This is a genomic window from Allobosea sp., assembly GCF_036675845.1.
Taxonomy (GTDB): domain Bacteria; phylum Pseudomonadota; class Alphaproteobacteria; order Rhizobiales; family Beijerinckiaceae; genus Allobosea.
The window spans coordinates 1-41,099 of sequence record NZ_JAKFED010000150.1; the positions used below are offsets into that span (position 1 = coordinate 1).

General features: G+C 67.7%; 43 protein-coding genes. 20 read left to right on the top strand and 23 right to left on the bottom strand.

What is annotated here, in order from left to right; genetic code table 11:
- Positions 1-74: 74 nt before the first annotated feature.
- The 6 genes from V6M56_RS16695 to V6M56_RS16720 form a co-directional block, all read right to left on the bottom strand.
- Positions 75-1,070, bottom strand: a complete 996-nt coding sequence (locus V6M56_RS16695) for a TRAP transporter substrate-binding protein (RefSeq protein WP_332685281.1) — start codon at positions 1,068-1,070, stop codon at positions 75-77.
- A gap of 52 nt (positions 1,071-1,122) precedes the next feature.
- A complete protein-coding gene (locus V6M56_RS16700; RefSeq protein ID WP_332685282.1) occupies positions 1,123-2,406 on the bottom strand; it encodes a TRAP transporter large permease subunit in 1,284 nt (427 codons plus the stop codon).
- Complete coding sequence (locus V6M56_RS16705) at positions 2,403-2,948, bottom strand: TRAP transporter small permease (protein ID WP_332685283.1); 546 nt, start codon at positions 2,946-2,948, stop codon at positions 2,403-2,405. Before V6M56_RS16705 ends, V6M56_RS16700 begins: the two co-directional genes overlap by 4 nt.
- Positions 2,945-3,925: an amidohydrolase family protein gene (locus tag V6M56_RS16710; protein ID WP_332685284.1), complete on the bottom strand. Its 981-nt coding sequence runs from the start codon at positions 3,923-3,925 to the stop codon at positions 2,945-2,947. The genes V6M56_RS16705 and V6M56_RS16710 overlap by 4 nt, the downstream gene beginning before the upstream one ends.
- Positions 3,926-4,102: 177 nt before the next feature.
- Positions 4,103-5,500, bottom strand: a complete 1,398-nt coding sequence (locus V6M56_RS16715; protein WP_332685285.1) for a flagellar biosynthesis protein FlgA — start codon at positions 5,498-5,500, stop codon at positions 4,103-4,105.
- A 59-nt stretch (positions 5,501-5,559) separates the two neighbouring features.
- The gene (locus V6M56_RS16720; protein ID WP_332685286.1) at positions 5,560-6,231 is read right to left on the bottom strand and encodes a cyclase family protein; all 672 of its coding nucleotides are present in this window, start codon (positions 6,229-6,231) and stop codon (positions 5,560-5,562) included.
- A 124-nt stretch (positions 6,232-6,355) separates the two neighbouring features.
- Here V6M56_RS16720 and V6M56_RS16725 point away from each other — a divergent pair, with 124 nt between their 5' ends.
- The 5 genes from V6M56_RS16725 to V6M56_RS16745 all read left to right on the top strand — a co-directional run bounded on the left by V6M56_RS16725 (position 6,356) and on the right by V6M56_RS16745 (position 10,894).
- Complete coding sequence (locus V6M56_RS16725) at positions 6,356-7,126, top strand: GntR family transcriptional regulator (RefSeq protein WP_332685287.1); 771 nt, start codon at positions 6,356-6,358, stop codon at positions 7,124-7,126.
- Between the two features lie 114 nt (positions 7,127-7,240).
- Entirely contained in the window at positions 7,241-8,257 is a 1,017-nt protein-coding gene (locus V6M56_RS16730) for a TRAP transporter substrate-binding protein (protein WP_332685288.1), read from the top strand.
- A 21-nt stretch (positions 8,258-8,278) separates the two neighbouring features.
- On the top strand, positions 8,279-9,577 hold the full coding sequence (locus V6M56_RS16735) for a TRAP transporter large permease (protein WP_332685289.1): 1,299 nt from the start codon (positions 8,279-8,281) through the stop codon (positions 9,575-9,577).
- Positions 9,574-10,080, top strand: coding sequence for a TRAP transporter small permease (locus V6M56_RS16740; protein WP_332685290.1), 507 nt, complete (start codon positions 9,574-9,576; stop codon positions 10,078-10,080). The genes V6M56_RS16735 and V6M56_RS16740 overlap by 4 nt, the downstream gene beginning before the upstream one ends.
- A 28-nt stretch (positions 10,081-10,108) precedes the next feature.
- Entirely contained in the window at positions 10,109-10,894 is a 786-nt protein-coding gene (locus V6M56_RS16745) for an SDR family NAD(P)-dependent oxidoreductase (RefSeq protein WP_332685291.1), read from the top strand.
- Between the two features lie 24 nt (positions 10,895-10,918).
- Here the strand turns inward: V6M56_RS16745 and V6M56_RS16750 are convergent, their stop codons facing one another.
- Both V6M56_RS16750 and V6M56_RS16755 read right to left on the bottom strand, forming a co-directional pair.
- Positions 10,919-11,701, bottom strand: coding sequence for an enoyl-CoA hydratase/isomerase family protein (locus V6M56_RS16750; RefSeq protein WP_332685292.1), 783 nt, complete (start codon positions 11,699-11,701; stop codon positions 10,919-10,921).
- A gap of 12 nt (positions 11,702-11,713) precedes the next feature.
- Complete coding sequence (locus V6M56_RS16755) at positions 11,714-12,907, bottom strand: CaiB/BaiF CoA transferase family protein (RefSeq protein ID WP_332685293.1); 1,194 nt, start codon at positions 12,905-12,907, stop codon at positions 11,714-11,716.
- A gap of 254 nt (positions 12,908-13,161) precedes the next feature.
- On the opposite strand from V6M56_RS16755, the gene V6M56_RS16760 reads away from it, so the two are divergent.
- A complete protein-coding gene (locus V6M56_RS16760; protein ID WP_332685294.1) occupies positions 13,162-13,794 on the top strand; it encodes a pyridoxamine 5'-phosphate oxidase family protein in 633 nt (210 codons plus the stop codon).
- 108 nt (positions 13,795-13,902) lie between these two features.
- On the opposite strand, the gene modC is transcribed toward V6M56_RS16760, so the two are convergent.
- From modC to modA, 3 genes are read right to left on the bottom strand one after another with little or no spacing between them, the layout of a single operon-like run.
- Positions 13,903-14,991 carry a molybdenum ABC transporter ATP-binding protein gene (gene modC, locus V6M56_RS16765; protein ID WP_332685295.1) on the bottom strand — a complete coding sequence of 363 codons (1,089 nt, stop codon included), beginning with the start codon at positions 14,989-14,991 and terminating at the stop codon, positions 13,903-13,905.
- Entirely contained in the window at positions 14,988-15,686 is a 699-nt protein-coding gene (gene modB / locus V6M56_RS16770) for a molybdate ABC transporter permease subunit (protein WP_332685296.1), read from the bottom strand. Before modB ends, modC begins: the two co-directional genes overlap by 4 nt.
- Positions 15,683-16,489 carry a molybdate ABC transporter substrate-binding protein gene (gene modA / locus V6M56_RS16775; RefSeq protein ID WP_332685297.1) on the bottom strand — a complete coding sequence of 269 codons (807 nt, stop codon included), beginning with the start codon at positions 16,487-16,489 and terminating at the stop codon, positions 15,683-15,685. The genes modB and modA overlap by 4 nt, the downstream gene beginning before the upstream one ends.
- 109 nt (positions 16,490-16,598) lie before the next feature.
- On the opposite strand from modA, the gene V6M56_RS16780 reads away from it, so the two are divergent.
- Positions 16,599-16,805, top strand: coding sequence for a TOBE domain-containing protein (locus V6M56_RS16780; protein WP_332685298.1), 207 nt, complete (start codon positions 16,599-16,601; stop codon positions 16,803-16,805).
- Positions 16,806-17,084: 279 nt separating this feature from the next.
- Positions 17,085-17,759, top strand: coding sequence for an ankyrin repeat domain-containing protein (locus V6M56_RS16785; RefSeq protein ID WP_332685299.1), 675 nt, complete (start codon positions 17,085-17,087; stop codon positions 17,757-17,759).
- Here the strand turns inward: V6M56_RS16785 and V6M56_RS16790 are convergent.
- Together V6M56_RS16790 and V6M56_RS16795 are read right to left on the bottom strand one after the other, a co-directional pair.
- Entirely contained in the window at positions 17,756-18,322 is a 567-nt protein-coding gene (locus V6M56_RS16790) for a peptidase (RefSeq protein ID WP_332685300.1), read from the bottom strand. The two genes, V6M56_RS16785 and V6M56_RS16790, sit on opposite strands and share 4 nt — an antisense overlap.
- Before the next feature lie 2 nt (positions 18,323-18,324).
- Positions 18,325-18,504, bottom strand: a complete 180-nt coding sequence (locus V6M56_RS16795; RefSeq protein WP_332685301.1) for a hypothetical protein — start codon at positions 18,502-18,504, stop codon at positions 18,325-18,327.
- A 161-nt stretch (positions 18,505-18,665) separates the two neighbouring features.
- Here V6M56_RS16795 and V6M56_RS16800 point away from each other — a divergent pair, with 161 nt between their 5' ends.
- A complete protein-coding gene (locus V6M56_RS16800; RefSeq protein ID WP_332685302.1) occupies positions 18,666-19,589 on the top strand; it encodes a glutaminase in 924 nt (307 codons plus the stop codon).
- A gap of 125 nt (positions 19,590-19,714) precedes the next feature.
- On the opposite strand, the gene sseA is transcribed toward V6M56_RS16800, so the two are convergent.
- A complete protein-coding gene (sseA, locus tag V6M56_RS16805) occupies positions 19,715-20,569 on the bottom strand; it encodes a 3-mercaptopyruvate sulfurtransferase (RefSeq protein ID WP_332685303.1) in 855 nt (284 codons plus the stop codon).
- Between the two features lie 50 nt (positions 20,570-20,619).
- Entirely contained in the window at positions 20,620-21,336 is a 717-nt protein-coding gene (locus V6M56_RS16810; protein WP_332685304.1) for an alanyl-tRNA editing protein, read from the bottom strand.
- Positions 21,337-21,496: 160 nt separating this feature from the next.
- Between V6M56_RS16810 and V6M56_RS16815 the strand changes: the two genes are divergently transcribed.
- Complete coding sequence (locus tag V6M56_RS16815) at positions 21,497-22,291, top strand: SDR family NAD(P)-dependent oxidoreductase (protein ID WP_332685305.1); 795 nt, start codon at positions 21,497-21,499, stop codon at positions 22,289-22,291.
- Positions 22,292-22,445: 154 nt separating this feature from the next.
- Here V6M56_RS16815 and V6M56_RS16820 read toward each other — a convergent pair whose 3' ends face one another.
- The 3 genes from V6M56_RS16820 to V6M56_RS16830 all read right to left on the bottom strand — a co-directional run bounded on the left by V6M56_RS16820 (position 22,446) and on the right by V6M56_RS16830 (position 25,190).
- The gene (locus V6M56_RS16820) at positions 22,446-22,802 is read right to left on the bottom strand and encodes a DUF1428 domain-containing protein (protein WP_332685306.1); all 357 of its coding nucleotides are present in this window, start codon (positions 22,800-22,802) and stop codon (positions 22,446-22,448) included.
- Positions 22,803-22,882: 80 nt separating this feature from the next.
- Complete coding sequence (gene aac(3), locus V6M56_RS16825) at positions 22,883-23,722, bottom strand: aminoglycoside 3-N-acetyltransferase (RefSeq protein WP_332685307.1); 840 nt, start codon at positions 23,720-23,722, stop codon at positions 22,883-22,885.
- Positions 23,715-25,190: a cryptochrome/photolyase family protein gene (locus V6M56_RS16830; protein ID WP_332685308.1), complete on the bottom strand. Its 1,476-nt coding sequence runs from the start codon at positions 25,188-25,190 to the stop codon at positions 23,715-23,717. Before V6M56_RS16830 ends, aac(3) begins: the two co-directional genes overlap by 8 nt.
- Positions 25,191-25,455: 265 nt before the next feature.
- On the opposite strand from V6M56_RS16830, the gene V6M56_RS16835 reads away from it, so the two are divergent.
- A complete protein-coding gene (locus V6M56_RS16835) occupies positions 25,456-26,046 on the top strand; it encodes a hypothetical protein (protein ID WP_332685309.1) in 591 nt (196 codons plus the stop codon).
- Between the two features lie 111 nt (positions 26,047-26,157).
- On the opposite strand, the gene V6M56_RS16840 is transcribed toward V6M56_RS16835, so the two are convergent.
- Both V6M56_RS16840 and V6M56_RS16845 read right to left on the bottom strand, forming a co-directional pair.
- Entirely contained in the window at positions 26,158-29,349 is a 3,192-nt protein-coding gene (locus V6M56_RS16840; protein WP_332685310.1) for an efflux RND transporter permease subunit, read from the bottom strand.
- A 70-nt stretch (positions 29,350-29,419) separates the two neighbouring features.
- Positions 29,420-30,556 carry an efflux RND transporter periplasmic adaptor subunit gene (locus V6M56_RS16845; RefSeq protein ID WP_332685311.1) on the bottom strand — a complete coding sequence of 379 codons (1,137 nt, stop codon included), beginning with the start codon at positions 30,554-30,556 and terminating at the stop codon, positions 29,420-29,422.
- 255 nt (positions 30,557-30,811) lie between these two features.
- Here V6M56_RS16845 and gatB point away from each other — a divergent pair, with 255 nt between their 5' ends.
- From gatB to V6M56_RS16865, 4 genes are all read left to right on the top strand, one after another.
- Positions 30,812-32,302 carry an Asp-tRNA(Asn)/Glu-tRNA(Gln) amidotransferase subunit GatB gene (gene gatB, locus V6M56_RS16850; RefSeq protein ID WP_332685312.1) on the top strand — a complete coding sequence of 497 codons (1,491 nt, stop codon included), beginning with the start codon at positions 30,812-30,814 and terminating at the stop codon, positions 32,300-32,302.
- A 161-nt stretch (positions 32,303-32,463) separates the two neighbouring features.
- Positions 32,464-32,970 (top strand): GNAT family N-acetyltransferase, encoded by a 507-nt coding sequence (locus tag V6M56_RS16855; RefSeq protein ID WP_332685313.1) that lies wholly within the window; start codon positions 32,464-32,466, stop codon positions 32,968-32,970.
- Between the two features lie 35 nt (positions 32,971-33,005).
- Positions 33,006-33,488, top strand: coding sequence for a GNAT family N-acetyltransferase (locus V6M56_RS16860; RefSeq protein WP_332685314.1), 483 nt, complete (start codon positions 33,006-33,008; stop codon positions 33,486-33,488).
- Between the two features lie 135 nt (positions 33,489-33,623).
- Positions 33,624-34,325 carry a glutathione S-transferase N-terminal domain-containing protein gene (locus V6M56_RS16865; protein WP_332685315.1) on the top strand — a complete coding sequence of 234 codons (702 nt, stop codon included), beginning with the start codon at positions 33,624-33,626 and terminating at the stop codon, positions 34,323-34,325.
- A 110-nt stretch (positions 34,326-34,435) separates the two neighbouring features.
- Here V6M56_RS16865 and V6M56_RS16870 read toward each other — a convergent pair whose 3' ends face one another.
- A complete protein-coding gene (locus tag V6M56_RS16870; protein WP_332685323.1) occupies positions 34,436-34,837 on the bottom strand; it encodes a DUF2147 domain-containing protein in 402 nt (133 codons plus the stop codon).
- 485 nt (positions 34,838-35,322) lie between these two features.
- Between V6M56_RS16870 and V6M56_RS16875 the strand changes: the two genes are divergently transcribed.
- Positions 35,323-35,592, top strand: coding sequence for a sel1 repeat family protein (locus tag V6M56_RS16875; protein ID WP_332685316.1), 270 nt, complete (start codon positions 35,323-35,325; stop codon positions 35,590-35,592).
- An 88-nt stretch (positions 35,593-35,680) separates the two neighbouring features.
- Positions 35,681-36,103 carry a nucleoside-diphosphate kinase gene (gene ndk, locus V6M56_RS16880; RefSeq protein ID WP_332685317.1) on the top strand — a complete coding sequence of 141 codons (423 nt, stop codon included), beginning with the start codon at positions 35,681-35,683 and terminating at the stop codon, positions 36,101-36,103.
- Positions 36,104-36,216: 113 nt separating this feature from the next.
- Here ndk and V6M56_RS16885 read toward each other — a convergent pair whose 3' ends face one another.
- Positions 36,217-37,041 carry a MipA/OmpV family protein gene (locus V6M56_RS16885; protein ID WP_332685318.1) on the bottom strand — a complete coding sequence of 275 codons (825 nt, stop codon included), beginning with the start codon at positions 37,039-37,041 and terminating at the stop codon, positions 36,217-36,219.
- 216 nt (positions 37,042-37,257) lie between these two features.
- Between V6M56_RS16885 and V6M56_RS16890 the strand changes: the two genes are divergently transcribed.
- Together V6M56_RS16890 and V6M56_RS16895 are read left to right on the top strand one after the other, a co-directional pair.
- A complete protein-coding gene (locus tag V6M56_RS16890) occupies positions 37,258-39,345 on the top strand; it encodes a molybdopterin-containing oxidoreductase family protein (RefSeq protein WP_332685319.1) in 2,088 nt (695 codons plus the stop codon).
- Positions 39,346-39,467: 122 nt separating this feature from the next.
- Positions 39,468-39,830, top strand: a complete 363-nt coding sequence (locus V6M56_RS16895) for a hypothetical protein (protein ID WP_332685320.1) — start codon at positions 39,468-39,470, stop codon at positions 39,828-39,830.
- Between the two features lie 4 nt (positions 39,831-39,834).
- On the opposite strand, the gene V6M56_RS16900 is transcribed toward V6M56_RS16895, so the two are convergent.
- Complete coding sequence (locus V6M56_RS16900; RefSeq protein ID WP_332685321.1) at positions 39,835-40,554, bottom strand: glutathione S-transferase family protein; 720 nt, start codon at positions 40,552-40,554, stop codon at positions 39,835-39,837.
- Between the two features lie 135 nt (positions 40,555-40,689).
- Here V6M56_RS16900 and V6M56_RS16905 point away from each other — a divergent pair.
- On the top strand, positions 40,690-41,099 hold a 410-nt coding region (locus tag V6M56_RS16905; protein ID WP_332685322.1), incomplete at its 3' end, for a helix-turn-helix transcriptional regulator.

The following is a 41,099-nucleotide window of genomic DNA, read 5'->3' on the forward strand; positions in this document are numbered from 1 at the left end:
GCGTTCTCTATCAGCGGCTTCCCCGATCAGGTCGGTTCAACCTGATCGGATCCGGCTCTATCGTTCCGCCTGGCTCAGACGGCCGCCTTCTTGATCGCGTCCAGCGTCTCGCTGCCGTATTTGGCGACGAATTCCTTCTCGACCTCGGCGGTGACGATCTTGGCGAAGGAGTCGCGGTCCGGCGTCTCGACCGCCTGCATGCCGGCCTTCTTGAGGGCGGCGAGGCTCGAGCCCTCGGTGTCCTCGTTCATCTGGCGCTGTATCCCGGCGATCTCGACCGCGATCGCCGGGAGCATCTGCTGGATATCGGCCGGCATCTCGCCGAACTTCGCCTTGTTCATCACCAGCGGCCCGGTGGTGAAGGCGTGGCGGGTCAGCGAAAGGTGCTTCTGCACCTCGTTGAACTTGGCGGTGAGGATCAGCGTCACCGGATTCTCCTGGCCGTCGACCGCGCCGGTCTCGAGTGCCGTGAAGAGCTCGGTGAAGGCCATCGGCGTCGGCACCGCGCCGAGCAGCTGGAATGCCTTGATATGCGCCGGGTTCGGCGTGGTGCGGATCTTCAGGCCCTTGATGTCGTCGGCCGTCGCCACCGGGCGGCGGTTGTTGGTCAGGTTGCGCCAGCCGATCTCCCAGGTGGCGAGGGCCTTCAGGTTCGAACCTTCGAGCTCGCGGCGCAGGCCGTCGCCGATCGGCCCGTCCATCACCACGGCGGCGTGCTTGCGGCTCTGGATCAGGAAGGGCAGGTCGAGCACGTTGAGCTTGGGCGCAAGCCCGGTGAAGAACGGGTTGCCGGTCAGGCAGATGTCGAGCGAGCCGCCGCGCACCGCGCCGATCGTCTGCGCGTCGGAGCCGAGCGCGCCGTTGGGGAACACCTGCACCTCGTAGCGGCCCTGGCTCTTGGCCTTGACCTGCTCGGCGAAGAGCAGGGCGGCCTTGTGCCAGCTATCGGCTTCCGGATGCGGATGGGCGAAGCGCAGCTTCGTCGCCTGCGCCAGCGCCGGCCGGCCGATGGCAAACAGCGCGATGCCGGCGCCGGCCCCGGCGAGGGCTGTCCTGCGAGTGATGGTCATCTTGGCTTCCTCCGTTTTGATCTTATTGTCTGGCAGGCGGTGGCGGGCGCCTTCAGCGCCCGTAGAACCATCGTGCCGGCACGGTGACGATCTCCGGCACGAGGATCAGCAGAACGAGGACGGCGACCTGCGCCAGCAGGAACGGCATTACCCCGCGCACGACCTTGTCCATCGGCACGCGGCCGACGGCGCAGACGACGTTGAGCACGACGCCGACCGGCGGCGTCAGCAGGCCGATGGCGTTGTTGATGATGAACATCACCCCGAAATAGACCGGGTCGATGCCGGCCTGCTTGACGATCGGCATCAGCACCGGCGTCAGGATCAGCACGGTCGGGATGAAGTCGAGCGCCGTGCCGACGATGATGACCAGGAACATCATCGCGAACATCAGCAGCGTCTTCGACTCGATCAGCGGGCCGAGGAACCCGGCGACCTGGGCCGGGATGTCGGCGATGGTGATCAGCCAGGCCGAGACCATCGCCGCCGCGACCAGGAACATCACCGCGGCCGAGGTCTTCAGCGCCGACAGCAGGGCCGGGCGCAGATGCTCGAAGTGCAGCTCGCGATAGATGAAGCCGCCGACGGCGGCCGCATAGACCGCCGCGACCACCGCCGCCTCCGTCGGGGTGAAGGCGCCCATCTTCATGCCGCCGATGATCAGGAAGGGCAGGCCGAGTGCCCACAGGCCGTCGAGCGCGGATTTCGCGATCTCGCGCAGGCCCGCGCGCTGGACCCGCGCCGCCGGCTCGTCGCGGGCGACGATGTACCAGGTGAGCACCAGCGCCAGTCCCATCAGCAGGCCCGGCACGATTCCGGCGAGGAAGAGCCGCGTGATCGAAACGCCGGCGGCGACGCCGAAGACGACGAAGCCGATCGAGGGCGGAATCACCGGAGCGATGATGCCGCCGGCCGAGATCAGCCCGGCGGCACGCGGCAGGTTGTAGCCGGCCTGGCGCATCATCGGCAGCAGGATGGCGGCGAGGGCGGCGGTGTCGGCGACGGCCGAGCCGGAGATGCTCGCCATCACCAGCGCGGCGAGGACGGCGACATAGCCGAGCCCGCCGCGGACATGGCCGACCAGGGTCACGGCGAGCGCGATGATCCGGCGCGAGAGGCCGCCGGCATTCATCAGCTCGCCGGCCAGCATGAAGAACGGCACCGCCATCAGCGGGAAGGAATCGGCGCCGCCGATCAGGTTCTGCGCCAGGATCTGCGCATCGAAGCTGTCGAGCTGCAGCATCAGCGCGACGCCGCAGACGAGCAGCGCCATGGCGATCGGCATGCCGAGCGACATGGCGCCGATCAGCGAGCCGAGGAAGACGAAGACGGTCATCGCCGTTTCTCCTCGGCCTGGCTGGCCTCGAAGGCGCTGAGTTCCTCGGATTCGGCACCGAAGACCAGCTCGGAATCGGGCATCCGGCCGCTCAGCTGGCGCGCCAGCGCGATCAGGTGGAGCGCACCGATGCCGAGGCCGCCGGCGAGTCCGGCGAAATAGGTCACTGCCAGCGGGACGCCGGTGATCGGGGCATGGTTGTCGAGATTGATCGACGCCTGCTGCCAGCAGCCGATGACCAGCAGCGCCATGCAAAACAGCGAGAGCATCTCGACGACGAGCCGGCACCACCAGCGGCCATTGCGGCCGAGCATGCTCACGACCGAGGTCATGCCGAGATGCTGGCCGTCCTTGGCGACCAGGAAGGCGCCGCCGAAGGTCAGCCAGACGAAGATCAGCCGCGACGCTTCCTCGGAGACGATGATTCCGGAATTGAAGCCGTAGCGCAGCACGACATTGCCGAAGACCATCGCGATCATCACCACGAAGCCGGCGATCAGCAGGTCTTCGGTGATCCGGAGCAGGACGGCGCGCAGCTTCATGATCCTGCTCCCGAATGCGCCTCGGGCGAGAGCCCGTACCAGCGTGCGGCATTGTCGTGGAACAGCGCCAGGCGTTCCGCCGGCGGCCGGCTGCGGGTCGCTGCCTTGAAGACGCTGAAGATCGTCTCGAAGGAGGCGCACAGCCCGTCGACCGGGAAGTTGCTGGCGAAGGCGCAGCGTTCGGCGCCGAAGGCGCCGATCACGCCCTCGATCACCGGGGCCTGCAGGGCGAGCGTCCATTCGCGGCCCGGTACGCCGATGCCGGAGATCTTGGCGACGACATTGGGCTGCTTGGCCAGGCGATCGAGCGCGCCGCGCCAGGCAAAGAGCCCTTCCGGGCCGCGATCCGAGGGCAGGCCGGCATGGTTCAGGATGATCATGGTGCCGGGAAAGTCGCGGGCGAGCTCGGCCGCCTCGTCGAGATGCCACCACGGCGTCTGCAGGTCGAAATGCAGGCCTGCCGGAGCGAGCCTGGCATAGCCGTCGCGCCATTTCGGATCGCGCATCGAGCCGGCGGCTGCAAAGCCGCCATGATGCGCCTCGCGGCTCGTCGCCGTCGGCTTGTGGCGGACGCTGCGCACGATCGCCATGTCGCGATAGGCGGCGGCGACCGCGGCGGCGTCGTCCCGATCCAGCCAGATCTGGGCGATGGCGGCGTCGGGCAAGCCGGATTCGCGAGCGACCGCTTCCGTCCAGCGCATCTCGCCGATCGGATCGCGCGGGTCCCACTCGCCCTCCATCAGCACGCTGCCGACGACGAGATGGCCGGCCGCCACGCGCCGATAATCGGCGGGAAGGAAGTCGCGCCGGATCGCCGCGTAGTCGCCATAGCGGAAGCTGGCGACGGGCTGGTCGCTCAGCCAGGGATGGTAGTTCCGGTGCAGGTCGAAGAAGTGGTGGTGCGGATCGATGATCGGCAGCTGCGCGTCGTCGTCGGTCGCGAGGAAACGGGCGCGTTGTTCCGGTGATGCGAGCAAGTGTTCAATCCCCGAGGGCGGGACCGGCACGGCCCCTGGCGGGGCGAGGCCGTTCGGGAGCCGGGACTGGGCACATGATCGCGGTCTCCCCGATGTTTCCCCGATGGGCCGTGTCGCGCAGGCGATCTGTCGGCAGATTGTGCTGTATGCTGCATACAGCACAGCCTGAAAAGCGTGTCAAACCGCTCCGAGCCCGAACAGCGCGTCCTGCTGGCGGCGCAGGCGCACCAGCGTCGTGGTCTCGTCCAGCGCGATGTCAGCACCGGTCAGTACCGCGCCGCGCGCCACCGCGCGGACGACCGGCCGGCCGGCGGTCAGGTAGTAGGGAACCGGTTCGTCGGGCCCGAGCGGCCGTGCCGGCTGCAGCGCCGGGTCGAGGCCTTCGATGACATGGCGATAGCCCATGGTCAGCGTCTCGCCGGGCTTGAGGTCGCGGTTCGCTCGTGCCACCAGGTCGACCCGCGGCAGCACCTCGGCCCCGCCGGTCGACTGGCCGAGCAGGGCGGCCGACAACGCCGACATCGGCGCCTCGGCGCCGAGCAGATGGACCGGGTTGTGCAGCAGCACATAGCGGCCGTCCGGCGAGCAGGGGATGCCCTTGCCGGCAAAGAGCTTGCCGGTCGCCAGATCGGGCGTCTCGGCGATGACGAAGACGCCACCCGCGAAGGAGAGTTCGTCCGGCCGGCGCAGGCAGTTGAACATGTCGACCTTGCCGCGGCCGGAGAGCAGCCCGCCCTCGGCCTTCGGCCTGAACAGGCTCGGCAACTCGGTCGTGCGCGCGATCGGCGCGTGCATCTCGGCGATGTCCGGCATCAGCCCGGTATGGTTGGCGACGATGCCCATCTCGCAGAGATCAGGCACCGTGGCGCGCGGGAAGGGCAGGTTGGCACGCGCCGCCAGCAGCGGCAGCGGGTCGCTGCCCAGGCGGCCAAAGGCGCCGGCGAAGTCCCTGGCCTCGGCCGCGGTCTCCCAGGCGGTGACCGTGCCGGCCTCCGGATCCCAGACGAAATCGGATTCGCTCGACTTTCCAGCCGCGACGATCGGCAGGCCGAGCATGCGGGCCCAGCCGATCAGGCCGATCAGCAGGCTCGGCTGGTCGCCGTCGACCGGGGTGTGGACGACGCCCTTCTCCCTGGCCAGATGCGCCAGGATCGGGCCGATGATGCACTCGGTCTCCTTGGTCACCATCACCAGATGGCGCCCGCTCTCGATCGCGGCCAGCGCGGTTGCCGCCGCGCCCTCGGGATCGCCCGTCGCCTCGATCACGACATCGACGGCCAAGCCGGCGAGATGCTCGGCATTGTCGATCAGCGCCACCAGCCCGCGCTCGAGCGCGGCGCGGGCCTCGGCGGCATTGCGGCAGGCGACGATCTCGCCTTCGCTGAAGCCGCCGGCGAGCGCGGCCTTGCGCGCCCGGCCGATGTCGAGGTCGCAGACCACGCGCGGCTCGATTTGCGGCGTGCGCCGGGCCTGGCCGATGAAGCTCGCCCCGAATTCGCCGGCGCCGACGAGCGCAGCGGAAACGACGCGGCCGGCGGCATTCGGCCGGAGCGCGAACAGGTTCTCGATGTTCAAGATCTCAGACTTTCAGTTCAGGCTGGGAAAAAGCGATTCTGGCTGGGTAAATGTCAGTGTCAGACCGGCAGGCCTTCGATGGCGTAGAAGCGGGCAGGGGCGCCATCGGCATTGGGGATCAGCAGCGGCGCCGCCGAGAACAGGTTGCGCGGCGCACTGAGGCGGCTGGTGTTGAAGACGTATTCGATCAGGGTGACGCCATGCGAAAGCAGGACGTGATGCGTCACATGCTCGGGCTTCGGCACTTCCTTGCCTTCGAGCAGCAGGCGGATCGGGTAGTCCTGCGGGAAGTCGAAGGCGACCGCGCTCGGCTTGCGCGCCGCCAGCCACTGCGCCGATTCGAGCGTCAGCCAGGGGGCCTCGGTCCAGAAGCGCTTGTCGTTATGGTCGCGGCGGTCGCTCCAATGGGCTGCCAGCAGCAGGATCTCGCCATCCTTGCCGCCGGGGTCGGCGGCCGCGAGGTGCTCGGGCTCGATCGGCGCATTGGCTGGCCGCGCGCTGAGGTCGAGCACGCGGCAGGCGCCGACCACCTGCGAAAGCGGCGTCGCCTCGATCGTCGGCGCGCCGGCGACGAAATGGGCGGCGGCGTCGACATGCGAGAAGCCGTGGCAGGGGCCAGCCAGCTTCGAGACGCGGAACTGGTCGCCGGCGGCGATATCGCCCTTGATCGAAAGCTCGACGGGCCAGCGGAAATGCGGCGCGATCGGCATGCTGAGGTCGACGATTTTCATGGCGGCATCCAATGGAGGTCGGCTCGGCTCGCAAGAAGGCCGGGCGGGGCCCTCGGTAGATGACCGGCATCTTGCATGCAAGAAAATTTGACCGTCAAGTGTGGCGGGAGGTGTAGAACCGGTCATGGCCAATTCGGACGACAACACGCCGCTCGCGGCGCTCCTCGCGCAGCTGCCGCTTCCCGAGCCGGGCAAGCGCAAGGGCCATCTGCATGGCAACGCCGTGGCGCGGATTCGCAACCTGATCGTCACGGGCGTGCTGGCGCCCGGCGCGAAGCTGAACGAGCGCGAGCTCTGCGACCAGCTCGCGATCTCGCGCACGCCGGTCCGGGAGGCGATCAAGACCCTGATCCAGGATGGTCTGCTGCGCGCCTTGCCCAATCATTCCGCGGTCGTCTCCGAGCTCGACCTCGACGAGATCGTCGCGCTGATCGAGGTGGTGACCGCGATCGAGGGCCTTGCCGGGGAACTCGCCGCCAGGAACATCACCGATGAGGCGGTGGCCGAGATCGGCATGCTGCATTACCGCATGCTGCTGCACCATGCCCGCGACGAGCTGCCCGGCTATTTCGAGGCCAACAAGGCCTTTCACCGCCGTATCGTCGAGCTCTCGCGCAATTCGATCCTGCTCTGGGTCTGGGAACTGCTCGCGCTCAGGGTCGACCGCGCCCGCTTCTCCTCCAATCTCTGGCCGACGCGTTGGCGCACCGCGATCCATGAGCATCAGCAGATCCTCGAGGCGCTGACCGCGCGCGATGCCGCCCGCGCCGGCCAGGCCCTGCGCGACCATGTCCGCAACGGGCTCGAAGGGCTGGTCGCCTCGCTCACGGCCAAGCGACAGGATCGGCAGGACCGGCCGGACGCCAAGGCAGGCGAGGGCGCCGTTCGCGGTTGACGGCCGGTTTTCTTGCATGCAAGATTTGGCGATGAGGTCGCAAAGACGGCCCTGTCCGGCCGTGGCGTTGCAAGTCGATGCGCCGGGCTGCTTCATCGGGGAAGGAAGAACGCCATGGTCGGGAAGATCACGTGGACGCGCCGTTCGGTGCTGGGCGCCGGCGCGGCGCTTTCGGTCGCGCTGCCTGCGATCAGGCCGGCGCGCGCCGCCGTCGAGTTGCGGCTGACCCACCCGGCCGACACCAGCCATCCGGTGCACATCGAGGCGGAGGCGATGGTCAAGCGCATCGCCGAGCGCACCAACGGCCAGGTCAAGATCGCGATCTTCCCGAACAACGCGCTCGGCTCGCCGGTCGAGGCGGCGCAGCAGACCAGGCTCGGCGCCATCGACATGATGATGCTGAACCCGGCCAACATCGAGGCGCTGTCGAAGACCATCGGCGTCATCAACATCCCCTACCAGTTCGACAGCTACGAGCATGCCCACAAGACGCTCGACGTCACCGGCCGCGACTGGATCGCCGAGCAGCTCAAGGCGGCCGGGTTCACCTGGATCGCCAATCTGGAATGGGGCTTCCGCGCGGTCACCAACAGCCGCCGGCCGATCAACCAGCCGGCCGATGTGCAGGGGCTGAAGATCCGTGTCCCGCCCGAACTGGCGATCAAGGCGGCCTTCGAGGCGCTCGGCGCCAACACCCAGACCATCGCCTTCCAGGAGGTCTATCTGGCGCTCGCCAACAATGTCGTCGACGGCCAGGACAATCCGGTCGGCACCACCTTCGCCGCCAAGTTCTACGAGGCGCAGAAGCACATCGCCCTGACCCGGCACATCTACGCCTCGATCATGTTCTGCGCCAATCCGCGCGTCTGGTCGGGCAAGCTCAACGAGGAGCAGCGCAAGATCGTCAGCGAGGAAGGCACCAAGGCCGGTGCCGCCGCGCGCAAGGGCGTGCGCGACAATGAGGAAAGCAATCTCGCCGCCATGGAGAAGGCCGGCGTCCAGGTCACGCGCCCCGACGTCGCGCCCTTCCGCGACAAGATGGGCCCCGCCTATGAGCAACTGCGCAAGGCGCTCGGCGAGGAGACCTGGAACAGTTGGAGCAAGCTCGTCGCCGCGGCGCGCACCGTCTGACGACGGAACCCGGCGCCGAACATGCTCATCACCGCTGTCCTGCTCGGCGTCTGCTTCGTCATCCTGATCGGCCTGCCCATCGCGGTGGCGCTCGGCCTCGTCGCGATCGTAACCATGGTCGCGACGGCCGGCCCCGACCTCCTCGTCATATTCGTGCAGCGCACCTATGCGGGCACGACCTCGTTTCCCTTGCTGGCGATCCCGTTCTTCGTGCTCGCCGGCAATCTGATGAATGTCGGCGGCACCACCGAGCGCATCTTCCAGGTGGCGCAGCTCTGCGTCGGCCGCATCCGCGGCGGCCTTGCCCATGTCAACGTCGTCGGCAGCGTGATCTTCGCCGGCATGTCGGGCTCGGCGGTGGCGGACGCCGCCGGCATGGGCGTGATCGAGCATCGCGCCATGACCAAGGCCGGCTATACCAGCCGCTTCGCCGCGACGATCACCGCCGTGTCCTCGACCATCGGGCCGATCATCCCGCCGAGCATTCCCTTCGTCATCTACGGCAGCCTCGCCAATGTTTCGGTCGGCGCGCTCTTCCTCGCCGGCATCGTCCCGGGGCTGCTGATGGCCTTGGCACTGATGGGCGTGATCGCCGCCGCAGCCAAGAACATGAACCTGCCGCGCGGCGAGGCGCTGCCGCCGCTGCGCGAGGCGGCGCGGACCGTGGCCAAGGCGGGGCCGGCGCTGCTGCTGCCGCCGACGATCCTGCTCGTCATCTTCACCGGCATCGCGACGCCGACCGAAGCCGCTGTGGTCGCTGCCGCCTATGCCTTCGTGCTCGGCCGCTATGTCTATCGCGAGCTCGGCTGGGCGGCGACGCTGGACGTACTCTGGGACACCGCGCGCCAGACCGCGCAGGTGATGTTCATCATCGCGCTCGCCGCGCCCTTCGGCTGGGTGCTGATCCAGCAGCAGATTCCCAACGCCATCCTCACTGCCTTCCTGAGCATGTCGTCCGAACCCTGGGTGATCCTGCTGATCGTCAATGTGGTGCTGCTGATCCTCGGCATGTTCATCGAGGGCATCGCCATCATGATCATCGCCTATCCGGTGCTGCTGCCGATCATCGTCAAGCTCGGCGTCGATCCGGTGCATTTCGGCGTGATCCTCGTCCTGAACATCATGATCGGCCTGGTCACGCCGCCGGTAGGCCTGTGCCTCTATGTCGTCGCCGGAATCGCCAAGATCTCAATCGCCGAGATCACCCGCGAGATCTGGCCCTATGTGCTGGCGCTGATCGGGGTGCTGATGCTGGTGACCTATGTGCCCGCCTTCTCGCTCTGGCTGCCGCACGCGCTCGGCTATGGGCTCTCGCGATGATGGCCGTTCTGCGCCTCGCCGACCGTATCGTCGCCGCCCTCTGCAAGGGTGGAGCGGTTGCCTGCCTGCTCGGGCTCTTCGTCCTGCTCGGCGGCGCCATCATGCTGCGGCTCGTGCCGCTCTTCACCATCCAGGGCTATGACGAGATCGTCGAACTCCTGTTCATCTGGCTGGTCATGCTGACCTCGTTGGCGCTCTGGCGCGAGGGCTCGCTCTATCGCGTCGTCCTGATCGAGGACCTGTTGCCGGCCGTGGCGCGCCGGGTGCTGGAGGTCGCGATCAACCTGGTGATGTTCGGCTTCGCCGTGACGCTCGCCGTCTACGGCCGCGAATTCATGGCGATGTCGGGCGAGACGACGCCGTTCCTGCGGCTCGACAAGCGCTGGTGGTATGCCGCGATCCCGGTCTGCGGCGCGCTGATGGCGCTCTACAGCCTGGCCTGGCTCTGGCGCGTGATCCGCCGTGGCGAGACCCTCGAAACGACCGCGACGCTGATCGGCTGAAGACGGCGCCCCAGGCAAGGACGACGATATGGCAAGGCTGGACATGGCAAGGCTGCAGGACAAGGTCGCGATCATCACCGGCGGCGCGGGCGGCATCGGCGCGGCGACTGCCGAGCTCTTCGCCCAGGAGGGCGCGAAGGTCGCGCTCGTCGATATCGACGCCGCGGCGCTGGCCGAAGTGGCGGCCGGCATCCGGACCCGCGTGCCGGGCGCCGGCATCGTCGAACTCGCCCGAGATGTCGGCGAGGAGGCTTCGGCGGCGGCGATCGTCGCCGAGACACTGGCTGCCTTCGGCCGCCTCGACGTGCTCGTCAACAATGCCGGCATCCGCTCCTACGAGCCGCTCGACGAGGCCAGGGCCGAGACCTGGCAGCTCCTGCTCGCAGTCAACCTGCTGAGCTATGCCTATCTCGCCCGCGAGGCGCTGCCGGCGCTTAGGCAGGCAGGGAAGGGCGCCATCGTCAACATCTCCTCGACCCATGCCTTCAATCCGCGCGGCGGCATGGGCCAGTACGACGTCGCCAAGGCCGGCATCATCTCGATGACCAAGACGCTGGCCTTCGAGGAGGCGGATCGTGGCGTGCGCGTCAACGCCGTCTGCCCGGGCCTGACGCTGACGCCCTTCCATGTCCGGCGCTTCGCGCCGCAGGGCAAGAGCGAGCAGGATCTGCGGACCGAGAAGGTCGACCACAATATCCAGCGGCGCTGGGCCGATCCGCGCGAGGTCGCCTTCCCGATCCTCTGGCTCGCCTCCGACGAGGCATCCTTCATGACCGCTTCGGTGGTCATGGCCGATGGCGGCACCCGCGTCTGAAGGCGCGGGTGCCGGCGGGCCGGCCTATTTGCCCTGCCAGTTCGGCGTGCGCTTGCCGAGGAAGGCTTCCATGCCCTCGCGGAAATCGGCGCTGGTGTAGCAGAGCGCGACCAGGTCATCGCCATCGACATCGGCGCTCGCCGCCTGGGTGAGCCGCCGCAGCGCCTCCTTGGTGGCACGCATCGTCAGCGGCGCATGTCCGCGGATGGTCTCGGCGAGTTCTTTTGCCCGCGCCATGAGCGCGGCGTGGTCGGCGACGAGTTCGTTGTAGAGGCCGACACGGTGACCTTCCTCGGCCTCGACCAGCCGGGCGGTGAAGATGATGTCCTTGACGCGGGCCGGGCCCAGCAGGCTGGCGAGCCGCGCGTAATTCGCCATCGACAGGCAGTTGCCGAGCGTGCGCGCCACCGGGAAACCGAAACGGGCGGTTGCGGTGGCGATCCTGAGGTCGCAGGCGCAGGCGATCGCCGCGCCGCCTCCGGTGACGGCGCCCGAGATCGCAGCGATAGTCGGCACTGGGCAGCTCTCGATCGCCGTGATTACCTTTTCGATGCGGTTCTCATAGGCGAGCGCATCATCGGCTGTCTTGAATTCGCGAAACTGGGCGATATCGGTTCCGGCGGCGAAGGCCTTCTCGCCGGCGCCGGTCATGACGATGACCTTGGGCGCGCCATGCGCTTCAGGATCGCCGCAGATCTCGGCCAGGCGCTCATACATGGCGAAGGTCAGGGCGTTGCGCGCCTGTGGCCGGTTCAGCGTGATCGTGCCGACGCCATCGCCGACCTCGTAGAGAATCTCGTCGTTCATCGGGAAACCTCTTCAGATGGCGCCTTCCGCGCGCAATTGCGCCACGGCCGCCTCGTCATAGCCGAGTTCGGCCAGGATTTCGGCATTGTGCTCGCCGGCATCCGGCGTCGGCGAAGCAATGCCGGCCGGCGTCCGCGACAGCGCGACCGGCTCGCCGATGACGCGGATGTCGCCGAGCACCGGATGGGTGACCGGCTGCGCGATGCCGAGATGCTGAACCTGCGGATCGTCGAACATGGCGTCGACCGCATAGATCGGCCCGGCCGGCACGGCGGCCGCCTCGAAGGCTACCAGCCAGTGCGCGCTGTCCTGCTTGGTGAGGATGTCCTCGATCAGGATGCGCAGCTCCGGCCGCGCCGCGTAGCGCTTCTCTACGCTGTCATAGCGGGGGTCATGCGCCAGCTCCGGCTGGCCGATCGCGCCGCAGAATGAGCGCCAATGGCCTTCGGCGCCGACGCCGATATTGATGTGGCCGTCGCGCGTGGCATAGACGCCCATCGGCGTCGCATAGGGGTGGTCGTTGCCGGCCTGGGGCGGCACCTTGCCCTCGACCAGGAAGCGTGCCGCCTGGAAATCCATCATCGCGATCTGCGCCTCGAGCAGCGAGGTCTGCACCCACTGGCCCTTGCCGGAGACGGCGCGCTCCTGCAGCGCCACCAGCGCGCCGATCGCTCCATACAAGCCGGCGGCGGAATCGGCGACGGCGATGCCGGCCCTGACCGGCCCCTGGCCCGGCAGGCCGGTGACCGACATCATCCCGCCCATGCCCTGGGCGATCTGGTCGAAGCCGGCCCGCAGGCGATAGGGCCCGCTCTGGCCGAAGCCGGAGACCGAAACCAGGATCAGGCGCGGATTCAGCGCATGCAGGGTCTCGAAATCGAGGCCGAGCCGGTCCTTCACATCGGGCCGGAAATTCTCGATCAGCAGGTCGGCGTCGGCGACCAGGCGCCGCAGCACCGCCTTGCCGGCCTCCTTTTTCAGGTTCAGCGTCAGCGAGCGCTTGTTGCGATGCAGGTTCTGCATGTCGTAGCCATGCCGTGGCCCGCTCATGTTCTCGTTGGGGTCGACCCCCGGCGGGCTTTCGATCTTGAGCACGTCGGCGCCGAAATCGGCGAAGATCCGGGCGCAGGTCGGGCCGGCTCGGACGCGGGAGAGATCGAGCACGCGCAGGCGTTCCAGCGCGGTGGAAGGTATCGGGCGAGGCATGGCGTTCCGCGGTATCGTCAGGGGCGGCGACTATCCCGTCATCGGTCGGGGGCGTCAACGCCAAAGCAATCTTGTATGCAAGAATTGCAGATCGCGTGTTCGCCGGCACTGGCGGGAGCGCGCAGGTTCCGCTTCGGCACGGGCGGGTGGTCATGCTAGATCGGCTTCGGATGGTGCATGCCCGGTGGTCCGCCGCACGGGATGCAGGAGCGGCGATGCATGAGCGACGATGCATGGGCAACCGGAGAGCGGGCATGTCGACGACCGAACAACCGGACACCGGGGTCGAGGACGCGCAGCAATTGCGCGCCTTGGTCGGCGAGGTTCACCCGCTTGCCGAGCGCAAGGTGCTGGATCGGCTCGACCGGTTCTGCCGCGACTTCATTGCGCTCTCGCCGTTCCTGGTGCTGGCGAGCTCGGACAGCGAGGGCCGGGCCGACGCCAGCCCGCGCGGCGACGGCCCGGGCTTCGTGCAGGTGCTCGACGACAGGACGCTGCTGATCCCCGACCGGCGCGGCAACAACCGCGTCGACACCTTCGGCAATCTGCTGAGCTCGCCGGGTATCGGGCTGGTCTTCTTCGTGCCCGGCATCAATGAGACCCTGCGCGTCAACGGCAGGGCGAAGATGACCCGCGACGGCAAGCTGCTCGAACCGATGACCGTGCAGGACAGGACGCCGAAGCTCGGCCTCCTGGTCGAGGTCGACGAGGCCTATTTCCATTGTGGCAAGGCGCTGATCCGCTCGAAGCTCTGGGCGCCGGAATCGCAGGTCGAGCGCAGCAGCTTCCCGACGCTCGGCCGCATCGTCGCCGAGCAGACCAGGGCGGTCGACGCCGCCGAGGCCGACGCCAATCTCGAGGAAGGCTATCGTTCTCGGCTCTACTGAGCCGGCTAGGTAGCGCGTTCGGCCAAGCCCGAGCGGTTCAGGCATCGATCCCGGATCGGCGCCGCTGAAGCGGCTTGTCCGGCATGACAGATCGGGGTTGGGTCCCCCTCAGGCGGCGTCGATCGAGACGCTCTTGATCACCGCAAAGACGCGGTCGCCGGGCTTCAGACCGAGATGCTCGGCCGATTTGGTCGTCAGCCGGGCCAGCAGCCTTGCGCCGTTGCAATCGATGCCGATCTCCAGGGCCGAACCGTCGTCGTGCGGAGCGCCGACCACCGCGACCGTGCCGCTCAGCACGTTGAGCGCGCTGATGCCTTCGAGCGGCTTCAGGCTGATCAGCACATCGCTGGCGAGAACCCGCACGCGCAGCCGGCTGCCGGCCGGCAGCGATCGCTGCGCCACCTGCAAGGGGCCGGCCTGCGTCTCCAGCACGGTCAGGCCATGGCCGGGCTCATGATGCAGGATGCGCGCGTCGAGGACCGAGCCGGCTTCCGGCGCGGCCGACAGGCCCGGCACGTCCGGCCGCGACATCAGCTCGATCGCCGTGCCGCTCGCCGTCACCTTGCCCTGGTCGAGCACCACCAGATCGGTCGCCAGCCGCGCCACCTCGGCGACCGAATGCGAGACATAGACGATCGGGATGCCGAAACCGTCGCGCAGGCGTTCGATATAGGGCAGGATCTCGGCCTTGCGCGCCTCGTCGAGCGAGGCGAGCGGCTCGTCCATCAGCAGCAGCCGTGGCTTGGCGAGCAAGGCGCGGCCGATGGCGACGCGCTGCTTTTCGCCGCCGGAAAGGCTGCCGGGCTGGCGCTGCAGCAGATGGCCGATGCCGAGCAGGTCGAGCACGCCGGCAAGATCGCTGCCGCCGGCCTCGGCCCTCGGCGCGAACCAGTGGCCATAGAGCAGGTTCTGCCGGACCGTGAGATGCGGGAACAGCCGCGCCTCCTGGAAGACATAGCCGATGCGGCGCCTGTGCTTCGGCACGAAGATCCCGCGCTCGCTGTCGAGCAGCACCCGGCCGCCGATCACGACGCGGCCGCGCTGCGGCCGGATCAGCCCGGCGACGATGTTGACCAGCGAGGTCTTGCCGGAGCCGGAGCGGCCGAACAGCGCCGTCAGCCCGCCATCCGAGGCGAAATCGGCCTCGAGCCGGAAAGCGCCGAGCCGGTGCTCGACCGCAATCTCGATGGCGCTCATGCGATCGCGATCCGCTTGCCGACGATCCGGGCCAGCGCTTCCGAGAAGAACAGCGCCGAAACCGAGATCGCGATCGAGATCAGCGTCAGTCGCAGGGCGCCGGCATCGCCGCCGGGCACCTGGGTGAAGGTGTAGATCGCCGAGGGCAGGGTCTGCGTCTCGCCGGGAATGTTGGAGACGAAGGTGATGGTGGCGCCGAACTCGCCCATTGCCTTGGCGAAGCACAGGATCATGCCGGCGAGGATGCCGGGCAGGCAGAGCGGCAACGTCACCGTCAGGAAGACCCAGAAGGGATTTGCGCCAAGCGTTCCGGCCGCATCCTCGAGCTTGCGGTCGACCGCCTCGATCGAGAGCCGGATCGCCCGCACCAGCAGCGGAAAGCCCATCACCGCGCAGGCCAGCGCCGCTCCGGTCCAGCGGAAGGAGAGGACGATGCCGAACCAGTCATAAAGCCACTGACCGATCGGGCCGCGCCGGCCGAAGCCGATCAGCAGGAGATAGCCGGTGACGACGGGCGGCAGGATCAGCGGCAGGTGGACCAGCGCATCGAGCAGCGACTTTCCCCAGAAGCGTCCGCGTGCCAGCAGCCAGGCGATGGCGAGCCCGAAAGGCAGGCTCGCCAGCATGGCGGTGGTGGCGACGAGCAGGCTGAGCCGAACCGCCGTCCATTCCTCGGCAGAAAGCCAGTCGCTCACGAAGAGCTGGCGGGCTTGTTCAGAACCGTGAAGCCCTGCTTCTCGAAGCTCGCTCTGGCGCCGTTGCCGCGCAGGTAGGTCAGGAAGGCGAGGGCGTCGGCATGACCCGAAGCCTTCGTCACCGCGACCGGGTAGACGATCGGCGGGTGGCTGCCCTCGGGGAAGGTCGCGATCACCTTGACCTTCGGGTCGGCGGCCGCGTCGGTGGTGTAGACGATGCCGAGCGGGGCTTCGCCGCGGGAGACCAGCAGCAGCGCGGCGCGGACATTGTCGGCCTGCGCAACCTTGTCCTTGACCTTGTCCCAGGCGCCGAGCTTCTCCAGCGCCGCCTTGCCGTATTTGCCGGCGGGAACCGATTCCACATTGGCCATGGCAAGACGGTCCGCGCCGAGTGTGGCAGCGAGGTCGACGCCGGGCGCGAGCGTGACGGTTGCCTTCGAATCGGAGGGCGCGATCAGCGCGATCCGGTTGGCGAGCAGGCTGACGCGGGTCTCGGGCTTGATCAGCTTCTTGCCGGCCGCATAGTCCATCCAGTCGAGATCGGCCGAGAGGAACATGTCGGCGGGAGCGCCCTGTTCGAGCTGCTTCGCGAGCGCGCTGCTGGCGGCATAGGAGATCTTCGGTGCCGGCTTGCCGCTTTCCTTGACCCAGTTCGCAGCCGCCTCGTCGAGCGCGTTCTTCAGGCTGGCCGCGGCGAAGATCACCAGTTCTTTCGACTGGGCCTGCGCCTGGCTGGTGGCAGCGGCGAGGCCGATCAGCAGGGAAGCTGCAAAACCCAGGACTTGACGGCGGGGGAATGACATTGCTGTTCCTCGCTGCGGCTGATCTCGCTATATCCAACTGAATATAGCGACGTGTTTCAAAGGTCGAGTCCGCGGATCGCAAGGCCGCACATTCCAGCAGGAGAACACCATGAAGATCAGCGCCCGCAACCAGCTCGAAGGCACCATCGTCGAGATCACCAAGGGCGCGACGACCGCTCATGTCCGGCTCGATGTCGACGGCACGATCGTAACCTCGGCGATCACCAATGCGGCGGTCGACGAACTCAAGCTGGCGGTCGGCCAGAAGGCCTATGCCGTGGTCAAGGCCTCGGATGTGATGATCGCCATCGATTGAGGGCGGCGATTGCGGCGCGGCGGCTGGCTGGCTAGCCTCGCCAAAGAAAAAGGCCCGCGCCGAGGCGCAGGCCGAAGTCTAGGGAGGAAACGCCCAAGGAGGGCGCCACAGCATCTCTGCTGCGGTGCACAATAGATAGGGCGCCCGCGGGCGCCCGACAAGAGGGAAAGGGCAGCGTCGCTGTCCTTTTTTTGAGCAGGCTGCTGCTTGCCGCGTCGGCAGGGCATAGCGGAAGGCGAGGGCGACATGGCGTTCGGGCATCGGGGCTTGGTTTTCGGCGTGGCGGCCTGCTGTCTGCTGGCCGCGTCGGCGGCCGGGGCAGGGGGCGCGGCTCTGGCACAGGTGCCGCCTTCGCCGGCCGAGGCGGCGGCCTATACCGGGCTGCACGCCGCGGCCCATCACGGTGACATGGCGGCCCTGGAGCGAGCGCTGGCACAAAAGAGCGGGCTCGATCTCCGCGACGGCCGCGGTCGCACGCCGTTGCATGTCGCGACCCATGCCGGCCGGCGCGAGATCATGCGCGCGCTGGTCGAGGCGGGAGCCGATCCGCGCGCCCTTGACGGCCAGCGCTACGATGCGATCACCATCGCGGCCGTCAAGGACGACGTCGAGACCATGCGCACCGCGCTCGCGATCGGCGGCGATGCGCGCGCCGTCACCAGCCCCTATGACGGTACGGCACTGATCGCCGCCGCCCATCTCGGCCATGACGATGTCGTCAAGGCGCTGATCGCGGCCGGCGCGCCGCTCGATCACGTCAACAATCTCGGCTGGACGGCGCTGATCGAGGCCGTGATCCTCGGCGATGGCGGCCCGCGCCATGTCGAGACGGTGCGGGCGCTGGTCGCCGCCGGTGCCCGTCGCGACCTCGCCGACCGCGATGGCACGACGCCGCTCGAACATGCCCGCCGCCGCGGCTATGCGGCGATGGTCATGCTGCTGGAGGTCCGCTAGCTCGAAAACTGCGGCTCGGGCAGGCCGGCGACCAGTGCCGTCAGCCCATCGCTGTAGCGCTGGCGCAGGTCGCTCCAGTAGGGGTGGTTGCTGTCGTATTTGGCGAGCGTGCGCGCCGAGAAGCTGCCGGTCTCGTAGCGCAGCAGGTCGATCGGCGGCGCCACCGAGAGATTGCTGCGCATGGTCGCGTCGAAGGAGAGCAAGGCGAGCTTGGCCGCTTCGTCGAGCCCGCTCGCCGGGCTCAGGGCCCGGTCGAGGATCGGCTTGCCGTATTTGGTCTCGCCGAGCTGGAGGAAATGCGTGCGGCCGAGCGCCTCGATGAAGTTTCCGGCCGAATAGACCTGGAACAGCCGGTGCGGCTCGCCGGCGATCTGGCCGGCGACGAGGAAGTTGCCATTGGGGTCGCCATAGGGCTCGACGAAGCTGCGGTTGAGGCGCAGCACCTCGCGCAGCGTGTTCCCGACGATCTGCGCCACGTCGAACATGGTGCGCGCCGCGAGGATGTCGCGATTCTCCAGGCTGCCAGTGCTCTCCTGCTTGTGCCTCGCATATTGCCGGATCATCGTTACGACGGCCTGCGTGGTCGCCAGTTCCCGGCCGAGAGGATGGCGATGACGCGCTCGCCCGGCGCCTCGAACAAGGCGAGCTTCTCGACCACGGCGATCTGGTCGACACCGGCGCTGGAGCGGGTATCGGAGGCGAGGATCAGCCCGGTGGGAAGCAGGATTCCAAGGCAATAGGTCATCGTCCGCCTCCGCAGCCCCGCCACCATGGCGCAGGGCAGGCGGCCTTGCCAAGGGCGGCGGCGCGGACGGAAAAGCGACCCGGCGATTGCCGGGCGGCGGGCGGGATGCGAAGTTGCCGCCGAGAGGGTCCGCACGGGCTGGCGGCTGGAGTTGCGGACGGATGCAGGATCTTTCGGAGATCGTCGCCGCCGTCCATGCCGATGTCGCGGGCCATGTCGGCGCCGGCCGCGTCGCCGACTACATCCCGGCTCTGTCGCAGGTCGACCCCAGGCGCTTCGGCATCGCCGTTATCACCTGCGACGGCGAGCAGGCCTCGGCCGGCGATGCAGCGCTGCCGTTCTCGATCCAGAGCATCTCCAAGGTCTTCACCCTGACCCTGGCCTTGGAGCGGGTGGGCGCGCGGCTCTGGCAGCATGTCGGGCGCGAGCCCTCGGGCTCGGCCTTCAATTCGATCGTGCAGCTCGAGCAGGAACGCGGCGTGCCGCGCAACCCCTTCATCAATGCCGGAGCCCTCGTCGTCACCGACGCGCTGCTCGCCGGCCGCAGGCCGCGCGAGGCGATCGCGCAGATCCTCGGCTTCTTGCGCGAGTGTGCCGGCGACGACAGCGTCGCGATCGACGAGGAGGTGGCGCGCTCGGAGGCGCAGACCGGCTTCCGCAATGCCAGCCTCGCCAATTTCATCCGTGCCTTCGGCAATCTGCAGAATCCGGTCGAGGAGGTGCTCGACGTCTATTTCCATCAGTGCTCACTGCGGCTGAGCTGCATCCAGCTTGCCCGCGCCGGCCTGTTCCTGGCGGGCGATGGCACCGATCCGCTGAGCGGTGAAGCGATCTGCCGCCCCGCCCGGGCCCGCCGGGTCAAGGCGCTGATGATGACCTGCGGCCATTACGATGCTTCCGGCGAATTCGCCTTCAAGGTCGGGCTGCCGGGCAAGAGCGGCGTCGGAGGCGGCATCCTCGCCATCGCGCCGCGGCGGGCCGCCATCGCCGTCTGGTCGCCCGGCCTCAATGCCGCCGGCACCTCGCTGGTCGGTGCGCTGGCGCTGGAGCGGCTGGTGGAGAAGACCGGCTGGTCGGTGTTCTGAAGCGACGCGGCCGCCCGCGCGCCCGCCTCCGTCAGAAGCTGACCCCGAGGGTTGCAGCTCCGGCGTAGGGCTGGGCGTTCTGCGAGAATTCGGCGTCGACGCGGGCGCCAAGGCTGACGGCGGCTTCAGCCCTTTGCCGGTCCCGTCGCGACGGGCTTGTCGCTGGCGCCCCATTCGGCCCATGAGCCGTCATAGATCGCCCGTGCCGGCTTGCCGATCGTCTCCAGCGCCGCCGAGAGGATCGCCGCCGATACGCCCGACCCGCAGCTCGTCACCATCGGCTTGTCGAGGTCGACCCCGGCGTCGCGGAAGGCCGCGGCGATGGCGTCGGCATCCTTCAGGCGGCCATCCGCCACGAGCGCCGAGGAGGGCAGGCTGAGCGCGCCCGGCATATGGCCCGAGCGGAGGCCGGGGCGGGGCTCCGGCACCTCGCCGCGGAAGCGGTCGCCGGGCCGGGCGTCGACGATCTGGGCCGCGCCGGTCTCGAGCGCCTTCGCCACGTCGCCCATGTCGGCGACGGCGGAATGGTCGAGCCTGGCCGTGAAGCTGCGCGGCTGGCGGGCGCGGGGCGCGCCTTCCTCCAGCGGGCGCCCCTCGGCCAGCCATTGCGGCATGCCGCCTTCGAGGATCACCACGTCGCGGGCGCCGAAGGTGCGGAAGGTCCAGCGCACGCGCGGCGCCGAGAACAGGCCGAGCCCGTCATAGACGACGATGCGCATGCCGTCGCCGATGCCCATCGCGCCGACCGCGGCGGCGAAGGCCTCGGGTCGCGGCAGCATGTGCGGCAGCGGCGAAGCCGTGTCCTTGACCGCGTCGAGGTCGAAGCGGACCGCCCCCGGGATGCGGCGCTCGGCGTATTCCGCCGCCGGATCGCGGGCCTGGGCCGGCAGGTACCAGGAGCCGTCGACGACGACGATATCGGGTGCGTCGAGCCGCTCGGCCAGCCATTGCGTGGAGACGAAGACATCGTTGCTGGCCATTGGCCGGTACCTCGATTTGATTCTGTTTTCAGTGGCCTGGAGCGGGAAGTTCAGGTGAGCGCGATGCGCACGCGCCGGTTCTGCTTGCCCTTTTTCTCGATATTGGTGACCGCGACCTGGCCGATCTCCGAGGTGTTGCGGACATGCGTGCCGCCGCAGGGCTGGAGGTCGATCTCCGCGATCCTGACCAGGCGGACCCGGCCGGAGCCGCGCGGCGGCTTCACCGACATGGTCTTGACCAGGCCGGGATTGGCGTCGAGCTCCTCATCGGTGATCCAGCTTTCGGTAACGGCGGCGTTGCGGCCGATCAGCGCATTCAGCTTCTCGTCGATCTCGGCCTTGTCGAGCCCGCCTTCGGGGATGTCGAAGTCGAGCCGGCCGTCGCCCTCGCCGATGGCGCCGCCGGTGACGGGGTAGGGCAGCACGACGCTGAGCAGGTGCAGGGCGGTATGGATCCGCATGCGCCTAAGCCGCCGCTGCCAGTCGAGCCGGGCGGTGACCTTGTCGCCGACGGAAGGCGCCGCCTGGCCTTCCAGCGGGACATGCAGGATGCGGCTCTTGTCGTCGGGGTCGTAGATCGCGGTGCCGATCGCGATCTCGCCGCCATCGGCCCTGACCAGAGCGCCGGCATCGCCCGGCTGGCCACCGCCCGTGGCGTAGAACACGGTCCTGTCGAGCTCGATGCCGCCGCGCTCGTTGACGGCGAGCACGATCGCCGGCGTCTCGTTCTGATAGGCGTCGGCGCGGAACAGCAGTTCGGTCGGCATGGACGTCTCCTTCGGATCGTCAGCTTATCGCAGGCGAAGCCGCTGCCGCAAAGATGCGTGCGCTGGTGCCGGCCTCCGCAGGCGCAGGGCTTCCGCCTCGCGGGTGCGCTCTCTAGGTTGCGGGGCTGGACGGTCGGCCGTCGTGCATGGAGACCTGTCGATGACCATGCTGCGCATGCAGCCGCAGGACGGCGTCGCCTGGATCACCGGTGCGAGTTCCGGGATCGGCGAGGCGGTGGCGCTCGAACTGGCCCGGCGCGGCTGGACGGTCGCGATCACGGCGCGGCGGCTCGACCTGCTCGAGGCGGTCGCGCTGCGCGGAGCCGGCCTGCCGGGGCGGATCGTCGCCCATGCCGGCGACGTCACCGATCCGGCTGCGATGCGCGCCGTGGTCGAGGGCATCGAGAGCGTGCATGGCCCGGTCGCGCTGGCCTTCCTGAATGCCGGCATCGCCCAGGGACATCGACCCGGCGGGCTCGATGCCGGAGCCTTCGAAGAAATCTTCGCCGTCAACCTGTTAGGGCTGGTCCGCGGCCTTGCGGCGGTGGTCGAGCGCATGGGCGCGCGCGGCAAGGGCCAGATCGCCGTCAACGCCTCGCTCGTCGGCTATGGCGGCCTGCCCGGCGCCGGCGCCTATGGCGCCTCCAAGGCGGCGGCGATCCATCTCTGCGAGAGCCTGAAATTCGACTGCGACCGGCTCGGCATCCGCCTGCAACTGGTCAATCCCGGCTTCGTCGATACGCCGATGACACGGCGCAACGGCTTCCCGATGCCGTTCCTGATGACGAACGAGGCGGCGGCGGTGCGCATCGTCGACGGCCTTGCCCGCGGCGGATTCGAGATCGTCTTCCCCCGCCGTCTGGCCTGGGCGATGAGGCTGATCCGGCTCCTGCCTTATCCGCTCTATTTCCGGGCGGTCGCCAAATTGACCGGCGGGCGGGGGAGCCGGCGTTAGAGCGATTTTAGGAGCGACTGAACCGTCATTGCGAGAAAAGCGAAGCAATCCAGGGACGTAGGGGCTCTGCCGCCCCTGGTTTGCTTCGTCGCTTCGCTCCTCGCAATGACGGGTGCCGATCCAGCCAGGTCGAAATCCGCTCCGGATCGGCGCCTCAGCGCTCCACGACCGTCGTGAAGCCGCCGAAGATCATGCGCTTGCCGTCGAAGGGCATGTTCTCCATGTCGGGCTTCAGGCGTGTGTCGGCCATCACCTTCGCCATGACTTCGTCGCGCTTGGCACGCGATTCATAGGTGATCCAGGAGAAGACGACGATCTCGTCCTCCTTGGCCTGGACGGCGCGCGGGAACGAGGTCATCTCGCCATAGGGCACATCCTCGGCGATGGCTTCGACATAGGTCAGCGCGCCATATTCCATCCAGATGTCGCCGGCGAGCGTGGCCATCTTCTTGTAGGCGTCGAGCTTGTCCTTCGGAACCGCGAGCACGAAACCGTCGACATAATAGGGCATCTGCCTCTCCTGTTTCCCGTGAACGGCCATAGGACGAACGGCCATGGCCCGATCCGACAACATGGTGCAGTCAATTTCGTTCAGGAGCGTGGCGAGCCGTCGAAACGCTCCTCGAGCCATCTGACGGCGAAGGCGACGATCGCCGCCGCCTCGACCAGGACGCAGCGCGCCGCGCCGACCTTGCCTTCGCGGCCCTGGCCGGTGGCAAGGAACGCGCCGACGATGCTGGCGAAATAGTCCTCCGCCAGCCCTCCGACGACCGGATCGCCGGTCTCGAACTCCTCGATCATGCGCCAGACGATCCCTGCCGGCGTCGCGAAGGGGACCTCGTAGCGCCGCAGCCGCTTGCCCGGAATGCGCGCCAGATGCTCGGCATGGTGCAGCAGCGTCATGGTGTCGAGCGGCGCGCCGAGCATCAGCACCTTGCCGCCCGCCTCGACCAGCTTCGCCAGCGGCGAGCCTTCGCCATAGCCGTAGTCGAGCGGGTGCCCGCCGGTGAACCAGCCGGCCTTCGCGCCGATCGCGGCGACAGAGGCGCCGGGATTGCCGCTGCGCAGCGCGCCCGGCGTCGTTCGCAGGAACTCCGGCAGGGCGCCGTTGTCGCGGATGGCGCGCGAGGCGAGGGGATCGAAGGGCGGGATGTGCTCGCGCCATTCCGCGGGGACGCGGCCTCCAGCGTCGAGCAACTCGTCATAGCGGGCATCCCAATCGGCATAGGCGAGCAGCGTCCCCTCCGGCCCGACGACATCGCGCAGCGCGCCGATCGGCGCATCCGGCCCGTTCAGCAGGCGCCCGATGCGGCTCAGCGCGGCATGGACCATGACGGCATCGCCGGCCGCGAGCCCCAGCGCCACAAGATCGCGGCGCAGCGCCGCGCGGGTCAGGAAGGCGGGAGCCGGCGCGGTCTGCTCGTCATCCATGTTCCAGTTGCTCCTCCGTCTTGAGCGCGGCCAGGGCCGCGAGTGCGCGCCGGCGGCCGAAATCGAGATCCACGATCGGTCGCGGATAATCTTCCCCAAGCGCAACTCCGGCTTTCTCCAGAACAGCTTGCGGCGCAGTCCAGGGTTGGTGGATGAACTTCGGGTCGAGCTGAGCCAACTCAGGGACGAAGCGCCTGACATAGGCGCCTTCGGGGTCGAATTTCTCGCCCTGGGTCACCGGGTTGAAAATGCGGAAATAGGGTGCCGCGTCGGCGCCCGAGCCGGCGACCCATTGCCAGCTCGCGGCGTTGTTGGCTGGGTCGGCATCGACCAGCGTATCCCAGAACCAGGCTTCGCCCTGGCGCCAGTCGGTCAGCAGATGCTTGATCAGGAAGGAGGCCGCGACCATGCGCACGCGATTGTGCATCCAGCCGGTTGTCCAGAGCTCGCGCATGCCGGCGTCGACCAGCGGATAACCAGTCAGTCCCCTGCGCCAGGCGGCGAGCCCGGATTCGTCGTTCACCCAGGCGAACGCGTCGAACCGGGCGTTGAAGTTCCGCGTTGCCAGCTCGGGGTTGTGGAACAGCAGGTGATAGGAGAATTCGCGCCAGCCGATCTCCGACAGGAATTTCTCGGCGTCGGCGGCGCTCCCGTCTGTCTTGCCGGCTTCCAGAGCCATGCGGGTGGCGTGCCAGATCTGCCGCGGGCCGATCTCGCCGAAGCGCAGATGCGGGGAGAGCCGCGACGTGGCCAGCCTGTCCGGCCGATCGCGTTCGGCGCGATAGCCCTGCAGTCCTCCGTCGAGAAAATCGGCAAGGCGGGTCCAGGCGCCATCCTCGCCGGGCGTCCAGCTTTCGCGCAGGCCGCCGGCCCAATCGGGCTGGCTCGGCTCAAGGCCGAGTTCAGCGACAGTCAGCGCCGCGCGTCGCAAGCCCTCCGGCGGTGTCGCCTTGTGAATGGTCGTCGTTGCCGGCAGGGGGGCGGATGGCGCGCCACGCTCGCGGGCTGCGCGCCAATAGGGCGTGAATACCTGCATCGGGCGGCCTGCCCTGGTCGTGACCTGCCAGGGCTCGTTGAGGAGCGCGGCGTTGAAGCTCTCGACGGCAACCCCGGCTGCGGAGAGACCGGCCTTCAGGGCTTTGTCGAGCGCGATGGCGCTGGCCTCGTAACGGCGGTTCCAGGCGACGAAGCCGATGCCGGCGTCACGGACGATCCGTGGCAGGATCTCGGCCGGGTCGCCGCGCATTACGAGGAGTTCGCCACCCCTGGCGGCGATCGCGGCCGAGAGCGCTGCAAGCGACCGCGACAGCCACCAGCGCGCGGCGCCGCCGAGCGGCCGGCGCGCCGGGGAATCGTCGAGGATGTAGAGGCAGAGGCTCGGCCCGTGTTCGAGCACGGCGGAGAGCGCGGGGTTGTCGGAGAGGCGCAGATCCTCGCGGAACCAGACGAGAGCCGGGGTTTCCGTCACGTGCGGCTGCTCCCTTGCGCGGATATCGGGTCCGCTCGTCGCGAAAGCGGTTCAGCATGCCGCAAGGTAATCGCATGCTGCCGCCGGTGCGGACCGTGATACACTCGCGCCGGCTTCGGGTCGAGAACGGGTCTCTAGAGCCGGGTCCTATCGGGTCGCATCAACCCGGTCGGCGAATCCGCCTCTAAACGATGGATAGAGAACGTGTGATCCGATCAGATTGCGCTGCAATCCGATCGACGCGTTCTCCAGGGGAGGCGGTCTCATGGCGACGCAGGAAGTGGAGGCGCTGACACGCCGTGTGGCCGCGCTCGAGCAGCAACTCGCGACCCTGCTGCAGGTGATCAATGTCGGCCGCAGCGGTTCGGTGGCGATCACCGCGCCCAATGGCATCAGCATCATGGCCGGCGGCAGTTGCACGATCAGCACCGGCGCGGAGCTGGTCCTGACCGTAGCCAGCAATTTCAGGGCCAGTGTCGCCAGCGCCTACACGCTGCAATCCGGCGCCGGCATCAGGCTCGCCGCCGGCACCGGTGTCGGCATCGTCGCGGCGACGGCGCTCAACCTCAATGCCAATCGCCAGATCAGCCTAACGACGCGGGCCTTCGAGGTCGCCGCCGCGGTCAGCATCGATATCGACAGCAGCAAGGATTTCGCCATCGCCAGCGGCAGGGCGCTCTCCGTCGAAGCCGCCGACGGCATGCTGCTCGATTCAGGCTCGGCCTCGCTCAACCTGAAGAAGGACGGTTCGGTCGATCTTTCGGGCAAGGACATCAAGATCAGGGCGAGCGGGAAGCTTCAGGCCACCGCAACCTCGGACGTGACCATCAAGGGCTCGAAGATCCTGCAGAACTAGGGAAGCGGATCGAAAAGCGGAAGCGGTTTTCGGTTGAATCCGATGCTATAACAAAGAGATAGACCGGCAGCGCCGCCGCCATCCTGTCGAAGGATGGCGGCGGCGGCCGCATCAATGTGCCTGCGGCGTGGCCGGCTCGGCCGTAGCGGCCTTTTTCTTGTTCCTGCTGCCGAGCGAGGCGAGCCAGCGCACGACGACGTAGAACACCGGCGTGAACAGCAGGCCGAACAGGGTGACGCCGATCATGCCGGAGAACACCGCGACGCCGAGCACCTGGCGCATCTCCGCGCCAGCGCCGACCGAGATCGTCAAGGGCAGCACGCCGAGGATGAAGGCGAGCGAGGTCATCAGGATCGGTCGCAGCCGGGTCTTGGCCGCGGCGATCGCGGCCTCGCGCCGGCTCATGCCCTCGTCCTCGGCCTGCTTGGCGAACTCGACGATCAGGATCGCGTTCTTCGCAGCGAGGCCGACGAGCACGACGAGGCCGATATCGACCAGCACGTTGCGATCGAAGCCCTGGTAGCCAACGCCGACCATCGCCGCGAGGATACACATCGGCACGATCAGGATGACGGCGAGCGGCAAGGTCCAGCTCTCGTACAGCGCCGCCAGCAGCAGGAAGACGAAGATGACGGCGAGGCCAAAGGCGATGATCGCGGTGTTGCCGGCAAGCTTCTCCTGCAGCGCGATCTCGGTCCATTCGAAACCGAATCCGGCCGGCAAAACCTGGCTCGCGATCTTTTCGACCGCCGCGATGCCCTGGCCGGTCGAGTAGCCGCGCGCCATCGAAAGCTGCACCTCCGCTGCCGGATAGAGATTGTAGCGCGGCACGCGATAGGCGCCGGTCGTGTCGGAGAAGGTCGCGACCGAGCCGATCGGCACCATCTCGCCATCGGCATTGCGCGTCTTCAAGGCGGCGACGTCGCGGACGTTGAGCCGGAAGGGGTTGTCAGCCTGCGCCGTCACCCGGAAGGTGCGGCCGAGGATATTGAAGTCGTTGATATAGGCCGATCCCATGTTGACCGACAGGGTTTCGAAGACGCGGGTCACGGGCACGCCGAGCATTTCGGCCTTGGTCCGGTCGATATCGGCATAGATCTGCGGGGTCTTGGTCGAGAACAGGGTGAAGGGCTGCTGGATGCCCGGAACCTGGCCGGCCGTTCCGGCCACGGCCCAGGTCGCCGCCTCGAGCGCCGGCAGGCCGCGCCCGCCGCGATCCTGGACATAGCCCTTGAGACCGCCGCCGGTGCCGATGCCGGGAACGGCGGGAGGCTCGACCACCAGGGCGAAGGCCTCGCCGATCTGGGACAGCTGGGTGCGCAGGTCGGCAAGGATGCTCTGGGTGGTGAGCCCGGCCTCGGCCCGCTTCCTGAAGTCGGAGAGCGTGACGAAGGCGACGCCGGCATTGGGCGCGAGCGTGAAGGTCGCGCCGTCGAGGCCGGCGAAGGCGACGACATGGTCGATGCCGGGCCGCGACAGCAGCATGTCGGTCGCCTTGCGGATGACCTCGTCGGTTCGCGGCAGCGACGAGCCCGGAGGCAGTTGGAAGACGGCGATAAAGTAGCCGCGGTCGAGCTGCGGCACCAGGCCGGTCGGAATCGCGGCGAGGCGCTGGCCGGCGACCGCGATCAGGGCGGCATAGACCAGCAGCATCAGGACGCCGACGCGAATCAGCCGCGAGGTCGCCGCGCCGTAGGCGCGTGACAGCCAGTCGAAGCCCTTGTTGAAATACTTGAAGAACCAGCGCAGCGGCGCGCCGAGCTTGGCGAAGAAGCCCCTCGGCTCCTCATGGCTGTGCGGCTTCAGCAGGATCGCCGACAGCGCCGGCGACAAGGTCAGCGAGACGAAGCACGAGATCGCCGTCGAAGCTGCGATCGTCACCGCGAACTGCTGGTAGAACGTGCCTTGCAGGCCGGTGATGAAGGCGGTGGGGATGAACACGGCGCAGAGCACGAGCGCGATCGCGAGCAACGCGCCGCCGACTTCGTCCATCGTCTTGTGCGCGGCGTCCTTGGCGCTCATGCCTTGCGCCAGATAGCGTTCGACGTTCTCGACCACGACGATGGCGTCGTCGACGACGATGCCGATGGCGAGCACCAGCGCCAGCAGCGAGATCGTGTTGAAGGAGATGCCGACCGCGCTCATCACCAGGAAGGTGCCGACCAGCGAAACCGGGATCGCGATGATCGGGATGATCGCGGCGCGCCAGGTCTGCAGGAACAGGATCACGACGATGACGACGAGCACGATCGCCTCGAGCAGCGTCGTGACCACGGCGGAGACCGATTCCGCGATGAACTCCGTCGGGTTGTAGACGATGCGGTACTCGACCCCGGCCGGGAAGTCCTTCGACAGCGTCTCCATCGTCTTGATGAGCGCGTCGGAGGCCGCCAGCGCGTTCGAGCCGGGACGCTGGAAGACGCCGATCGCGACCGCTTCCCGGTTGTCGAGATAGGAGTTTGACAGGTAGTCCTGCGCGCCGAGCTCGACGCGGGCAATGTCGCGAACGCGGATCGTGCCGCCATCGGCGTCCGAGCGGACGACGATGTTGTAGAATTCCTCGGTGGTGGTGAGGCGTCCGAGCGTGTTGACCGAAAGCTGGAAGGCGCCGTCCGACGCCGCCGGCGGCTGGTTGATCGCGCCCGCCGCGACCTGGATGTTGGCGGCGCGGATCGCGGCGACGACATCGCCGGCGGTCAGGTTGCGCGCCGCGACCTTGGCCGGATCGAGCCAGACCCGCATCGCATAATCGCGCGCGCCGAAGACCTGGACGTCGCCGACGCCATCGACGCGGGTCAGCACGTCCTTCACGTTGAGCGTCGTGTAGTTCGAGACGTATTGCTGGTCGCGCGAGCCGTCGGGCGACAGCATGTGGATGACCATCAGGAAGTCGGGCGAGGCCTTGCGGACCTGCAGGCCGAGCGTGCGCACTTCCAGCGGCAGGCGCGGCTCGGCCGCCGAGACGCGGTTCTGCACCAGCACCTGGGCCTGGTCGACATCGGTGCCGCCCTTGAAGACGACGTTGATCGTCACCCGTCCGTCGCCGGTCGACTGCGACTGGATATAGAGCATGTCGTCGACGCCGTTGACCTCCTGCTCGATCGGCGCCGCGACGGTCGAGGCGACGACCTCGGCCGAGGCGCCCGGATAGGTCGCGGTGATCGTGACGGTCGGCGGGGCGATCTCGGGATATTCGGCGATCGGCAGATTACGCTGGGCGATGGCGCCGGCGATCGTCAGCAGGACCGAGAGAACGGTCGCAAAGATCGGCCGGTCGATGAAGAAATGGGCGAAGCGGAACATGTTCGGATCCTGGCCGGAAGGGCAGGGCGGACGGGCAATACCGTCCGCTCTCGTCGTGCGGCATGCGCGCTCAGTTGGCGGCGGCCGCCTTGATCTCGGTCTGCTGCGGCGTCACGGCCACGCCGGGCCTGACCATCGGATTGGCGATGCCGTTGACGATCACCTGGTCCGTCGCGGCCAGCCCCTTGGTGATGACGCGCAAGCCGTCGGTGATCTGGCCGAGGGTGACCTGCTTGGGCACCACCTTGTTGTCGGCGCCGACCGTCAGCACGATCTTGTTGGCCTGGTCCGAGACGATCACCGCATCCGGCACCAGCAACCCGTCGACCTCGCCGGCATCGAGGCGCAGCCGCCCGAACGCACCGGGCGTCAGGAACCGGTCGGCATTGGCGAAGACGGCGCGGCCGCGGATCGTGCCCGAGCGCGCGTTCAGCGCGTTGTCGACGAAGTCGATCTTGCCGGCGCGGTTCCAGTTCGTTTCGTCGGAAAGGCGCACGCGTGCCTCCGGAGCGACGCCGCGCAGGCTGGCCAGCCGCGCATAGCGCAGATAGTCCGCCTCCGAGACGTCGAACACGAAGTTGATCGGATCGAGAGAGACGATGGTCGTCAACAGGGTTGCGCCCGACTGGCCGCCGGCGATCAGGTTGCCGGCATCGACGCGGCGGTTCGAAAGCCGGCCGGCAAGCGGCGCGCGCACCTGCGTCCATTCGAGATTGAGCTCGGCCGTCTTCAGGTTGGCCTCGGCCGCCTGGTGCGAGGCGATCGCGCCGTTGAGGTTGGCGCGGCGCTGGTCGATGTCGCGGGCGGTGATCGTCCGGTTCTGCGTCAGGGCCTCGGCGCGCTCGACCTCGTTCTGGGTCAGCTCGACCTGGGCCTTGGTGCGGGCGACCTCGGCGCGGGCGGCGTCGACCGCGAGCGTGTAGGGCCGCTGGTCGATGGTGAAAAGCAGTTCGCCCGCCTTGACCATGTCACCGTCCTTGAAGTGCACCTTGTCGAGGAAGCCCGAGACGCGGGCGCGTATCTCGACCTGCTCGACGGCCTCGAAGCGGCCGGTGAACTCGTCCCAGTTGGTGACGCGCTTGGCGAGCGGGTTCGCGACGGTGACGGGCGGCGCCGGCGGCGCGCCCTGGGCGAGCGCCTCGAACGAAAGAGCCGGAAGCAGGGCCGCCAGGATGATGAGCGCCCGGCTGGAGCGACGGCGGGTCATGGGAAACTCCGAAAAAAATGCGTGTCCGGCGCAACCTTTCACGGTTTCCGGCCAATGCGGCTAAAAGGCCTCGGTACTGACGATTGTCAAGTTCCATCACTCGACAGAGGTCGTGTTTTGTGCGCTGCGGCAGAGATTGTGGTCCTACCGCTGCGTGACGGCAACAGATGCTTGCTGGCGGCTGCTCAAGGCTCTACCTGAAGGGCTCGTCAATTATTGGCAGGGCCGGCCGCCCGCCGTTTCCGGATAATCGTCATGAACGCGCATGCACGCCCCGCCGACCCGAAGAAGCTGCTCAAGGGCGCAACCGGCGACTGGGAGGTCGTGATCGGCCTGGAGATCCACGCCCAGGTCACGTCCAACGCCAAGCTGTTCTCCGGCGCCTCGACCGGTTTCGGTGGCGAGCCCAACGCTCATGTCAGCCTGGTCGATGCCGCCATGCCCGGCATGCTGCCGGTGATCAACGAGGAATGCGTGCGCCAGGCCGTGCGCACCGGACTCGGGCTGAACGCCAAGATCAATAACCGCTCGGTCTTCGACCGCAAGAACTACTTCTATCCCGACCTGCCGCAGGGCTACCAGATCAGCCAGTACAAATTCCCGATCGTCGGCGAGGGCGAGATCGCGGTCGACCTCTCGCCGACCGAGCAGATCAGCGTCGGCATCGAGCGCCTGCATCTCGAGCAGGACGCCGGCAAGTCGATGCACGATCAGCACCCGACGATGAGCTTCGTCGATCTCAACCGCTCCGGCGTCGCGCTGATGGAGATCGTTTCCAAGCCGGATCTGCGCTCCGCCGACGAGGCCAGGGCCTATGTCTCGAAGCTGCGCACCATCCTGCGCTATATCGGCTCCTGCGACGGCGACATGGAGAAGGGCAATCTGCGCGCCGACGTCAACGTTTCCGTCCGCAAGCCGGGCGCGCACTTCGGCACGCGCTGCGAGATCAAGAACGTCAACTCGATCCGCTTCATCGGCCAGGCGGTCGAGGTCGAGGCCCGCCGCCAGATCGGCATTCTCGAGGATGGCGGTTCGATCGACCAGGAGACGCGGCTCTACGATCCCGGCAAGGGCGAGACCCGCTCGATGCGCTCCAAGGAGGAGGCGCATGACTACCGCTATTTCCCCGATCCGGACCTGCTGCCGCTGGAATTCGACGATGCCTTCGTCGATGGGCTGAAGGCTGGCCTGCCCGAGCTGCCCGACGCCAAGAAGGCCCGCTTCATCGCCGATTACGGGCTCTCGCCCTATGACGCCTCGGTGCTGGTCGCCGAGCGCGACCAGGCCGACTATTTCGAGGCCGTGGCGAAGGGGCGCGACGGCAAGGCCGCCGCCAACTGGGTGATCAACGAGCTCTTCGGCCGCCTCAACAAGGAGGGCAAGGATGTCTCGGCCTCGCCGGTCGCGGCTGCGCAGCTCGGCGGGCTGGTCGACCTGATCGGCGAAGGCGTGATCTCCGGCAAGATCGCCAAGGACCTGTTCGAGATCCTCTGGTCGGAAGCAGGAAACGGACCCTTGGACCCGCGTGAGATCGTCGAGGCCCGCGGCATGAAGCAGGTCACCGATACCGGCGCCATCGAAAAGGCAGTCGACGAGATCATCGCCGCCAATCCCGACAAGGTCGAGCAGGTCAAGGCGAAGCCGACCATGCTCGGCTGGTTCGTCGGACAGGCGATGAAGGCATCCGGCGGCAAGGCCAACCCGCAGGCGCTGAACGACATCCTGAAGACGAAGCTGGGAATCTAGAGCCTGAAACACGCCGTCATCCTGGATAAGCGGCTAAGCCGCGCCGATCCGGGATCCATCGAGGGGCCGGACGCTCTACGATGGATCCCGGCGCTCCGCTACGCTGCGGCCGGGATGACGCGGTGGGGGAAGCGCCAATCCTCCGGTCACAGGCGCGTAAGGTGACGCAAGCCGGTCTCATCATCCGCGACGCGACTTCGGCCGATCTGCCGGCCGTGCGCGGGCTTTTGGTCGAGACCTGGCATGCCACCTATGATGGAATCTATGGCTGGCGGCGCGTCGCCGAGATCACCAATGCCTGGCACTCGCTCGATGCACTCTCCGCCCAGCTCGGGCGCGAGAGCGGCGTTTTCCTGATCGCGCTGCTTGGGACGGAGATCGTCGGAACGGCTTCCGCCCGCCGCGAGCCCGACCGCGCGGCGCTTCTGACGCGGCTCTACGTCCTGCCGGCGCGGCAGGGCGAGGGGATCGGCCGCACCTTGCTCCAGGTCGCGCTCGCCTGCTTCCCGGATGCGCCGGTGGCCCGGCTCGAGGTCGAGAGCCAGAACGAGCAAGCCATCGCCTTCTATGAGCGCATGGGCTTCTTCCTGCAGCGCCAGGCCCGTTTCGACGGGCGCGAGGACACGCCCAACACGCTGATCATGGCCAAGCGGCTGGTCATGAGCTGATCGCGCCGGCCGGCGCCTTCCCGGAGACGAAGACGATGGATGCTCAAAATCCCGCAGCGATCACCATGCGCGAGGCGAACGCGGCCGATGTCGCGCGCGTCGTCGAGCTCATCATGCTCGGCGCGGCCAAGCAGACGAGGACGGCCGCCGAGATTGCCGAGGAGGCTCGGCACTCCTCCTATCGGGCGGCATTCGAAGCGATCCATGCGAGCAAGGCCACCACGCTTCTCGTCGCGGAATTGGAAGGGAAGGTCGTCGGAACCTTGCAGGTGACCTTGACGCCCGGGCTCGTCCATCGCGGCCGGACGCGCGCCAGGCTGGAGAGCGTCCATGTCGATCCGGCCCGCCGCAGCGGCGGAATCGGCGCCGCGATGGTTGGATACGCGATCGATTTCGCGCGCCGGCGTGGCGCCGGGCTGGTCGAACTCACCTCGGACAAGGCGCGCGAGGCGGCGCACCGCTTCTATCTGCGCCTGGGCTTCAGGCAGACCCATGAGGGCTTCAAGCTGGAGCTGTAGTCCTCGCCGCAAACGCTCCGCCGCGCCGGCAACGGCATGGCGCTCCTGCTCCGGGCGCGGGGCGTCCCGGGTTACGCGATCGCCCATGGCCGCCTAAATCTGGCAGCCAACTGCAATAGGACGAGGAAGCAACGCATGTCGCAAGTGCAGGCCAAGCCGATCGACCTCTATTACTGGCCGACGCCGAACGGCTGGAAGATCACCATCATGCTCGAGGAATGCGGGCTGCCCTACAACATCGTGCCGGTGAACATCGGCAAGGGCGACCAGTTCAAGCCGGACTTCCTCGCCTTCTCGCCGAACAACCGCATGCCGGCGATCATCGATCCGGAGGGGCCGGACGGCACGCCGATCTCGGTCTTCGAATCCGGCGCGATCCTGCAATATCTCGGCCGCAAGACCGGAAAGTTCTACCCGGCCGACGAGCGCGCCCGCGTCGCCGTCGACGAATGGCTGTTCTGGCAGATGGGCGGCTTCGGCCCGATGCTCGGCCAGACCCATCATTTCCGCCTCTATGCGCCCGAGAAGGTGCCCTACGCCGTCGACCGCTACACCAACGAGGCCAACCGGCTCTATGGCGTGCTGAACCGGCGCCTCGAAGGCCGCGAGTTCATCTGCGATGCCTATTCGATCGCCGACATGGCGTGCATCGGCTGGGCCCGCGGCTGGGAACGCCAGGGCCAGGACATCGCGCAGTTCCCCAATGTCGCGCGCTGGCTCGAGACGATGCAGGCGCGCCCCGCCGTCCAGCGCGGACTCGCGGTGGCGGAGGAGCTGCGCGGCGGCATCAGGACGCCGGAGGAAAAGGCGGTCCTGTTCGGGCAGAAGGCGCGGTAAGCGCAACGCGTCATGGCCGGGCCTGACCCGGGCATCTCCTGCAAGATATCCTCGGGTCTGCGCTGCGCTGCGCCCGAGGATGACGTTTTCCCGCTGCCGGCGCGAAAACGTCAATTGCTCCGCGACCACTTCACCGAGCGGCAGATCAGCCCGCCCATCACGCAGCCGGCCGTGGTCAGCGTGTCGCCGGAGAGCGTCATCGTGCCCGAATAGGTCTTGCCGTCCTCGGGGTTGAAGGCGCTGCCGCCCCATTTGCCGGCACCGGTCGGCGTCATGTCGTAGAAGATGCGCTGGCCGATCTTGGCCGGGCCGCTGGTGTCCTTGAGCCAGGAGATCGTCCCGCAGACGGCCTCGCCACATTTGGCGAGGCGCACTTTCGAGGCTCCGGTGTCGCGCAGCCAGGTGCCGGTGACCTCCTGCGCCACGGCGGGGCCGGCGAGAACGGCGAGCGCGGCGACGGCCGCGAACGGGCTAAGGCCCTTTGCGCGAAGGCTCTTTGCGCAAAGGCTCATGGCGCGAAGGCTCATGACGTTCCTCCTCTTCTGTCGACCAGCGTTGATCGCATGGTTCAGATATAAACTATATCCGAGCCGGCTCCGGCTTCAAGATGGCCGGTGCGCTAGAGCCCGTTCCGGTCAGATTGCATCGCAAGCTGACCGGAAAAACGGTCTCTCATCCCAAATCTAGAGCCGGATCCGATCAGATTGATTCAATCTGATCGGATCCGGCTCTTGCCGCCGATTTCGCGGCGAATGGCGTCGAGGGTGAATCCTCCGTCAATGCCTGCCGCAGCGTAACCGATGAGGGGCATTGGAATCGCTTGCGAATTCGCCGTCTAAAGCTGAATCGAGCGTTGCTTTAACGACGCGCTTACGACTCGTTGAGCTTCGATTCATCTCGAATTTTAGCGGAGTCTTTTACCGGCCGGCTCGAACCTCCTCCTCACGAAGCGCGGCCCAGGAAGGGCCGGGCCACGGTGAAGACAGGGTGGTTTGTCATGGCACGCATGGAAATGAGCGCGATCCCGGCTTCGATGGCGATCCCGATGGAGGCCTCGGCCGAGGCCTATTACGAACTCGGCCTGATGCACGCGGCCGGCCGCTCGGCCCCGGTCGATCTGGTCGCGGCGCAGAAATGGTTCAACGTCGCGCTCGCCAAGGGCTGCAGCCGCGCCGCGGCGCACCGGGCCGAGCTGGCGCTGGAGATGAGCCGCGACGAGATCGCCGAGGCGCTGCGCGAGGCCCGCCGCTTCCTGACCAGGCACTGAGCGCAAACAGCCGGTCCAGCCTTGTGGCTAGGGGAGGGCGCCGCTATAAGCGCGCCGCATTCCCCGATTTGCCCCAAGGATAATAACGATGGCTGTCCAGCGTACCTTCTCCATTCTCAAGCCCGATGCGACGAAGCGCAATCTCACTGGCGCGGTCAACGCGGTCATCGAGAAGGCCGGCCTGCGCGTCGTCGCGCAGAAGCGCATCCAGATGACCAAGGCCCAGGCCGAGACCTTCTACGCCGTCCACAGCGAGCGGCCCTTCTTCGGCGAGCTCGTCGAGTTCATGACCTCCGGCCCCGTGGTCGTGCAGGTGCTCGAGGGCGAGAACGCCATCGCCGCCTATCGCGAGGTGATGGGCGCCACCAACCCGGCCAACGCCGCCGAGGGCACCGTACGCAAGCTCTTCGCCCAGTCGGTCGGCGAGAACACCGTCCATGGCTCCGACGCGCCGGAGACGGCCGCGATCGAGATCGCCCAGTTCTTCGCCGGCAACGAGATCGTCGGCTGAGCCGACAGCTTCCTAAGAAGCCTTGAAAATCGAAAGGGCGGGTCCGCAAGGACCCGCCCTTTCTCATTCGGCGACCCGCCTCGGGCGAGGCGGCGGAACTTGGCGATGCCCGGCTATTTGAAGCCGAGGTCGAAGGCGTAGGTCGCGGAGATGCCGAGCGTGATCGAGTCGCGCGAGCCGTAAGCCCTGACGATCGGTGCCTTGGCGGCGTCGCCGACCAGATGCTTGTATTCGATATAGGCCGTGGTCTGGAGCTTGTCGCTCCAGCTATAGGTCGCCTGCGCGATCGCGCCGACCGAGTGGACGCCGGCATTGAAGCGCTGCAGCACCCCGCCATTGCCGGCCCAGGCCCCGCCGAAATAGGTGCGGACATAGTCGGCGCCCGCGATGGTCATGCGCGGGCCGGCGCCGAGCGACCAGGCGCCGATACGCTGGAACGCCTCGACCTTGACCTCGGCGAAGAGCGCGTCATGGGCGACCACGCCGCGGCGCAGGTCGACGCGGCCGCGCAGCCAGGAGGCCGGGTAGAATTCGACGAAACCGCCGAGCTCGCCGCCGAACTTGGTGTCCGGGACGCCGGCGATGCGCAGCGCCGCATTGGTGCTGGCCTTGCGCTCCCAGAGCAGGTTGCCGGAAAAGCCGACGCGCCAGGCCTTGCCCGAGAAGAAGCCGATGCTGATCGCGTCGTCCTCGGCCGCCCACCAGGTGCTCCTGGTGCCGCGCCCCAGCGAGATGATCCCGCGCGGCCGGAAGATGTAGTCGTTGGAGCCGATATAATCGGGCTGGTAGCGCAGGCCGGCGCCGAGCGTCAGGTGCCAGTTCTGGACCGATTCCGGCGAGGTGTACTGGGTGTATTCCGGAGACTGGGCCCTGGCCGGAGCCGCAAGCAGGCAGGCCAGGCCGACAAGGCCGGCAACGAACGCAACGCAACGCATCATGACAACTCCGGCGCCAAGGCGCCCCCGACCAGACCAACACCGGCAATCTGATTCATTAGTCTTAACCTGAGGTTGATGCGCCACATCTGGACGGATGAAAAGGATCGGCTGCCAACAAAGCCCGATTCGGCGCGAAGCGGAACGGGGCGCCATGTCGCTACCGGCTTTGGCCGCAACGATCTTCCGCGGAGGCTGGACCTGTTCTAGGAAGGAGAAATGACAGAGCTTCCTCGCATCCAGCGCCTGCCTTCCGTCTGCCCGCATGACTGCCCCTCGGCCTGTTCGCTCGAGGTCGAGGTCATCGATGGCCGCAGCATCGGCCGGGTCCGCGGCAGCAAGCGCCAGAGCTACACCGACGGGGTGATCTGCGCCAAGGTCGCGCGCTATGCCGAGCGCATCCACCATCCGGACCGGCTGCTCCATCCGCTGCGGCGGGTCGGGCCGAAAGGCTCCGGCGCCTTTGAGCGCATCTCCTGGGACGAGGCGCTCGACGAGATCGCCCGGCGCTTCCTGGCGCTCGAGGCCGAATTCGGCGCCGATACGATCTGGCCCTACTACTACGCCGGCACGATGGGACTGGTGATGCGCGACGGCATCAACCGCCTGCGCAACGCCAAGCGCTATTCCGGCCAGTTCTCGACGATCTGTACCACTTCGGCCTGGACCGGCTTCATCGCCGGCACCGGCAGGCTCGCCGGCGCCGATCCGCGCGAGATGGCGAAGTCCGACTGCGTCGTGATCTGGGGCACCAATGCGGTGCACACCCAGGTCAACGTCATGCACCATGCGATCAAGGCCCGGAAGGAACGCGGCGCCAAGATCGTCGCCATCGACGTCTACCGCAACGCCACGCTCGACCAGGCCGATCTCGGCCTCGTCGTTAAGCCCGGCACCGACGGGGCGCTCGCCTGCGGCGTCATGCACGTGCTCTTCCGCGAGGGGCTCGCCGACCGGGACTATCTCGCCCGCTTCGCTGATGTCCCCGAGGAGCTGGAGGCGCATCTTGCGACGCGCACGCCCGAATGGGCGGCGGCGATCACCGGCCTCTCGGTCGCCGAGATCGAGGCCTTCGCACGGCTCGTCGGCACGCACAAGCGCAGCTATTTCCGGCTCGGCTACGGCTTCGCGCGCCAGCGCAACGGCGCGGTCAACATGCATGCGGCGCTGTGCGTGCCGGCGGTAACCGGAGCCTGGCAGCATGAGGGCGGCGGCGCCTTCCATTCGAACAGCGGCGTCTACAAATGGCGCAAGGGCATGATCGAGGGGCTCGACAAGGCCGATCCGAAGATCCGCCAGCTCGACCAGTCGCAGATCGGCCGCATCCTCACCGGCGACGCGCCGGCGCTGCGGCAGGGCCAGCCGGTCAGGGCGCTGTTCATCCAGAACACCAACCCGGTCACGGTCGCGCCCGAGCAGGAACTGGTCAAGCGGGGCTTTGCCCGCGACGACCTCTTCACCGTCGTGCACGAGCAGTTCATGACCGAGACCGCCGCCATGGCCGACATCGTGCTGCCGGCGACGCAGTTCATGGAGCATGACGACCTCTATCAGGGCGGCGGCCACCAGCACATCATGTGGGGCGGCAAGCTGATCGAGCCGCCGGGCGAATGCCGCTCGAACCATGAGGTCATCTGTGCCCTGGCGCAGCGCCTCGGCGCCGAGCATCGCGGCTTCGCCATGACGCCGCGCGAGATCGTCGACTGGACCTTGCAGCAGACCGGGCGCGGCACGCTCGAGGAGCTGATCGCCAGCGAATTCCATGACGTGCAGCCGGATTTTGAGACGGCACATTATCTGAAGGGCTTCGGCTGGCCCGATGGTCGGTTCCGCTTCAAGCCGGACTGGGCCAAGGTCCCCAACAGCAATGCCGGCCCGGCCGGCCCGCATGAAACGATCCCGGCTCTGCCGGACCACTGGAACGTGATCGAGGCCGCCGATGCCGAGCATCCCTTCCGGCTCGCCACCAGCCCGGCCCGCAACTTCCTGAACTCGTCCTTCACCGAGACGCCGACGGCGCGCAAGAAGGAGGGCGGGCCCACCCTGATGCTGCATCCTGACGATGCCGCGGAGCTCGGCATCGCCCAGGGAGACCCCATCCTCGTCGGCAACCGGCGCGGCGAGGTCCATCTCGACGCCGTGCTGTTCGACGGTCTGGTGCGCGGCGTCGCCATCGCCGAATCGATCTGGCCGAACAGCGCCCATCGCGGCGGGCGTGGCATCAATACCCTGACCGGCGCCGACTCGATCGCGCCCTTCGGCGGCGCCGCCTTCCACGACAACAGGGTCTGGATCCGCAAGGTGTGACCTTTGCGTCATTGCTTTTTTGCTGGCGCTGTGGACCATCCGCGCGAGCGTCGGCAGGCCTTTCAAGAGCGGATTCGGGGTTTTCGCTTGGGGTACGACGCGAAACCGGGACGGTGCGGACGATGATGAAGCGGCGGATGGGTGCGGCCTTCTGGGCTGCGGGTTGGTCTTTGCTGGTTTCGGCGCAGGCCGTGATGGCCGCGGGCAGCACGAGCGCCTTGCCGCCGCCCGACCCGACGGCCAAGAACCTGACGCCCTACATGATCCAGCTGCGCGCTTTCGACGCCTGCCTGATCACCCAGTCGCGCCTGATGAACACGACGCGTGAGGCCGTGCATTCGCCGTGCAGCTGCTACGCCAAGGGCACGGTCAATGCCATGACCAGGGACGAGATCCAGGCCTTCCGCGACACCGGCTATTTCAACGACTCGGCCCGCGCCAAGGGCTACGACTTCATCGACCGCTGCAAGCTGCAGCGGCCTTGAGACTTCAGGCCGGCGCCGCCTTGGCGTCGGTCTTGAAGTAGCGCTCGCGCATCCGCTGCGCATAGGCGACGAGGTTGGCGTGCTCGGCGAGCGCGCCGCGGATCGGTGAATCGAAGATCTCGCACAGCCCCGCGATCATGAAGGCGCCCAGCGTTGCGTCGCCGCCGCATGGGTCGGGGCCTGTCAGATAGGGCTTGCCGCCGAGCAATCCCGCCAGCGAATCCAGTGCGCGCTGCGCCAGGACCAGCCGCTCGGCGTCGCCGTGCCGGCCGATGCCGTGGCCGTGCAGGTTGCGGCGAACCTGGCGCTTGACCATGGCGATGACCAGCGGGCGCAGGGGCGCCGGCACGGCGTCGAAAAACTGGCGCGGGCCCCGATCGAAATTGGCGGGATCGGCCCAGCGCTCGTGGACGACCAGCCAGTACAGATGGTCTTCCAGCATCTTCTCGACCGCCCAGGCGAGGCCGCGTTGCTCGGCGCTGAGCCCCTTGTCGAAGTCGATACCGTGCTTCTGCTCGAGATGCAGCCGGATGAAGCTGGTGTCGGGAATGACCGCGCCGTCGTCGTGCAGCACCGGGAACTTGCCCTTCGGCGCTTTCCGGAAGTTTCCCCGAACCTGGCGGTAAGGCAGGCCCGACATCTCCATCAGGATGATGCCCTTGATGCAGAACGGGCTCGGGTCGGGCAATCCGAAGGCGGGGCCGAAGACATGCAGCTGCAACATCGAGCCTCCCTTTGGCCGATACGTCCGGCCGGCATTCCATGATAATCATCCTGCTGCCACGCTCCTGACAATGAATGTCAGGACGATTGGGGCAGAGTGACGCTAATCCATCTTTCCTTAAGCGGAAGCCCCGTCATGCAACGCGCTGAACGTTTGCTCGATCTGATCCAGGGGCTGCGGCGCCGCCGCCGCCCCGTCACCGCCGAGACGCTCGCTTCCGAGCTCGATGTCTCGGTGCGCACCGTCTATCGCGATATCGCCGCGCTGCTGCGCCAGGGCGTGCCGGTTCGCGGCGAGGCCGGCATCGGCTATGTCCTCGACGCCGGCTTCGACCTGCCGCCGCTGATGTTCTCGCCGGACGAGATCGAGGCCGTGCTCGTCGGCATGCGCTGGCTCTCCGAGCGCGCCGACCCGACGCTGGCGCGTGCCGCAGAGGATGTCGTCGCCAAGGTGGCGGCCGTGCTGCCGTCGCATCTGCGGCCGATCTTGCTCGACGGCGCCCTGTTCGCGCCGGCCTATTGCAAGGATCTGATGGTCGACCAGGT

What these genes read in the sequence shown, in the direction of transcription:
- V6M56_RS16695 (WP_332685281.1), bottom strand. Translation starts at nt 1,070, where the DNA reads ATGACCATCACTCGCAGGACAGCCCTCGCCGGGGCCGGCGCCGGCATC.
- V6M56_RS16700 (WP_332685282.1), bottom strand. Translation starts at nt 2,406, where the DNA reads ATGACCGTCTTCGTCTTCCTCGGCTCGCTGATCGGCGCCATGTCGCTC.
- V6M56_RS16705 (WP_332685283.1), bottom strand. Translation starts at nt 2,948, where the DNA reads ATGAAGCTGCGCGCCGTCCTGCTCCGGATCACCGAAGACCTGCTGATC.
- V6M56_RS16720 (WP_332685286.1), bottom strand. Translation starts at nt 6,231, where the DNA reads ATGAAAATCGTCGACCTCAGCATGCCGATCGCGCCGCATTTCCGCTGG.
- V6M56_RS16725 (WP_332685287.1), top strand. Translation starts at nt 6,356, where the DNA reads ATGGCCAATTCGGACGACAACACGCCGCTCGCGGCGCTCCTCGCGCAG.
- V6M56_RS16730 (WP_332685288.1), top strand. Translation starts at nt 7,241, where the DNA reads ATGGTCGGGAAGATCACGTGGACGCGCCGTTCGGTGCTGGGCGCCGGC.
- V6M56_RS16735 (WP_332685289.1), top strand. Translation starts at nt 8,279, where the DNA reads ATGCTCATCACCGCTGTCCTGCTCGGCGTCTGCTTCGTCATCCTGATC.
- V6M56_RS16740 (WP_332685290.1), top strand. Translation starts at nt 9,574, where the DNA reads ATGATGGCCGTTCTGCGCCTCGCCGACCGTATCGTCGCCGCCCTCTGC.
- V6M56_RS16745 (WP_332685291.1), top strand. Translation starts at nt 10,109, where the DNA reads ATGGCAAGGCTGGACATGGCAAGGCTGCAGGACAAGGTCGCGATCATC.
- V6M56_RS16750 (WP_332685292.1), bottom strand. Translation starts at nt 11,701, where the DNA reads ATGAACGACGAGATTCTCTACGAGGTCGGCGATGGCGTCGGCACGATC.
- V6M56_RS16755 (WP_332685293.1), bottom strand. Translation starts at nt 12,907, where the DNA reads ATGCCTCGCCCGATACCTTCCACCGCGCTGGAACGCCTGCGCGTGCTC.
- V6M56_RS16760 (WP_332685294.1), top strand. Translation starts at nt 13,162, where the DNA reads ATGTCGACGACCGAACAACCGGACACCGGGGTCGAGGACGCGCAGCAA.
- modC (WP_332685295.1), bottom strand. Translation starts at nt 14,991, where the DNA reads ATGAGCGCCATCGAGATTGCGGTCGAGCACCGGCTCGGCGCTTTCCGG.
- modA (WP_332685297.1), bottom strand. Translation starts at nt 16,489, where the DNA reads ATGTCATTCCCCCGCCGTCAAGTCCTGGGTTTTGCAGCTTCCCTGCTG.
- V6M56_RS16780 (WP_332685298.1), top strand. Translation starts at nt 16,599, where the DNA reads ATGAAGATCAGCGCCCGCAACCAGCTCGAAGGCACCATCGTCGAGATC.
- V6M56_RS16790 (WP_332685300.1), bottom strand. Translation starts at nt 18,322, where the DNA reads ATGATCCGGCAATATGCGAGGCACAAGCAGGAGAGCACTGGCAGCCTG.
- V6M56_RS16795 (WP_332685301.1), bottom strand. Translation starts at nt 18,504, where the DNA reads ATGACCTATTGCCTTGGAATCCTGCTTCCCACCGGGCTGATCCTCGCC.
- V6M56_RS16800 (WP_332685302.1), top strand. Translation starts at nt 18,666, where the DNA reads ATGCAGGATCTTTCGGAGATCGTCGCCGCCGTCCATGCCGATGTCGCG.
- sseA (WP_332685303.1), bottom strand. Translation starts at nt 20,569, where the DNA reads ATGGCCAGCAACGATGTCTTCGTCTCCACGCAATGGCTGGCCGAGCGG.
- V6M56_RS16810 (WP_332685304.1), bottom strand. Translation starts at nt 21,336, where the DNA reads ATGCCGACCGAACTGCTGTTCCGCGCCGACGCCTATCAGAACGAGACG.
- V6M56_RS16815 (WP_332685305.1), top strand. Translation starts at nt 21,497, where the DNA reads ATGACCATGCTGCGCATGCAGCCGCAGGACGGCGTCGCCTGGATCACC.
- V6M56_RS16820 (WP_332685306.1), bottom strand. Translation starts at nt 22,802, where the DNA reads ATGCCCTATTATGTCGACGGTTTCGTGCTCGCGGTTCCGAAGGACAAG.
- V6M56_RS16835 (WP_332685309.1), top strand. Translation starts at nt 25,456, where the DNA reads ATGGCGACGCAGGAAGTGGAGGCGCTGACACGCCGTGTGGCCGCGCTC.
- V6M56_RS16840 (WP_332685310.1), bottom strand. Translation starts at nt 29,349, where the DNA reads ATGTTCCGCTTCGCCCATTTCTTCATCGACCGGCCGATCTTTGCGACC.
- V6M56_RS16845 (WP_332685311.1), bottom strand. Translation starts at nt 30,556, where the DNA reads ATGACCCGCCGTCGCTCCAGCCGGGCGCTCATCATCCTGGCGGCCCTG.
- gatB (WP_332685312.1), top strand. Translation starts at nt 30,812, where the DNA reads ATGAACGCGCATGCACGCCCCGCCGACCCGAAGAAGCTGCTCAAGGGC.
- V6M56_RS16860 (WP_332685314.1), top strand. Translation starts at nt 33,006, where the DNA reads ATGGATGCTCAAAATCCCGCAGCGATCACCATGCGCGAGGCGAACGCG.
- V6M56_RS16865 (WP_332685315.1), top strand. Translation starts at nt 33,624, where the DNA reads ATGTCGCAAGTGCAGGCCAAGCCGATCGACCTCTATTACTGGCCGACG.
- V6M56_RS16870 (WP_332685323.1), bottom strand. Translation starts at nt 34,837, where the DNA reads ATGAGCCTTTGCGCAAAGAGCCTTCGCGCAAAGGGCCTTAGCCCGTTC.
- V6M56_RS16875 (WP_332685316.1), top strand. Translation starts at nt 35,323, where the DNA reads ATGGCACGCATGGAAATGAGCGCGATCCCGGCTTCGATGGCGATCCCG.
- ndk (WP_332685317.1), top strand. Translation starts at nt 35,681, where the DNA reads ATGGCTGTCCAGCGTACCTTCTCCATTCTCAAGCCCGATGCGACGAAG.
- V6M56_RS16885 (WP_332685318.1), bottom strand. Translation starts at nt 37,041, where the DNA reads ATGATGCGTTGCGTTGCGTTCGTTGCCGGCCTTGTCGGCCTGGCCTGC.
- V6M56_RS16890 (WP_332685319.1), top strand. Translation starts at nt 37,258, where the DNA reads ATGACAGAGCTTCCTCGCATCCAGCGCCTGCCTTCCGTCTGCCCGCAT.
- V6M56_RS16895 (WP_332685320.1), top strand. Translation starts at nt 39,468, where the DNA reads ATGATGAAGCGGCGGATGGGTGCGGCCTTCTGGGCTGCGGGTTGGTCT.
- V6M56_RS16900 (WP_332685321.1), bottom strand. Translation starts at nt 40,554, where the DNA reads ATGTTGCAGCTGCATGTCTTCGGCCCCGCCTTCGGATTGCCCGACCCG.